The sequence below is a fragment of the Liquorilactobacillus mali KCTC 3596 = DSM 20444 genome, from assembly GCF_000260415.1.
GTDB classification, from domain to species: domain Bacteria; phylum Bacillota; class Bacilli; order Lactobacillales; family Lactobacillaceae; genus Liquorilactobacillus; species Liquorilactobacillus mali.
Window position 1 is genome coordinate 57672 of record NZ_BACP01000033.1, and the last position, 57671, is coordinate 115342.

Sequence of the window (57671 nt, forward strand, 5' to 3'; positions counted from 1 at the left end):
TAAGTAATAGATGCAATATCATCTGCTTCTACTCCTTTAGATGAAAAATAATCTGTTACAAATTTATAAGATGCCTTATCTGGATATTTAAATTTTGGATCATTCATTCTACCTTGCCCCTCTCTACTTAGATTTACACTCTCTATTCTAAAGTAAATACTTACTTTATTCAAAAGGAATATGGATTATCACTATCAATTGTTGGAAAGGCTGCAAATAGAAGTTCTTTATTTTTGTATACAAAAAAGCCACTTGGAAACTGAATGGAAACAATCTCTAAATGACTAGTAGTTTTTAACCACATTTAACTTAGTACCGTTTGAATTTAAGTAACTTTTTTTAACTTAATCCTATTATTCGATAAATACACTTTGCAGGTCATTTATGCTGAAATATTACTTCATAGAGAGCTAATTTTCACTTAGACAGTATACTTTTACCTTCTGTTTCATCAAACTATCCGAACTAAAATTAAAATTCAGGCTACCTTCAACATAAAAACGTTCGGTAAAGCTACTTTCACCGTCGTTAATAAAAACTTCGATAGAAGAACTATATACATATATTTTTAACTTTAATTGTTCTTTCAGACTAAAAGATGCTTGCCGCTTTCCATTTTTTCCATCTCTTAGTAAATATGCTTTTTGCTTTATGGGATTAAATTCGATAGTAAGAATTTGATTTTTAACTTCATCACTTAGTTTAAAATAAACACTTGTGTCAGCACTATCACCCCAGCTAAAATTAGCATTAATCTCTAAAGCATGGGAATTGCTATTAAAACTAGTTTCCTTACTGAATTTATCTTGAGTAAATAAAAGTTTAGTTCTAAGCGTCTTTAGTTTTGCTATTGGATAAGTATATAATCTATCCCCTTGCATTCTCAGTTCACGCGGAATCGTCATAGTTCCTGCCCAGCATCTGCTTGTTCTTGCATTTTTATTTCCCACATATCCATCCAAGTAAACATAATTCTTCTACCATCTTCTACGATGCACGTTTGTGTTGCATAAAAATCATGACCGGAATCTAATTCATATTACTATGCTTGTTATTAATCCAACTATTTTTTCAAATTTATAAGAACATTTCCCCAACTCTATCACCTGCATTAAAATCTTCAGCAGTCAGTTGTAATCTTGAGATTTTATCATCTGAATTGGTTAAAGCAACCATTACGTCACTAGCTAATCCTACCTCAGCAATCTCTTTAAGATCCATATAACCAATCTTATCTCCCGGATTCAAAACATCGCCAACTTTAACCACCAAGTTAAAAGGTTTCCCTTGCATATTTACTGTATCTATTCCTAAATGAATTAAAACTTCAACATTATTTGCCATCTTCAAACCAATCGCATGCTTAGTATCTGCTATCATTGTTACCTTGCCAGCTACGGGACTGACAATTTTTTCAGATATTGGAAACACAACAAATCCATCACCCATCATTTTTTGAGAAAACATAGCATCAGATGACTCTGTTATAGACCGAACTTGACCTGTTATCGGTGCATACAGATGATTATCTGCTTGTACAACTGATTTTTTCAAAAAATTAAACATATTCTCTCCTCCTATAAATCCCAAACTTTTCCAGTTAACTGGCTCTTTCCGCCTATACTTTGTGCAAAGATTTTTGTTTGATTATCGTTTGGAAATATTCTTGCTGAAAAAACAACTTCACCTTTACCAATGAAAATCTCAACAGAAGAAACATCAACAAAAATATGAACTCGAAGGTTTTGTCCGAATTTGAATTTTCTTTTTCGTTCAGTTCCATACTTCTCAGCAAAAGATATCCCACTCTCTTTTCGAGAAAGTATACAATATTGATTCTTTCTATCAATGATCAATCTAGTATGCTGTGAATTATCTTGATTTGCTCGCAAATCAAGGACAAAGCTATCTGCTGAACCTAAATTAACTTCAAAGTCCAATTCTTGCGTGACATTTTCTGTAGTATCTAACTCTGTCATGCTGTCAATGAGTATATCCGCTTTCTTTTCCTTTTTTCGTAACTTTTCCAACTCTACGATAGGACGTTGCAGTAACTTCTTATCCTCAACAATAAGCTCCCGCGGAATTGTCAAACACCCGGAATAATGATACTTAGTAGTTGGATACTCCATCTCAGAAATTCCAAACCAAGCCATCATTATTCGACGTCCATCTGGGGCTTCCAAGGTTTGCGAGGCATAAAAATCAAAGCCTGCATCTAACTCGTGGAACTGTCCATGTTTAAAATCAAGGTTTTCGTAATTTAGCGGTTCACCAATGAAATAACCTGTTTGATAAACATTTTGAAAATAATTATCCTTGGGTGATAGGCCTTGTGGGCTAAATAGTAATACCCCTTGCCCATTCAATTCAAAGTAGTCTGGGCATTCCCACATGTACCCCAAATTAGCTTCACCCGTTTTTAATTCACCATATTTTTGCCATTTTGTTAAGTCATGTCCCTCGGATTTAATAATTTTAGCAGTTCCAGTTAAGTCTTTTCTTTGAGCACCCAAAATTGCATAATAGTCATTAGCATGCTTCCAAATTTTAGGATCGCGAAAATGACCAGTACAATCTGCAAAGGTATCAATAATCAATGGTTTATCAATTTTTTTGAATTGATTGTACTCATCCATCCAAGCACCTACTTGATATGGCAATCTTCGCCAATTATCAGTCTGTGTGTTGGTCCACGTATTACCAGTATAAATACAAAATAGTTTATCATCAATTACAATTGCACTACCTGAATAAGTCCCATGTTTATCCAATTCCGTATCACTTTCAATTGCCGGCCCCAGGTCTTCCCAATTAATCAAGTCTAATGATGCTATATGATACCAGCCATGATGCCAAATTGGTGGATCTTGCTTAAAAGCTAATGGTGTCCACTGGTAAAATAGATGATATTTTCCATTGAAAAAGCTGAAACCATTTGGATCATTCAAAAAACCTGACTTGGCTTCAATATGGAATTTTTGGCGAAAAGGGCTTGCCGCCGTTAATTTTTCTTCTTCTCTAATGATATATTCAGGAACTTGCCTAATATGTTTGGTCATGTTTTTGAATTGTGCAGATTTATTAACCATTCTCTTTTCCTCCAAGCTAAACTCATGTTTTTCATTAAGCCACTTCATTTTGTTTTTTAATGAAAAATTTTCCGATTATTATTGTTGCAAACATTCCAACCAAACAACCTATCACGTTCATTAAAATATAATTCAGGTAACCATTATTTTGTGGTGCTGCAATTGCAATACCTGTTAATCCTGTCGTTCCAAATGCAACAGCTGTAATTTTCGTAAGATAAGTAAAACCAGCTGCGACCGCTCCACCAATACAACCACCAATTAGTGGATACCGATTTTTAATATTAATCCCAAACAAAGCTGGTTCAGATATTCCAAATAAGACGGAGAAGAAAGCAGAAATACCTACTTCCTGAGCTTTTTTATTCTTACGGTTAAGCAACATATATCCCAATACACCACCACCTTGACCCATCAATGATCCTGAGAAAAGCGGATTTAAAAAATCATATTTTGTCGAAGCAATTAACTGCGCTTCAACGGCCCCAAACATATTATGCAAACCTGTAATAACAATTAATTGTTGGATTCCACCAAAAACAATATATCCAAAAATACCAAATGCACTGGACATCCAAACTAAGCCTTTAGTTATCCAAGTTGAAAGTGCTACCCCCACTGGCCCAATTACCATAAAGAGTAAGAATGAAGCTACTAGAATTGTCAACATTGGGGCTAAAACAAATTGAATAACGCCTGGTAATTTTTTTTGGAAAAAATTGTCCGTTTTTGCAACAATATATCCCATTATTAAAGCCACAATAATTTGTCCACCAAAACCTGTCAGTGACAGATGCCAGCCGAAAATATTAGCAATCAAGGCCTTAGCTGCGCCTGTTTGTACATCGGACATTGATGGGAGACTAGAGGACATCATAACTGTTCCAATTGCTAGTCCCATTACTGGCCGACCGCCATATCTCTTAGTAGCAGCGTAGCAAACCAATAAAGGTAGCATTGCAAAAATTCCAGATGCACCCAAATTTATAATTACTGAAATACCACTTAAACCAGGAATTGCTTGCACTAGCGACTGACTGCCAATTATTTTTTGTGTAAATAGGTTATTGACCCCGATTAAAATACCGCCGGCTAAGATTCCCGGCAAAATATCCGAAAAAACACCAGTTAAATCATCTAGAAAACGTGAGAACCAACTTTTTTCTTCTTTGGGATCAGCTATATCTTTTTCTGCTGAACTATTTTCTGTGCTTTGAGCAGGAATACCAGTATGTTGAATAAAAACTGAAGTTACCTCATCAACTAAGCCTGCCCCAAAAATAATTTGAAGCTGATTGCGGGTAATGTTAACTCCTTTTACAAGATCCAACTGAGAAATTTTATCAGTATTAACTTTGCTTGTATCTTTCAGATTAATTCTAAGCCTCGTAGCACAATGAAAAGCTTCAATGGCATTATCTTTTCCGCCAATTTCTGGCAGAATACCATCGGAAATTTTTTCATATACTTTACGTTCATGCTTCATGGAATTACCTCCTTCAAAATATTAACTAATTATAGAAACCTGCAGGATTCTTAACAACTTCATTATAGAATTGTGTAAGCGCTTGTTATATGGTAAAATGTTGCATAAACATAGCGAAATAATGCAAGGAGGTTATAAGATAATGGTGCAATTCTATGGCTTCAATAACAAAGTTTATAATCCTTATCTATATCTGTCGTCTGGTGGCAGTGACCCAGCAAAACCCATGCATACTTACGGACCAGCTGGTAGAACTGGCTACATGATTCATTATGTTTCAGCTGGTAAAGGGTTCTTCACAAGTAATAATAAAAAATATACTTTGACCAAGGGGACATTCTTTTTTATCGAACCGCAAAAAATTGTAACTATGTCCGCCGATAAATATGATCCATGGACAACCCATTGGATTCGTTTCACTGGAAAATTAGCTACTGAATATATGAAAAGAATAAATATTGATCATACAAATCCAATTTTCTTCATTACCGACCATCATGCTCAAATCATCCGCGATAAAATTTTTGAATTATTGGAAATTTCCCATATGGAGCGTGAAAATGATTTTATTTACACAACAAAACTTCTGCAAATATTGGATCAACTTCAAATAATGTATCCTAATAATTTGCAAGATGAACAGAATTCCTCAGATAAACTCTTCACTAAGGCAATGCAATATATTCATAACAATTATGAAACTCCTATTACAATTAATGATGTTGTTGAATATATGTCACTCGATCGCACTTATTTATATAAGATTTTTAAGAATGTCATCGGTGTTGGACCAAAAGAATATTTAACAAAATGTCGGATGCGTAAAGCAAGAGAACTCTTAGAGTCGACTGATGACTGGATTAATATCATCGCATACTCCTGTGGCTACTCTAACCCTTTACATTTTTCTAGAGCATTTAAGCAATTCACTGGTCTTTCCCCTAGCATTTATCGTTCAAATAATAAGAAAGCTATTGAAACAAAAAGCTAGGAATATGGTCTAACTTAGGAAGATTTGAACGTCGACACGAAATTACGAACATAAGTCTGTTCCTTAATATGAGCACTTTGGATCTCGATATAGAATTTTTACTTATAGCTCAAGTTTGTTCTAAGCAAAAAAGTTGAATCAAAAAATTAATTTTGACCCAACTTCTTATTTATTTTTGTATAAATGTATTAGATAAATCAAAATTTTTATGCCCACAAGCGACCTTATGTCTTATACCATCTGTTCTTTTTTCTTGTTAACCAGTATGTTTCTTGGCCTTTTCTATAATAGATTTTTTCAACATAAAAAATGATATGATATCAAAGAAAAGCGCTATTAACCCTAAAAAAATATAGGCATTTCTAAATCCAAATTGGTCATAGGCACTGCCAATTAAAACCGATAAAACAATCTGTCCAATTTGACGTGAAAATTGAAAACCAAAAAGATATAGAATTGACGATAAGCGCAATTCGAAGTTTTCGTTGAGGTATTTAAAAATTGCTACTAAGAATACTGGTATCTCAAAAGCTTCAGCTAACTTCATAATTGCTAGTAGAGCTGGTCCAGCAACAACTCCCGAAAGAATAATTCTAATCGACATAACAAGACCTGCCAAAAGCAAGGAATTTCTAGCACCCATCTTATTTACTAGTTTTGGTGCTGCGAACATCATTGCTGCTTCAAGAATTACCTGCACTGAATTAACATGCCCGTAGACTTGGCTTCCTTGTGCTTTTGAAGCGAATAAAGTATAAAAATAAGCAGCGTACTGTTGATCATATAAATTATATGCACATGTTACTCCTAATGAAAAAATTACTAATACCCAGAAATCCTTCAACTTAAATAATGCTTTCAAATCATTTACTGATACAGATTGAGATTGTGTCAGGTCTTCCTGATTAACATCGATTTTGGTTGTTAAAATAATAACTAACATGATTATGGCTGCACCTGAAGCAATCCAATAATTGTAGTCTGGATTAATAGTGAATAATTTCCCAGCAAAAAAAGTAATTGCAGCCCAGCCTAGTGACCCCCACATTCTAGCTCTTCCATATTCAAATCCATACTTCAAACTAAGTTTTTGTGCGTAAGACTCAAGTGCACTCGAACCTGCTTGAAATCCAATTCCTAAGTACACCCCACCAACTAAAGAACCAATTATCAGATTATTAGTCAGTAAAGCCCCATAAACATAAATAAAAAATGGACCTGAAAATGCTAGTAAAATACCTAAGAAAATTAGGACATTTTTCTTTAGCCCCAACTTATCAAGAATATACCCATAAAGTGGCTGAGCAGCTAAGGTTACTGCCGCATTAAGACCAAACACAATTCCTGAATCCGTCCCATTTAGACCAAGCGATTTGCTTAACCAGATTGAATATAAAGAATAACATGCTGCAAAGCTAATAAAGAAAAAGAAAAAATATGCACTAATTGCCCAATAAATCTTTCTTTCAAACATTACTATACCTACCTTATAATCATCTATCTGTAAGTGCCTTCGTTTTGATTATACGGGCTATATAACTGGAGTCAATCAGATATTTGGCAACATTTTAGCGGTTATAAGTATTTATTTTGTGGTTTTTCAATAATAGTCAAGTATTTCTATTCAACAAAATGATGGATAAATTTTGAAAAATAATTTTTTAAAATTTTTTTAATTGCTAATTATGATAACGAGTCATAATAAATACTAAAATATTATTATAGACAAAATTTAGAATTATCGACGTCGGGCTCCTTTGTTGAGTGTTGGGCATCAACTAGAGAAGTATTTTCTCCATTTTAACCAACTTACTAAAGAAAAAGTTAAAATTATTATTACGGATACAAACCGTGCTTATTCAAAACTCACTAAAATAATTTTCCCAAATTCAATCGCCGTTATAGATAGTTACCATTATATTTTTTCGTAAATATACTATTTTATTTAATATTACGTTCCACATGTATAACCAAAAAAGTAAATTCTTCATTGCTTACTTGCAACCCATATTTACGCTGAATAAAGGCACAAATCTGATTAGCAACACGTGTTGCTATAGGGTACTTGTTTTGTAGATGCATAGTCATAACATCATCACTGCCATCTAGTTGCCTATCCGTAAAAAGTCGATTAGCAAAAAATTTAACGTGTGTAATTAAACGCTGGTAACTGATAGAACCGCTTGGCAAGTCTTTTTTGGCTTGATACCTTACAAGATTAACTACATCATCAACTAATTCAGTAATTTTTAAGCTATCATAGTCTTCATCATTATCTTGTTCTGCATTAATAATATGAAAAGCTATATTGGCAACCTCTTCTTTAGGTAGTTCTACATTAAAACGTTCATTGATAAGAGAGATAGCCTTTTGACCTACCATAAACTCTTCTGGATAGTACGTTTGTACTTCCCAATACAGTTTATTCTGAATATTCATACCGTTTTTTAATCGTTGTAAAACAAAATCAATATGGTCCATGAGAGTAAATGATAGACGCGTTGTCAATGTTTGTTTTAATTTTTCATTCGCATGTTGAACAATCTCTGTAGTAACATTTACCACCTCAGGTGATATTTGATCAAGTAGAGCCATAATTTGACTCTGTTGTTCCGATTGTATTGGAACAAAAAATTGATAAACATCAGATTGGGGAATCACTTGACCTTGCTTTGCGCCATAGCCAATTCCTTTTCCTAAAATGATGGATTCTGAATGGTTTATGTCCTCAGCAAGTACCACACTTGAGTTCAATACTTTCTTGATTATCAGCGACATTTACCTACACTCCCTAATGATTACTTTTACAACTCGGCTCCATTTGTTTCAATAACATGCTTATACCATCCAAAAGAATCCTTGCGATAACGATTATACGTACCATTACCATCATCATCTGCATCTACATAAATAAAACCATAGCGCTTTGACATCTGTGATGTTGCTGCACTAACTAGATCTATTGGTCCCCAGCTAGTGTATCCCATCAAATCGACACCCTTTTCAACGGCCTCTTTCATTTCATGAAGGTGATTTTTAAAATAAGTAATTCGATAATCATCGTGAATCGTATTATCATCATTAAGAATGTCAGCGGCCCCTATCCCATTTTCGACAATAAATAATGGTTTTTGATATCGATCATACAATTGGAGCAAAGAAATCTGTAAACCCAATGGATCCACGGTCCAACCCCATTCTGTGGTCTCAAGATATGGATTTTTCCCGCTAATAACTGTGTTCCCACTAGTCATTTCTAAACTAGACTCATCGGCAGCAGAAACTAAAGACATATAATAGCTAAATGAAATGAAATCTACAGTGCCTTCACTAATAATAAGCATTTCTTCTGGCGTTATCTTAATATTTAATTTATGCTGTTTGAAAAAGTTGAGAATCAAAATTGGATACTCACCCTTGACCTGTACATCAGCACAGAAGTAGTTCAATGTATTGCTATTAAATGAGGCTAGAATATCTTCTGGATTACATGTACTTGGATAATCAGTAAGTTTCGTAAGCATACATCCTACCTGTGCTTCTGGGAGCATTTCATGAATCATTTTCGTCACAGTTGCGGACGCTAAAAATTGATAATGTAATGCCTGATATTCATCTTGTTCAAGGTTTTTACTTTTTTCCGGAATAATACCGGCAGAAGTAAAAGGGTGTCGAGTTACGCTATCGATTTCATTGAATGTCAACCAATATTTTACTTCTGGATACTCTATAATACATGTTTTACAGAACCGAACAAAGTAATCAACAACCTTTTTATCAACCCACCCATTATACTTGACTGCAAGATTTAATGGCATTTCGTAGTGTGATAATGTGACAATCGGCTCAATATTATATTTTTTCAATTCAGCAAAAACTTTCTTATAATACTTCACTCCTGCAGTATTAGGTTCGAGCTCTTCACCAGTTGGGTAAAGACGTGTCCACGCAATAGATAGACGTAACACTTTAAAACCCATTTCAGCATACAATGCAAAATCTTCCTTATAGCGATTATAACCATCAACACCCCGACGCTTAGGATAATCATTAGCAGTTTTAGTATCTATGGCACGTTGAATATTTTCTGAATTAATTTCCACCTGTTTCGCATAGTTTTTTACATCCACATTTGACCTGTACATTGCTACATCTGCAACGGACAGACCTTTTTCATCTACATTCCAAGCGCCCTCTACCTGGTTAGCTGCAACTGCACCGCCCCAAAGAAAATCTTTACGTAATTCCATTTATTCTACCCCCTATTTAAGCTATAATTGCAGGAAACTCAACTTCTTGTTGCTTATTATCAGTAACAATCATCATCACAGTTGGATCATAACCCTCGTTAGAAATTTGGGAAATATCAAACTCCATCAATAACTCACCTTTCTTGACATTCTGCCCTTGTTTAACGTGTAATTTGAAACCTTTACCGTTCATTTTAACGGTATCAATTCCGATATGAAAGAGAATTTCGATTCCGTCAACAGTCGTCATACCTAATGCATGCTTAGTTTCATAAATCATAGCGATCTTTCCGTCAATTGGAGCAAAAAGCTTACCTTCTTTTGGAATAATCGCAATACCATCCCCTAAAACACCACTAGAAAATACACTATCGCTAACTTGAGAAATTGGCTCAACCTTACCAGTAACTGGAGAAGCTAATCTGACTGCACCAATCTTGTGCATTTTTATTTTTTCCTCAGCAACTTCAATTGCTTCCGGACGATCTTTCCAAGTAAATAGTCCAACTACAAAGGAAATAATCATGGTGACTGCCATACCGACGAAGGCCCATAATAGATTATTACTATCGGCCTTAGAGGCAAACATAGTCATGCTTGCAATGCCTGGTCCTACGGCAACAAATGCTTTAACTCCGAAAAAGCCAACTAAACCACCACCTATAGCACCAGCGGCCATCACACTACCAAGAGCACGCTTATTTTGTAGTGTAATCCCATAAAGGGCCGGCTCAGTAATGCCAAAGAATGCTGAAATAGCCGCAGAAATAGCGGTTGCACGTAAATTTTTATCCCTAGTTCGTAGAGCAACTGCAAAACAAACACCACTTTCAGCAAAGTTATGTCCAATCGAAGCTGGTAGATAAAGTGGTTCACCGGCAGTAGTAGAAACTTGGGCAACTGCATAGGGTATAAACGCCTTGTGCATCCCTAATGAAACAAGGAGTGGTAACAAACCTGCTAACAATGCAGTAGCAATGAATCCGAAGTGACTATAGAAGAAAAAGATAACTTTAGTAAATTCTTCGCCAAAAACATAACCTGCAGGGCCAAGAAAGAGTAACGTGATTGGTACTGTTATAGTAAGAGCAACCAATGGCACGAAGAATATACGAATAGCCTTGGGTGAATATTTAGTCAAGATACGTTCAAGTACAGAATAGAGTAATACGCATAAAATTGCAGGAAAAACTTGTGAAGCGTAGGTAATATTGGTAATACCCATTCCAAAAAAAGTTGCTCCCTTAGTTAAAGCAGTAGTCATATCAGGAAGTAACAGCGCTGCAACAGCCGACATCGCAACAACAGGATTAACATTTAATTTTTGTGCAGTTGTAAATCCTACTAGCAATGGTAGAAATACCAATGGAGCAGAACCAATCAAGTTCAAAACATTATAGGTGCTGCTAGTAGTACTCATCCAGCCAAATGCAGAAAAAAGTAATAAAATTGATTTGAGCATTCCACCCCCAGCAATTGCAGGAATAAGTGGTTGGAAAACACCTATTAAAAAGTCAAGAAAGACTGCACCCGGTTTCATTTTCTGTTTCTGAGAAGTTTCCGGATTGCCACTAAGATTACCTAACTCTTCATGGACTGCATCAAACATTTCCACAACATTGTTACCAACAATTACCTGACATTGTCCAGCCGCAATTATGGCTCCCATAACACCTGTAACTTTTTTTAATTCATCCAAATCTACCTTATCAAAATCATTCAGGGTAAAACGGAGTCGTGTCGAGCAGTGTATAACTTTATTAATATTTTCTTTTGTACCTACAAAGCGAATAATATCCTTGGCACTAGATTTATAATCAATCATGTCTAAACCTCCATCTATTTGTAGTTAACAAGTTGGACGGGGCCCGAACCAGTTTGCAAATAAAAAGCAGAACCCAAAAATACCACTAAATGGTATCTTCGGATCCTGCCTGCATTACCAGTTACATGTCCACAACTTATCTATGGGAGCAGTATAGCCTTTTTTGTATACGCTGTCAACAAAAAATAATCTCGCTATTTATATTTTAAATTGTAGATTCTTTAAAGCTTATCCCTTCCTCTATATTTTGTGTAAAAAAACAATTCACCATTTAAAACTCCATCTATACTATACATATTGTGCTAATCAATTAAACTTTTTAGAGTACACAGTTATTCTCTTTTAACTTCACCTAATGGCAAAAACTATCTATAAGTGTTATTTTGTCGGTATTTACAAGTCAAATTAGTTACATATTTTATTCCCACCTAATGAGATAGTAAGCCCTTGATTTACCCTTACAAATAATTAACACCCATATTAGTAAATTAAAAAATCAAATTCGGTGTAATTCTTCTAAAAATATCTTAGATAAAATTGATCAATCCCTATTTTATTTTTTAACAGCATCAAATCGATAAATTCAGAACCATTGTCTGATAAAAACCGGTCACTTTTTAAGCAGAGGGTTTTTAAACAATTCTTTGTTAACCTCAACAAAATCGCCTTGATGTTCTTTTCCATCAGTAAGAATTTTTACAATTTTGCCAGCAACATCGTCGGGTAAACTAAAACCTTCAGCAATAGTATTTTCATTCAAATCTGTTGTTGTCGGACCTGGATGAATGCTCATAATTCGAATAGACAAGTTATTCTTTTTGAAATATGCTGACAAAGACTCTGTCATTGAGTTTAATGCTGCCTTGCTAGTCTTATATGCTAATGGATTAAAGAATTCATTGCCACCAGTAGGGATTGTAATATCAATGATTCGGCCATTGTTCTTTTTAAGCGTTGGAATTAATGCTTTTGTTAATACATACGGTCCAAAAAAATTTGACTGCATTGTTTCCCGAAGTTGTGCAAGATCAGTATTATCTGGTCTTGCACTCATATCTCCAGAAATCCCAGCATTATTGATAAGCATAGATAAATCACCATAATTCTTTTCTATTGATTCAGCAGCACTCTCTAATGAATTAATATCATCCAAGTCAATATGAATATATACAGATTTCACATTTTCTTTTGCTAATTGCTGGACCGCATCATTACCACGTTGTTCATTTCGCGCACCAATTAAAACCTGATTACCCTGTTGCCCTAGGACTTTTGCTAACGAAAATCCAATTCCTTTATTCGCACCAGTGATTAAAATACTCGACATATTAAAACTTCCTTTCAAAAATTGTTGATTAGAAGCGACTCACTCGCTACAATCAATAGTATAAACATTCGACTATGGTTTAATGCAAGAACAAAGGAGAAAAAATGACATATACAATCAAACAGGCTGCTGAAAAATCGGGGCTTTCTGCTTCTAGTCTTCGTTACTATGATAAGAAGGGGCTTCTGCCCTTTGTCTCAAGAAACAGAATTGGCTATCGTGACTTTACAGATAGCGATCTAAAGTTAATACACACAATTTGCTGCTTAAAGAATACTGGCATGAAAATCAGAAATATTCGTCGATACGTCAATGAGGTTATGGCCGGTCCCGATACGATCCCTGATCGTGTTAAGCTTCTAGGGGAACACCGTGCAGCAGTGCTAGATGAGCAAAGAAAAATTGCTGAAAATTTGAGTGAAATCGACAATAAACTAAATAGATACCGCGATCCGGATGCAATCAAAAAGGTGAATACAGACATTAAGAATGCAACTGAAGAAAAAATATCCGAATCTCTTTCTAACTCGTATTTCAATAACAATTAAAGGACTAGGTTATAAGTTCCTAAGTTAAAGATTCCTACATCTTCGGACATCCGCGTAAGTATGGTCATACTTCTAAAATTAATTTTGTTTGCGTACACAAAAGGTATCTTCAGTAATCATCGTATTAATACCTTGGCAGACCGTTGGCTGACACAAGAACAAGTTCCGGCTTACTGAACAATTTGTCGCTTTAGAATTTCAGATGAAGTTGAGAACTTGATCAATCAATGTATTCAAAAACTATCCAATATTTAAAACAAAATAACTTTATTGATGGAACCAAAATTTTAGCTGATGCCACTAAATATAGTTTTGTTTGGTGTGAGAATACTGTTCGTTTTAACAAGCTTAATCGCTCTGCAATTTTATCTCTTCTGGAAGAATTACTGGAATTGCCTTGATGGCAATGAACATTAGAAAGTTGGTGGTGATGGGCACCAATTATAACTGTTTTATAAACACAAAGAAGAGGTTAGCGAAAATCAAAAAACGATTTCCGCTAACCTCTTCTATTTTGAAGGACTCATGACACAGCCCCTTTGACAGGAAACTATATTAAAGCCCCTCAATTGTTATCCCTTATTATTAATCATAAATGCCGTTAAATCAGCATTCCCCATCCATATTATATTGTCACTTTATTCCCACTCTATCGTTGCCGGTGGCTTCGATGTAATATCATACACTACACGATTAACATGGTCGACCTCGTTGACAATTCGAACTGAGATTGCCTGCAAGACATTCCATGGAATCTTAGCAAAGTCAGCAGTCATTCCATCAATTGAGGTTACCGCACGAATTCCGACAGTATAATCGTAAGTCCGGCCATCCCCCATAACACCGACACTGCGGATACCAGGAAGAACGGTAAAGTACTGCCAGATTTCTCTCTCAAGACCGTGATTAGCAATTTCTTCACGTAAAATCAAGTCACTATCACGTACAATCTGGAGTTTTTCTTCTGTGATTTCACCAATCACACGAATTCCAAGACCTGGGCCAGGGAATGGTTGACGCCATACAAGTTCAGATGGCATCCCAAGTCGCTCACCTAATTCACGGACCTCATCTTTGAATAATGTCCTCAAAGGTTCAATTAACTGGAATTGAACATCTTCTGGCAGTCCACCAACATTATGATGCGACTTGATTGTTTGGGCAGTATCAGTTCCAGATTCAATCACATCAGTATACAGAGTTCCTTGTGCTAAATAATCAATTCCATCCAACTTAGCAGCTTCATCATCGAATACACGAATGAATTCATTTCCGATAATCTTACGTTTCTTTTCTGGATCAGAAACACCAGCAAGTTTGTCCATGAAGCGCTTCTTAGCATCTACTTGGATAATATTCAAACCAAATTTACCTTCAAGACTTGCCATAACTTGCTCGACTTCGCCCTTACGCAACAAACCATGGTCTACAAAAATACTTGTCAATTGTGTACCAATTGCTTTGTGCAATAAAACACCTACAACTGATGAATCGACCCCACCTGATAAACCTAGAAGGACCTTCTTATCACCAACAGTCTCGCGAATCTTAGCAATTTGCATATCAATAAAGTCATCCATTGACCAGTTATCATGCGCCTCACAGATATCAAAAGCAAAATGGCGTAGGATGTCATTGCCATGTTCTGTATTACGCACTTCTGGATGGAACTGTAAACCATAGAATTTCTTCTCATCATTTGACATAGCAGAGATTGGACAATTGGCACTTGTAGCCGCAACTCTGAATCCCTCAGGAACACTTGTTACCAAGTCACCGTGACTCATCCAGACTGTCTGAGTGGCTGGTAATTCTTTGAACATCGGTTCATCAGCAGATGCTACATGGATATCTGCCTTGCCATACTCCTTATTATCAGCACTTTCAACCTTGCCATCAAGCTCATTAGCCATTAGTTGCATTCCGTAACAAATACCTAAGACTGGAATTCCGAGTTTAAAAATATCGGGATCCACATGGAAAGCATCCTTATCATAAACACTATTAGGACCACCAGAGAAAATAATTCCCTTAGGTGCCATTTTCTTAATTTCAGCAGCTGTCAGGTTATGTGATAGCAATTCTGAATAAATGCCGAACTCACGAATTCGGCGGGTAATCAATTGATTATACTGGCTTCCAAAATCAAGCACAATAATCTTGTCAAAAGCCTGCATGTCAACATTAGTCAAGAAGTTTCACCTCATCTTCAAATTTTGGATCATTCACTACGTTCATTCTACCGATTAGAGCTTTAAGGGTCAAATCAATTTGCCCCAGTTTCAAGTAAATTCCGGACAATTTTTAGTATTTTCTAATATTTACGCAAAAAAAGTTCGTTTACTAAGTGATTTTGTGTCTTGTGTAAAATTAAATCTGCGCGATTTCTTGTTGGCAGGATGTACTCACGTAAATTTGGCCTATTTATAGTAAGCCAAACCTGTCTGGCCATTTTAGTTGCCTTAGCTCGATCACCGATCGCATATGGATAATAGTAATTGGAGGGGTCCTGAAAAGCCGTATCTAATAGTGTTTCAAAGCGTTCGAGATACCAACCCTGAATCAAATCTTCGTGTGCATCTACGTAGATAGAAAAGTCAAAGAAATCACTAACATATATTTGCTGGTTACTTGGCAACTGCAACACATTGATTCCCTCAACAATCAAAATATCAGGATTATCGACAACATCAAACTCATCAGGTACTATGTCATAGACCTTATGTGAATACTTGGGTGCCTTAGCAGGCAAACCATTCTTCACATCATTAGTAAATGTCAATAGCCGTCCCATGTCGTAACTCTCTGGGAAACCCTTTCGCTGCATTATTTGACGTCTCTTCAATTCTTTATTCGGATATAAAAAGCCATCGGTCGTAATCAACTGGACTTTTTTCTCAGGATACGTTGTGCTTAAAAGTGTCTGCAACAATCTGGCAGTTGTACTCTTGCCTACCGCAACGCTTCCCGCAATTCCCAAAATAAAAGGGACTTTATGTGCTTCAATTCCTAGGAATTCTGCTTGCTGCTTCATTAGTTCTTGACGTGATTTCATATGAATCCCTAATAAATGAACTAACGGTTGATAGATGTCTTGAACATCAGTTAGCGAGATACGATCATTGACAGATTTAATGCGTGACAATTCTTCCACTGATAATGAAACCTGATATTTCTGATATAAATTACGCCACTCATCACGTGGAATCTTGTAATAATTCATCTGATTATACATTGCTACTCCCTACATGTGATTAAATTAAGGTTATTATAGCATCTTACAGGTTTGAATATTAGACTTTATTTGTAAGAGTATGATTCCAGTTTAAAAAATCTTCAAGTACTAAGATAAAATTGCAAAAAATACGAAGACTTTACTGCGAATAATTAGAGATTAGACGGAGAAATTTAACTTATAAAGCACATTTATCCGAAATAAATAGAGGAGCTAGGCCAAAATTTAATTTTTGACCCAGCCCCCAAAATAATGATGTTAATAGTTAGTATTTCTAGTCCTCAATCAACTTGTAAGAATCAGACGAAATTCGCTCAAACAAAGTTGATAACTCATTTAGCGCAACAACATTTAATCGGTGCATTGCCCTCGAACAAATCGTATAAACCAATTGGCGTTCATCCTCATCGTGATAGTTTTTCTCACTAGCATCCCACATTATCACTGCATCAAACTCCAACCCCTTCGCCAAGAAGGCAGGTACTATAATATTGCCTGCTGCCAAGCGCTGGTTTTCAGTCTTGATCAATGTTATATTGACTCCTCGCGAATGTAATTCATCCGTGAGCTTCTGGCATTGTGCTAAAGTTTTGCCAATAATCGCCGTTGTCATTTTTTCTTTATCATTACTTTGCAATTGCTCCATGACTTTTTGAATCATTTGTTCTTCGTCACTGAATATCTGTAGCTCAGGCAATTCACCTTTACGTTCAAAAGCTTCAACAGATGCTCCTCGGAGCAGAACTTGCTTTGTAAATTCGGTTATTTGTTTTGTTGAGCGGTATGACTTAGTAAGTTGCACAACTTTGATTCCATCCTTAGGAAAAAGTTTGCTCATTTCTTCTAATAGAATGTAACTTTCTTTCTTAGTAAAAATAGCCTGATTCAAGTCACCTAATACAGTGAAACGTGCCCTCGGAAAACTTGCCTTTAGGCATGCCAGCTGGTACGGCGTGTAATCCTGGATTTCATCAATAAAGACGTGTCGAATATCCAACTCTCCACGCTTACCGGTAATCAAATCATACAAATATAAGTATGGACTAACATCCTCCATCAGCATTTTCTTCTCTTTAATAGCGGTAATCACGCGTGTTATTTCTTTTTTCCATTGTTCCTCAGTAATTCCTGCTTGTTGGACATCCAATAAATCAGGAATACTGTTTAGAAAATGAATATATTGCGCATTGATATTTAAGAACCGATTGTGCTGGATATCTCGTTGAATCTGCCTGTATTGTCCCATTACATACCGTTTCGTTAGGAAGTGCAATTCAGCATCCCCATCTCCAAAATCACGTGCACGGTCCCCATAGAGCTGCGTCAATTCTTCTGGACTTAATTCCTGAACTGCCTTTTCCACCCATTCTTCCTTAGATGTCTTATCAACTCGCCGACTAAGTTGTTTCAGCAATCTTTCTTTCGTGGCTTCGAGACGATTCCGCAAATGATAGTTCTCATTGAAACTATAGTAGATTTTTTCAATGTGCTCTTTATCAAAGAAAGTATCCCCTCTGAAGCGGATATCCTTGAAACGCATCCCTTTATTTTCAAGAAAGTTACCATATGTTGTTGTTGCATTGAAGAATTGCAGACTATCTTTCAATCCTTGGATTTTTTTCTCTTCAGCTGTCTCAACCCGTTCAAAGCGTTGCTGCAAAGTCTCAACTTTTAGTTTAGGTAATCTACGCTGAGCATATTGATAATACGTCATTTGAATCATATTTTGTTCACCTAAATCAGGCAACACTTGATCAACATAATCATTGAATAATTGATTAGGAGAAAAAAGAATTACTTGACTTGAAGTTAAATTACCTCTAAAGCGATACAGTAAATAAGCAACTCGTTGTAAGACTGCGGAAGTTTTCCCTGAACCAGCCGCACCCTGTACAAATAGCAACTGTGCTTTAGTCTCACGAATAATTTGATTCTGTTCTTTCTGGATTGTTGTCACAATACTCTTCATTTTTGTATCTGAAGAATCATCTAAAACATCTAGGAGCATTTGATCACCAACTGCTTCATCAGTATCAAAAACTGTCTGAATTTTAGCATTTTCTACTAAAAATTGACGCTTTAACTTTACGTCAACTTTCTGCATTCCATCTGGGGTCTCATAAGATACCTCACCAATCCCCCCATCATAATAGACACTGGAAATAGGTGCACGCCAATCATAGATTAAGAAATTATCTGGACGGTCACTAAATGATCCTAGACCAATGTAAACAGACTCAGTCTTTTGTTCACCTTTTTCCTTAAAATCGATTCTCGCAAAATATGGTTTCTTTTCCAGCTTTGCTAAAACATCTAATCTCCTTGCTGCTAATTTCCAATTATTTTCACGCTCTTGCAAGAGTTGTTGTTGCTGCCTAACTGTCATCGCAGTTTCAAATATTCCTGAGTAAGATTCCGTTTTAATTCGTAGGTTATTTGAGAAGTCTTTTTTGATAGCTTGGGAATCCTTTTTTACACTTTCAATCTCTTTATGATGTTTTTTCTCGGCAGTTTTAATCTTACCAACTACATCATCCATTCTTCTTTGTTCTTTAGCCTTAATATCAGAATTCATTAAATTCCCCCCAGTTGCCTAAATTCTCGTCATACAATTTTAACACCTTTATTCGTTCCCCACAATTAAAGGATATCTTTCATTATTTAAAAAATTGTAAATACTATGTAAAACACTAGCATTTAAATTCAATTTTCGTTAGAATGGTCTACAAATTAACTTAAGGAAGTGATGTCTTGATTAGCAATGTACTCTATTTTTTATCCCATCTTCAACTCTACTTGTTGCCGTTAGTTGAGACATTAGGCGGTTGGGTGTATATTGCACTCTTTGCTATTGTTTTTATGGAAACCGGACTTGTAGTATTCGCCTTTCTTCCTGGAGAATCCCTTGTTTTCTTTGCAAGTACTCTAGCTGCAATTACGGGCTCTTCTCTTGATATCAAAATTCTTGTCCCGGTATTCTTCTTTGCCGCCTTGATCGGTGATACAGTTAATTATGAAATTGGCCGTAACCTGCATAGGTTACCACTCTTTAGAAAATTTCTCTCCGCGGAGAAGCTTTCTAAAGCACGCGCCTATTTTGAAAAACACGGAGGAAAAACGGTAATGTTTGGAAGATTTATTCCTCTAATCAGAACTTTTATCCCTTTGATTTCAGGAAGCGCCCGTATGGATTACAAGCGTTTTTGCATCTATAATCTTCTTGGTGTATTAATTTGGGTTGTTTTAGGTTCTTCTCTAGGTTACTTCTTTGGACAATTGGATTTTGTTCAAAACAATTTTTCTGTCATCCTAGTATCCTTTGGACTGATATCAATCATACCTGGAATCATGATCTCACTCTATCATCTTATAAGAAACAGACAATTTATTTAAAGTTGGCTTTTGAAAATCATTTATCGACTATATTAAGAAAAAGACTTTCTTCTGGTTTATTACTGGGATTAAGTCTTTTTTCTTGTTTCAAAGCTACTTGCACTCTATCTACAGCTCCAACACAAACTGAAAGAAATAATATAACTAACTATGTTAAGAACTTTCATAGTCTTATAATTATCTGTATACTATTAATGTGCACTAAGCTAGTAAATTGGCTTTAAATTAGGAGGAGAAAAAATGGTTTTCACAATTTATTTTGTTCGCCACGGACAAACGATTTTCAATCATTATAATCGAATGCAAGGCTGGTGTGATTCACCGCTAACTGAAAAGGGAATATCTGATGCACATAAGGCTGGAAAAAGACTTGCATCAAAGCATTTTACAAGTGTATACCATAGTGATACTTCACGTGCCAAGAATACCTGTCATATTATTATGGATGAAAATAATAATTCAAAAGAACTTCCTGAACCAACCGTTCTTCCACAGTTCAGAGAACAAGGATATGGGTATTTTGAAGGCAACGATGCCAATCAAGCATGGTTTGTAGTTGGTGCCAGCCATAACTGCCGTTCCTTTCCAGAAATAATCACGAAGTATTCAATTGAAGATTCACGTAACTTCATGAAAGAAGTCGACCCATTTCATAATGCAGAAAACAATGATGAATTCTGGAAACGAGTCAATTCTGGTTTCGACTATATTCGAAATCAGCAAAAAGATGGTGATGAAGTCTTGGTTGTCAGTCATGGAACGACTATCCGCAGCATCGTTCATCGATTTGCACCTGATATTGATATCGTCTCTCTCAGCCCGCAAAATGGCTCCGTAACAAAGATGATTGTTTCTGATAAGTCAATTTCAGTTGAATATTTCAACCATTATACAGATGAGCAAAGCTATTAATAATTTTAGAAGCTAAATTTAAAATAGTAGAAGCTAGGTCAAAAGTTAAAAATTGACCTAGCTTCTACTATTTTTTAATTCTACATTCACTCACTATAATAGTCAGATTTTTCATCTCAACAACTATTGATCTACTTTGAAATGTACTTACCTGTTATTTTTCATAACTGGCAGCACGTTCTTTATATTTAGCAACTTCGTCTTCTGAACAACGAACAAAGTGTCCAGGTGTGATTTCGTGCATTTTACGCGGCTTATTTTCAGTGTCAGTTTCCTGTGCTGGATCATAAACAATCTGCTTACGGTTACGCTCAAATTCTGGATCCGGAACTGGGACGGCTGAAATCAAGCTTGCGGTATAATCATGCAGTGGCTTAGTATAAACATCATCAGATGTACCAACTTCCAAAAGCTTGCCATAATGCATAACCCCAATTCGATCTGAAATGTACTTAACCATTGAAAGATCATGTGCAATAAAGAGATATGTCAATCCCTGTTCCTTCTGTAAATCCTTCAGCAAATTAACAACCTGTGCCTGAATCGAAACATCCAACGCAGAGATTGGTTCATCAGCAATAATAAACTTGGGCTGCACAGCCAAAGCGCGTGCGATCCCTATCCGTTGACGTTGTCCACCTGAAAATTCATGTGGATAGCGGCTTGAATGATCCTTATTTAATCCCACTATTTCTAGGAGATCCTCGACCATCTTACTACGTTCCGCATCGCTTTTAGCCAGATGATGTATATCAATTCCTTCAGCAACGATATCCTTAATCTTCATTCTTGGGTTTAGAGAAGCATATGGATCTTGAAAAATCATCTGCATTTCTCTTCTAAATGCATGCATTTCTTGTTTTGTTTTTAACTTATTAATGTCTTGTCCATCAAAAATAATCTCACCATCGGTTGGTTCATATAAATGAATAATACTTCTACCAGTCGTTGTTTTACCAGAACCTGATTCACCTACAAGACCAAAAGTTTCTCCTTCATAGATATCGAAACTTACATCGTCGACAGCTTTGACCAAATCAGATTTCCCCACATTAAAATATTGTTTGAGGTGCTTAACTTCTAATAGCTTTTTCTTTTTTTCTGACATGGGTCTTCTTCCTTCCTAGGCCTTTACTGACTTATTGGCGCTCATCTTAGCAAACAGCTTTTGACGGCGCACAATCTCGGTTGGTGGAGTTACTTTTGGAGCATCTGGATGTAACAACCAAGTAGCAGCGTAGTGAGTGTCTGAAACCTTGAAGAAAGGTGGTTCTTTTTCAACATCAATCTTCATTGCATACGCACTACGAGCAGCAAAAGCATCTCCCTTTGGTGGATCCAACAAGTCAGGAGGGGTACCTGGAATTGCCTCTAACAATGTACTTGAAAGAGTTGGCATTGAATTCAACAGACCCCATGTGTAAGGATGCTGCGGGTTATAGAAAATCTCATCAACTGTTCCATATTCAACGATTTTACCCGCATACATTACAGCAACTCTATCAGCCATGCCTGCAACTACACCCAAATCATGAGTAATAAAGATAATTGAAGTCTCAATTTTTGATTGAAGTTCCTTCATCAAGTCAAGAATTTGTGCCTGAATTGTCACATCAAGAGCAGTAGTTGGTTCATCAGCGATTAGTATCTCCGGATAACAAACCAGCGCAATTGCGATAACAATACGTTGACGCATACCACCTGAGAATTGATGAGGATATTCATTAATTCTCTTTTCTGGGTCAACAATCCCTACTAATTTCAGAATATCAAGGGCCTGGGCCCAAGCCTTCTTCTTTTCCATTTTCTTATGCTTCATTAATGGTTCCGCAATCTGCTGTCCAATTTTCATTGTTGGATCTAATGAAGTCATTGGATCCTGAAAAATCATTGCGATATCCTTACCACGAATATTCTGCATCTCTTTTTCAGATTTTTTCAAAATATCTTGGTCATGATACATGATTGACCCGCCAACAACTTCTGCATTATTTGCAAGTAACCCCATCAAACTCTTTGTTGTAACTGACTTACCTGACCCAGATTCACCAACTATTGCAAGCGTTTCACCTTTATCTAGATGAAAGCTAACATCACGGATGGCTTTGACATCACCAGCATAAGTATGGAAATTTATTTCCAAATTTTTCACATCTAAAATTCTCTCAGCCATTTTGCCACCTACCTTCTAGTCTTTGGATCAAATGCATCGCGTAAACCATCACCTAACAAGTTAAATGCAATCATCAATACACACAATACGATTGCTGGATACCACATCTGATATGGTAAGAACTGGAAGTTCTTCTGTCCATCATTGAGTAACACACCAAGTGAAGTTTCAGGAGCACTGATACCAATACCAATGAAACTCAGGAAGGCTTCAAAGAATATTGCCGTTGGAATTGTATACATTGTTTGAATGATAATAATACTTGAGAGGTTTGGAACCAAATGCTTCCAAGCTATCTTAGGAGCCGATTCTCCCAAAGAACGGGCGGCCAACACATACTCTTGCGACTTGAGCTGCAGCGTTTCCGCTCGAATCATTCTGGCCATCGTTGTCCAACTTGAAATCGCAATTGCGGCGATAATCGACGTCATACCTGGTTTTAGAACCAATAACATCAAAACAACGATAACAAGACTTGGGACGGACGAGATAATTTCAATAATACGCTGCATTACATTATCAACTCGCCCTCCTTTCCAACCGGATATAATCCCATATGCAACACCAATGGTTAGATCGAAGAACGTTGCTACAAGTGCAACTATCAATGAAACTTTTGTACCATAAATAATTCTTTCAGCGAGCGAGCGACCTAAATAATCTGTCCCCAAAACAAAATATTTACCTGAAGGAATATTATTTTGCTTATATTCATCTACCCATTCACCAGAAACCTTCAGTTTCCCATTAAATCCATTAATCGGAACACCAGGTATTTTTGCTGGTAAATTAGCATAATTAGGAGCCGACTTAACCAATGAAGCATGATCAATAAAAAATGATGAACCAAAGGCCACAACTATCATCAAAACAATAATCCAAAGTGAGATGAACGCACCCTTATTCATTTTTAAACGGCGCCAAGCATCTTGAACGAAGGTTAATGATGGAGCAGCAATTTTTTCGTTGTCTAGCTCTTCAGCTTTTGGTAAAGCCTCAAAGCTATCTGGACTTAATTTAATTTTTTCTTCCATCTGCTTAATCTCCATTTCCACTTAGTCGAATTCTTGGATCAATGATTCCATAAACAATATCTGTCAGTAAGATAACAACAACTAAACCAGCAGAAAACAGCATTGTCACACCCATAATCGTTGGATAATCATTTGTTGTAATTGACTTAACAAACTGTTCACCAATACCAGGAATAGAAAAGATATTTTCAATAACCATTGATCCTGTCATAAGGGCAACTGTATAAGGCCCAATCAATGTTACTAAAGGTATCAAACTATTTCTCAATGCATGATGATAGACTATACCGAATTTTGTTAGTCCCTTGGCCCGGGCAAGTTCGATATAATCAGAACTCAAAACATCCACCATCCCAGTTCGTATGAAACGAGCCGTTTCCGCGAGCGGTCCAACTCCCAAGGCAATTGTTGGTAACACCGTGTAGCTAAAGCCACCCCAATCAGCAATTGGGAACCAACCCAATTTAAGAGCGATATAGAATTGCAATAATACAGCCAAAACAAAGTTAGGTACTGATTTACCGATGATAGAAAGAACCGTGCATAAAGTATCAATCCAAGTATTTCTATTGATAGCTGCAAAAGAACCAATAATAATTCCAACTAAAACACCAAAAATCATTGCTTGAAGACCCAATTGAGCCGAAGCACCAATTCTACTTGAAATCAAATATGAAACTGGCTGATTACTATATTGGAATGAAGTTCCTAAGTCTCCATGCAACATACCACCAAGATAAATAAGGTATTGCAACCATACCGGTTTATTCAACCCATATTGTTCATTCATAATTTTAATCTGCTGCGGTGTCATCTTTTCCTGATTAGAGTACGGTGTTCCTGGCATTAATTTCATTAAAAAGAAAGTAATTGTTGCTACTAGGAATAACGTCAATAACATATAGAAGACACGCTTTAAAAGATATTTGCGCATAATTTTTCCTCACATTCTAGTTCTTACTCTTACTCCAAAGCTATGACAGACAATATTTATTGTACATTATAATATAATTTTGTTCCATACACCAATTGGGGGATAACTATGTTCAGTTAATCCCCCAATTAGCTTTTAATATTATTTTAACTCAACTAATTATTTTGCAATATAAGTGTTCTTAAAGTTGTAGTTAACACCAGCAGCATTGTAGATAACACCCTTAACTTTTGATTTAACTAAAGTTGCAGTTGCTTGTTGATACAATGGAGAAATACCCTGGTCATTCAATAAAATCTTTTGTGCTTTAACTAAGTCATTCCAACGTTTTGTTGTATTACCAGCATCGGTTGTCTTAGAAGCTTCAATCAACTTATCGTATTCAGCATTCTTCCACTTACCATTGTTTTGCGAGTTATCTGATGTAAAGAGATCTAAGAAACTAATTGGATCAGAGAAATCGGCACCCCAACCTGTAACAACGATTCCAAAGTCTCCACTTTCTGAACGTGCTAAACGCGTCTTAAATGGTACATTTGAAACGGAAACTTTGGCACCTGACAAGTTCTCTTCAATCTGACTTTGCAAGAATGTTGTAGAGTCTTTGGCTTTATCCGTATCATCACTAAGTAATTGAATGTTCAGTGATGTAACACCAAGTTCTTTCAAACCTTTTGCCCATAATTTCTTAGCTTCTGCACGATTTGTTGCGACAGCACTCTTAACCGATGCTGCTGAAGCAAAATCTTCGCCATTCAATTTGGCTAAACCTGTTGATGCTAAACCTTTAGCTACTGTTGAACCATCACCAAGAACTTTGTTTACAAATTGTTTGCGATCGATAACCAATGAGATAGCCTTACGGATATTAGCATTTTGATATTCTTTCTTTGTTTGGTTATATTCGAGATAGAATGTTGAAGCCCCTTTACGAGTCACAAGCTCTTTTGAGTTAGCTAATTGCTTTGCCTGTTCTGCACTCAATGTTGTTTCATCTAACTTACCAGATTGATATAAGTTATATGAAGTCGTTGTACTCTTATTAACCTTAAAGTTGATTGCTGAAAGCTTAACATCCTTCTTGTCCCAATAATTGTTATTTTTCTTCAATGTCCAGCTTAAGTTTGAACCAGTCCATTTTGTAAGCTTGAATGGTCCGTTATATACCATATACTTAGAAGCTGTACCATATTTGCTGCCGTATTCTTTAACTGCTTTTTCATTTTGTGGGAAGAATACTGGGAATCCCATCAATAACTTGAAGTATGGAAGTTTCTTATCCAATGTTACAACCAACTTATAATTACCCTCAGCTTTAATACCTAAAGTAGAAACAGCTTTCTTACCATTCATAATATCATCAGCGTTTGCAATACCACTGAATAAGTAAGCATATTGTGATGCCGTCTTTGGATTAACTGTTCTTTGCCAACTGTAGACAAAATCTTTAGCCGTTACCTTTTGGCCATTACTCCATTTAGCATTTTTACGCAACGTAAATGTATATTTCATCCCATCGCTAGATACTTGCGTCTTGGTAGCAATTCCTGGTTCAATCTTGCTATCCTTGCCTAAACGATACAAACCTTCGTTTGTATTGTTTAATGTATCAAAACTTACAACATCAGTTGCCGTTGACAAATCCATTGTCGGCAATTCTGCCGTTTCGTTCCAGTTAAGTACTTGCTTTGATGCTGTAGAACTGCTCTTAGAGCCACAAGCTACTAAGAATAATGAAGACAAAGCTACAACCGTACCCAGCTTTGCGAATTTATTTATTTTCATCGCACTATTACTCCCCTTGTTCGTTTCAGATAAGAAACTATTTTTTTCTAACAGTGATTAAATCTTATATGATAATTAAATTAAATACAAGTGTAAGTTCTTACTTTATTCATATTTCTTCCACACTTTGCCTGTATTTATGCAGTTTTTTCGAATTTTATAAAATAAAACATAGAATTCACTTTTTTATTCAAAGAAAAAACCGCTTTTATTTTTGTAAAATAAATAATAGACTTACATTATTAATGGTTTTATACATTATTAATATTCGTCTTTAACTTAATTAAAAATCACTAAGAATTGATTATACTTCTTTTCATTTTCTATTTGGTCTTTTTTCTCCCATCAACAGGTATTTAGTAATAAATGTTATACTTAGAAATAGTAAAGGAGGAATTTACAATGATTCCAGTTATTACTGCAGGCATCGAAGCACAACAAGAAAATTTTGACTATTTAATGGACGAATTAACAGAATTAGTAAAAGCAAATAATATGAATGTGGTTGCTGATGTCCGTCAACGACTGCAAAAACCAGTGTCCGCAACTTATCTAGGAAAGGGAAAAGTCTCGGAAATTGCTGAAATCGCACGAGCGACTGATGCACAATTTATAATTCTAAATGATGAATTATCTCCAACACAAATCCGTAATCTTGAAAAAGATACTGGTATCGCTGTTTTGGATCGTACAGAACTTATTTTAGAGATCTTCTCAAACCGTGCTCGTTCAAAAGAAGCACAGATTCAAGTTGAAATTGCGCGTTTGAAATATAAGATGCCTCGATTAAGAGTTGCACCAGATATCAAACTAGATCAACAGAGTGCAAGTGGTGCCCTAGCAAACCGTGGTGCTGGTGAAACAAAACTCGAATTGAATAGACGAACTCTTCAAAATAGGATTTCTTTTTTATCGCGAGAGCTAAAAGAAATTGATAAGGAATTTGAAATAAAGAGTAAATCACGTCGCAAGTCAAATCTGCCTAGTGTCGCACTTGTAGGTTATACAAATGCTGGTAAGTCAACCACAATGAATGGCCTACTTTCATTGTTCTCAGAGGAAGAAACCAAACAAGTCTTTGAAAAAGATATGCTCTTTGCAACCTTGGATACTTCTGTGAGGAACCTAAGTTTTCCGGATAATAAAAAGTTTCTTCTAAGTGACACTGTTGGGTTTATAAGCAAACTACCACATAATCTGGTCGAAGCATTCAAGTCAACATTAGCCGAGGTTAGGGAGGCCGATTTATTAATTCAGGTAATTGATATTTCTGATCCGCACTCCAAAGAAATGATTGCAACGACAAATCAGACACTTGAAGAATTGGGTGTTAGCAATAAAAAAATGATCTATGCTTATAATAAAGCAGATAAAGCTGAAGTAGAATATCCCACTATTGAGGGAATGAATATCACTTACAGTGCTCAAGATAAAGCATCATTAGAGGAACTTGCAAATTTGATTAAAACAACCCTTTTCCCAGGTTATCAAAAAATGAAGTTTCTAATTCCTTTTACTTCAGGTAACTATCTTGAACGGCTGAACTCTCAAGCAAACGTGCTCAATACTGAATACACTGTTGACGGCAGCATTGTAACAGCCGAAGTCTCCCCCATCCAAGCACAATATTTCTCTAAATTTGTTTATTCTGAGTAGGACTATTATAAAATTTTATGTATAAAAAAGCTGAGTCAAAACTAAATTTTGGCTCAGCTCTTCTTTTTTATCTCAGATAAACGTGTTCCATAAGTAGAAATTCTCAATCCAAATCCGGATTATTCGTAACAAATTACCGTCGTACACATAATTTCATGTTAACGCTCGAATTTCATGTCACACTTCTGAGTTGTTGAGACTTTTCTTTTTTAAAATCATTACCACTGTATTTGATAGCTTACCCAACTCTTTTTTCCAGTCTTGAAGCAACTAGTGACAAGGCGTAGCAAACGACAAAATACAAAACAGCCAGTGCAACGAACATAGGAATCATGTATCTCGTGTTCTGCCCATAAATTATCTGTGCGCGATACATTAATTCTGGTAAAACAATGATTGTGGCCAAAGACGTGTCCTTTATCAACGAGATAAATTGACTTACCAAGGGCGGTATCATCTTTCTTAACGCCTGTGGTAAAACGATATACCGTAGTCCTTGCCAATAAGTTAACCCGTTTGCGCGTGCACCTTCCATTTGTCCAGTATCAACAGCCAAAATCCCACTTCTCACAATTTCAGCGATCATAGCTGATTCAAAAACTGTCATGGCAGCAATTGCTGCGGTTAATGGTTCCATCCTGATTCCAATTTTTGGTAATCCAAAATACGTGAAAAAAATCAGTAGCAGCAGTGGCAAATTCCTAATCAAATCAATAATAACTCCAACAACTCCTGAAACAACTGGGTAGCGAATATATCTAATAATTCCTAGAAATAAGCCAACTATTGAACTCAAAATTATTGAGACGACAGATACTTCTATCGTGACCCATAATCCCTCTAGTAAGAAGCGAAAATTTATCCAAGTGTATGCTTCAGCAAAACTATTCATTTATCCGTCCCCCCCTAGGCTAATTTTTTTTCGAGATACCGCATATAATAACTTAACGGTAATGTGATTATTAAATATAAGACACCTACAGCAATATAAGTATTAAAAGTATCAAATGTCGCTGAAGCAATCATATCTCCTTGATACATTAAATCAAATCCAGCTACAAAGGCTAATACGGACGAATTTTTCACCAAATTAATAAACTGATTTCCCAATGGTGGAATAACGTATTTAAAAGCTTGGGGCAAAACAATATGCCACATTGCTTGCATGAAACTTAATCCATTTGCACGTGCACCCTCCATTTGTCCACTATCAACTGCTTGAATTCCCGCTCGAACTGTCTCAGCAATGAATGAAGAAGTATAAAGAGTCAATCCAATTGTTCCTGCAGTAAAACCATCCATTGGTAAAACATATTGCGGTACAACTACATAAAAGAACATGCCTATTACTAATAACGGAATATTACGAAACACTTCGATATAAATTCTGCCGATAATGCGTAAAAACTTAGACGGTAAAACCTCAAAGATTGCAAACGTAGAACCGATTACCAGGCTAAAGAACAATGCAATCACACTACACAAAATTGTATTTCCCAGGCCGGTCAGCAATTCTTGCCAATGCTGTTGAAAAACACTAATCATTGTTGACTCGCCTCCTTCAAGTTAAATCCAGCTACATTTCCGAACCATTTTTGCAGCAGCTTCTGATATGTCCCATCTTTTCTCATTTCAGCCAAAGCCTTATTGATTTTATTCTTTAACTCCGTTTGCCCTTGATTTACGGCTATCCCATAAGGCTCATTAGTGAATGTTCCCCCAACTACCTGATACCCAGGGTTCTCCGAAGCAATTCCGAATAAAATACCATTATCTGTTGTAAGAGCCTGCCCTTGGCCTGACTTCAAAGCAGTAAATGCCTGCGCATAATCTTCAAGTTCCAGTATTTTGGCTTTTGGTGCTGATTTCTTAATATTAACAGCAGATGTCGAACCTTTAACTGCTAATACTGTTGTTCCAGTTTTATTCAAATCCTTAACACTCTTAATATTACTGCCCTTCTTTACCAGCAATGATTGTCCAGCTGCAAAATACACTTTTGAAAAATCAACAATCTTTTCGCGGTCTGGTGTAATTGTCATTGTTGCAATGATTGCATCAATATTACCATTTTTAAGTAGTGGTATTCTTGTCTTACTTGTAACTTGGACGAATTTTGCCTTACCGTTTGGGCCCAATATTTTTTTAGTAACTGCTTTAGCAACATCAATATCAAAGCCTTTAATTTGCCCAGTCTTGACATCCATCAACCCAAAAAGACGAGTATCGGCCTTAACTCCCCACGTAATGGTATTGTCAGCCTTGTCCTCACTCCATGTACTTTGTGACTTTGAAGATGAGCAAGCACAAAGGAGCCCTCCAAGAATAAAAATACTTAGCGCAAGGAGCAATTTTCTTAGTCTTTTCATCAACTCTCCTCCTCTAATGCTTGATAATCTTACTTAGAAACTGCTTTGCACGTTCTTCTTTGGGTGCTTCAAAAAATTCGTCTGCATGTGCATCTTCTAGGATCTCACCCTTATCCATAAAGACAACTCGGTCAGCAACTTCACGGGCAAAACCCATCTCATGAGTTACGACAACCATCGTCATACCTTCTTTTGCAATTTCCTTCATTACGTTCAATACATCATCAATCATTTCTGGATCAAGTGCAGATGTTGGTTCATCAAACAATAATGCCTTAGGTTTCATAGCCAAGCTTCTAGCAATTGCAACTCGCTGCTTTTGCCCACCAGACAATTGTTTTGGATAAGATGCAGTCTTATCTGACACACCGACTGACTCTAATAACTTCAAAGCCGTCTCTTTATTTTCCTTTTCATTTCTTTTCAAAACAAGTTTAGGTGCTAACATGATGTTTTCAAGCACAGTCTTATTATCATATAAGTTAAAATGCTGAAAGACCATCCCTACATCCTTGCGAATCTGATTTAAATCTGTTTTTTTATCAGCCAAGTCATAGCCATTAACTAGTAATTGACCCTCTTCGATCTCTTCCAAACCGTTAATTGTACGAATCAAAGTACTCTTACCCGAACCTGACGGACCGATTACAACCACCACTTCACCTTTTTCAACCTGTAAATTGATATTTTTCAGAGCATGAAATTTCCCGTAATACTTTTCAACTTTTTTAAATTCAATAATTGACATTTTTTGTTCCCCTCCCGTGTAAATTAATATACGATAATAAACATTCTAATTAAATTTTCCTTTTTATGCAAGATATTTCTTTTTATCTCTTGCCTAATTGACGATATTAATGACTTTTATTTAGCAAATTATTTATTTTCAATACTAAATAATCTTCCCAGACAAAATAAAGGAACTGGATCAAAATTTAAATCTTGACCTAGCTCCTCCACTATATTATTTCGTATAAACGCACTCAAATTTTAAAGGCTTATGTCATACTCTCTTTCAATTACTATTTTTAAATTCACCTGAATATTCTAACTTTTTACTTGTTATTATATGCTACCTGTACACCAAGGTTAAAAGGCTGCTCCTCCGACACAAGAGAAGATCTACCTGCAAACTTGTGTGGCCCACCTTCGATTACAACTGCAGCAAGAAATATTTCGTATTTATCGCCTATATCGGCAACTGGGGTTAATCCAACCCGTACTATTTCGCCTAACTCTTTTCTCTCCAGCGGATTTACTCCACCAAGAATAACAAATTTATCTCCGCGTTTCTCTAATTCGAAATATGGAAGTGCCACCGGTTCCAGCAGCGCATCAATTCCGTTAGTATTTGTACGAGCCACCTTAAGCTGATGTTCTTCTGACAGCCCGCCAAAATTTAAACTAAGATATCCTTGTTGCTCCAATACCTCTACTATTTTTTTAGATTGTTGTGATGCTCTTGATTCATTTTAAGCGAGGCCGGCAACATCTTCTCATTATCAAATATTCCGTTAGTCTGCACATATCCTGCTTTGGACAGGTTACTATTTTTTTCTATCTTTTCTTCCCTTGGCTTCATATGCAATTTTTTCTCGATCCAAGGAGAAAAATCAATCCGTGATTGTTTTTTCGTAAAATAGTGAATAACATTTAAATATGAAAAGTACGCCAACGCAATAAATGCCAAGATAAAAAGTGCTCCTCTTGTCATAAATCCATTCTTAAAAAATTGATATGCTACGTATAATAGATAAAAATTTCCTACGGTTCCAAGAATGGTATAAATCCTATTTTTCAGCTTTACATTTATATTGATATATCCTAAATAACTATTGATAATCCCAATTATACTAAACAAAGAGGCACCTCCTATTCCGACCTAGTCGTTTGCGCACTCGAACTTGTATTATCAGTTTGAGTACCCTGTGTCGAACTGCTTGTAGTAGTAGAAGCGGTAGATTGACTTGCGCTGCTCTCATCTTGAGTTTGATCATTATCACTTGAAGATAAACTGCTACTACTTGAGCGTACGCTGCTGCTTGACCTTGATATTGTGTCTCTTTCTTCTGAACTGCTATCTTTTTCTGAGGAAGACAGAGACTCCGACGAACTGCTTGAAGAAAGACTGCTTGAGGAAGGTTCGCTAGATGGGGCTGAACTTTCTGAGCTTACTGTCCTGCTCTCATTTGAACTGACTGCGGATGTTGATGTTTTTGTCACAGTCCGCCCTTCATTTGTATGTGTCACAGTATTTACTGCAACATTCGTAGCTCCAAGTGCTAAAACTACTGACATTACCGCAAACGGCGTAATGAACGGTGGCGTTCGATATGCCATTTAAATCGCTCCATTTCTAAATATTATTTATAATGCTATTCTAAAATATTTATAGGATGTATGGTACTTCCTACATCTAATTTTTGCCTAATCTTATACAATCTGCACAGATCCCGTATAGTTCAAAATGATGATCATCAATTTCACATCCAGGAAGCTGCTTTTCAAAAAAGTCCAAAGGACACATCTGTACTTCTTGAACTTTTCCACATTTTTTACAAATAAAATGATGATGATGCTGATGCACAAAGTCACACTGATACTTGACACAAGCAATCCCGTCACGTGTCCGCTGCTCAATTATCCCAACTTCTTGAAACTCCTTGATGTTTCGATAAATGGTATTGTGACTCATACCTGGATAAATCTCATGCATATACTTATCAACGGCTGCAACATTAACATATTGTTCTTGAAAATGGCTAAGATACTCTAACATACTTATTCTTTGCTTTGTGATCTTATAATTGTTTTTCTGTAGTATTTTCACTGCAACTTCAATCATTTTTTTCGCCTCCATAATAATAGTAGCGTTCAAGAGTATAGTCTTCATTTGATAGTTAGTCATTAACTACCAGTTAATATTAAAATTACATATAGTGTTATGTTATACCTTAAATCCTGCATCTTTTAATGTCTGATTCACGATGTGTTTTGTATTCTGCCATACTCCATTTTCAATTACTGTGCAAAAGGGTACTAATTTTTGCGGTATAGTCATATCCCGTCTTGCTTCCAAACTTGTTAAACGTTTTGCAACTTCCTGCTCGGATTCTCCGCGCTTCAAAATCCGTCCTGAGATTTGCTTTGTATCAGGAACCTTAATATACCAAAACAATGTTTGAATATCTTTTATTGCCTTTTTATAACTGAGAACTCCCTTAGTGTCCAACACTATGGTTACTGTATCCGACTTCTGAAATGCCAACTCCAGTCCCTCATAGGAAGAACCATACATGTGTCCTGCGTATTCCACATACTCGATAAAGTGATTTTTATAAAAACTGTCTTCTGATTCGAAGTAATAATCAACTTTATTTTTTTCCATTATCCTAGGCTGTCTTGTGGTATGCGTAATCACCCGCTGAAATCCATACTTTTTTAGCAAATAATTCTGCACGGTCGTCTTTCCTGAACCCGGTGCTCCACATATGACTATCAATTTTTTCATCTTTTCATCCATTCCAAGTCATTAATTAACTAAGCTGTCTTTTTGCATTTTGGATAGTAACCATTATCCATATAGCAATTATAATGACTATAGTCCTTTATTACTATGAAAAAGCCAATAAAAAACTGTTATTTCAATATTTTTTCATACATTTCACAAAGAATACTATCACTCGGGCACTCCAAACCAATTTATTTTCCTAACATGAATTGACAGATCACTTCAATTACGTTTATTATCTAAGTCAGTATTTTAAATAAAAAAAAGGTGAGGTATTTCTTTTGAATCTAAAGGAACGCATTTTACGCAAAGAAAGTCTATCTCGTTATATTACCAAAGATAATCGTTTTGTAAAAACCTTGGGTGCTGGTGATCTTATTGCACTTGGTGTTGGAGCTGTCATTGGTGCCGGAATCTTCATACTCCCAGGAACTGTGGCTGCTATGCACACTGGCCCAAGTATTGTATTATCATTCATTTTAGCAGCGATAGTCTGTTCCACAGCCGCACTATGCTATGCTGAATTTTCTGCTTCATTACCTATTGCTGGCAGTGCCTATTCATTTGGGACTATCGTCTTTGGTGAGATTATTGGCTGGTTTCTCGGTTGGGCTTTAATACTTGAATACATGCTTGCCGTTGCTGCCGTATCAACAGGATGGTCAGCTTACTTTAAATCTTTTCTACTAGGTTTCGGTATTCAGATTCCTAAAGCACTAAGTGGCAATTTCGACCCCGCAAATGGAACATACATTAATCTTGCTGCGGTTCTAATCATCCTCTTGATTTCTTTTATGCTCTCTAAAGGTGTCAAATCTTCAATTAGGATCAACAATGTTATTGTATTGGTAAAGATAGCTATTATTGCAGTTTTCCTAATTGTTGGTGCATTCTACGTTAAACCTGCCAATTGGCAACCATTCATGCCCTTTGGTGTCAATGGGGTATTCGTTGGTGCTTCTTCCGTATTCTTTGCTTACCTCGGATTTGATGTGGTCTCCGCTTCAGCAGCTGAAGTTAAGAACCCTCGTAAGAATATGCCATTAGGTATCCTAGGAACACTCATCATCTGTACCGTTCTTTATATCTTAGTTTCCATTGTTTTGACTGGCATGGTTTCTTATACTAAGCTTAACGTGGCCGATCCAGTTGCTTTTGCACTCCAATCTGTTAACCAAAATTGGGTAGCGGGTATTATTTCGATAGGTGCCCTAGCTGGAATGTTCACAATGATGGTTACTATGATTTATAGTAGTTCTCGCTTGATCTATTCGATCGGACGAGACGGTCTTTTACCTAATTTCCTTGGAAAAATCAATTCCAAGAGTCACACTCCTAATAACAGTATGCTTGTCGTTACAATAATTATTGCCGTTATGGGTGGGCTGGTTTCACTTAATCAACTTGCCAATTTGGTAAATATTGGTACCTTGATTGCATTTACCTTCGTTTCATTTGGAGTAATTCCTCTTCGCAAACGAACGGATATTTCACATGACGGGTTTAAAGTTCCGCTTTATCCTATTTTACCAGTTATTTCCGGAATTTTGTGTATCATCATGATGACACGCCTATCTGTAGAAACATGGGTTGCATCAATCATTTGGTTTGCCATAGGTATGATTCTTTACTTCACTTACGGTATAAAGCATAGTAAATTATCTGATTGATTCTATTAACATGCCATGTTAGGTTTAAAACGATCATTAGAATTATTATTAATATTATTACTCGCTAAAAGATGAATGATTTGTTTATGTTTTGCAAGCAGTAACAAGAGGCCCGTTCGAAAATTCAATTTTGAACGGGCTTTTTTTGATCCCGCATAAACGTGTTTCATAAATCAAAATTCTCCATCTAACTTCGCACTACTTACTTATAGCCAAGGACTTGCTGTGCTCTTAATTTCTCGTTAGTACTCAGGTTTTACCAACTCATGCTGCACTCTCTATTTCACCCTTTTTTATTTTGCTCAATATATTGTATAATCAAGCGATTGAGGAATTTAAAACAGGAGGTATTATCTTGAAGAATAATCAATTCGCTCATATCACTACTTCAGATTCACAAAAAATTGCTGAGCTTAAAAGTATTGGTTACTTGACTACAGAGATGCTTGCAGAAAAGGATCTCACTAAACTGTGGCGTGCGTTAACTATCCAGATGTTTCCACAGGCATTAACTGCCAGCTCACAGTCTGAGAAGCTAGCATCACTTTTGGCAGATGAAAATACTAATTTACGTACATATACTGATCAAGGAAACTTTTCAGTAACCGCATTTTACAATGTTGCACTACAACTATTAGAATTTCTACCATCTATTGATTTTGATTTTTCAAATCCATTAGTTGCAATGAAAAAAATCAATCTTCCATATACTAACGACATTTCTAACAAAACTGCATTATTAGCCGCATGGTATGAACTATTGTGTACCCATACCAAAAATGGTCAACTATTGATCGATGTCCTGGCTGCAAGAGGTTTTTTCGTGAGTCTTTACGGAAAAATCAATCATCCGCTCTTCTTTAATGGTAAAGCCCAGCCGGTATTTGACACAGATAAACTAATCCGTGAAGTTGTCTATGTTGAATCTTCATTGGATACCGACAAAGATGGTAAGCTAGATTTGCTAAAAGTAGAGGTAATCAGGCCATCTGAAACAAATACTGGATTAAAAGTACCAGCATTGTATACTGCTAGTCCCTACAATCAAGGCACTAACGATGAGGATGGGGATAAGCGTATGCATTCTATGAATGTTCCTCTGACCCACAAAACTCCCAATAATACTGTTTACAATGATATTGCCTATCATTCTCCTAAATTGTCGCTGCCTATGCCAAGAGTGAAGGTTGGGACTACTAAAAAAGCAGCCGAAACTTTCGGTAGAGAATTCTCGTATACACTCAACGATTATTTCCTCGCACGAGGTTTTGCTGCTATTTATGCTGCTGGTATTGGTACAATGGAATCAGATGGTGTCCGCGCGTGCGGTTCAGAAGATGAGACAGCCTCAACTGTCGCTATTATCGAATGGCTAAATGGCCAACGAACGGCCTTTACAAATAAAACCGATAATATTCAAATCGCAGCTTGGTGGTGTAATAATGCAATTGCAATGACTGGAAGATCTTATCTAGGAACACTCGCAACTGCCGCTGCGACAACTGGTGTTGCTGGACTTAAAACAATTATCTCCGAAGCTGCGATTTCCAGTTGGTATGACTATTATCGCGACGGTGGCTTAGTAGTAGCCCCAGGTGGATTTCCTGGAGAAGATGCCGATGTACTTGCATTGGAATGTTTCAGTCGGAAAAAACAGGCTGGTGATTATCTAACAGTAAAAAGCTTTTTTGACCAACATTTGCAAAAAATTACGGAAGGACAAGATCGAACAAGCGGAAACTATAATTCATTTTGGGATGCCCGTAATTACTTGAAAAATGTAAAAAATATTAAAGCTGACATTGTAATGGTACACGGATTAAACGATTGGAATGTCAAGCCCCGTAATGTTTATCAATTATGGAATGCACTAAAGGAATTACCTATAAAACAAAAGCTTATCTTACATCAAGGACAGCATATTTATATCAACAGTTTTCGTTCACTTGACTTCACTGACATGATGAACCTCTGGTTATCATATAAATTATACAGCGTACCGAACAATGCTGCCGAAGTTTTACCAGATGTACTGGTGCAAGATAACTTGCAGGCTGAAACATGGCAGAGTTATCAAGACTGGGATTCAAACGAAACTGTACAAAATTTACTATTGCAACAACATGAGCTTGTTCCTGAAAATAGTGAACTGCAAGATGGGGCATCTAATTTTCAAGATCATCTAAACGAAGAGGACTTTTCCTTGTACTCTGCAAATCATTCACTATGGAAAGAACATCTCCTCCAAGTAGAAAATTCGCCATTGAAAAATAATCGATTGATTTTTAAATCCGCGATTTTTGATGAAGAGATGCTTTTACGAGGTACCCCTGAAGTCACTGTAAATGTTTCTACAAATAAAGATCACGGCTTACTAAGCTTCATGCTTGTTGATTATGGAAATGAAAAGCGACTCAAGCCTGTTCCCACCACACTTGCAAGGAAATCTCTCAGTCTGGGCTTTCATTGGCGTGAAGACGACTTGACAGAGTTTACAATGGACAAAGTAACTCCTTGGAAGATGATCTCTGTTGGTCATATCAACCTTCAAAATCGTACTTCCTTATGGAAAAATGACGAACTGATTCCGAATACTTTTTATCCTGTTTCATTAAAGATGCAGCCAACTTTTTATAAAATCCCCCAAAACCATCAATTGGGATTAGTAATTTATGCCACAGATATGCGGATGACGGTCCGTGGAAATGAAGAACAGTCATATTCAATTCAATTAGCAGAAAGTAAATTGTCACTTCATCTCTCTAAAACGCCAAAATAAATACTTTTTTGTGTAATCATGGTGGTATGATTAACTTATTGATAAAGAAATCAGGTGTATACTAATGAAACAAGGAACTACTATACTTACATTAGACAACGGTTATCATCTTTGGACCCATACAGAGGGTGAAGGATCAATCAAATTACTTTGCCTTCATGGCGGCCCTGGTGGTAACCATGAGTATTATGAAAATTTTGCTAGTAAATTAGCGAATATTGGTGTTCAGGTAACCATGTATGATCAGCTAGGATCTTGGTACTCAGATCAACCAGACTTTAGCATTCAAGAAAATGTTGATAAGTTTCTAAATATGGACTATTTTATTGACGAAGTAGAAGAGGTCAGAACTAAGCTTGGCCTAGAAGACTTTTACTTGATTGGTCAATCATGGGGCGGTATCTTAACACAGGAATATGCACTCAAGTATCCTGAACATTTAAAGGGAATTATCATCTCTAGTATGACTGATAATATTGAAGAATACGTAACTAACATTAATAAGATTCGCGAAAAAGAATTTTCAAGTGCTGATCTTGCTTTCATGAAAAAATGTGAATCTGAAAATGACTACGCTAATGAACGTTATCAATCTTTAATTGACAAATTGAATCGTGGATATGTCGACCGTAAACAGCCACCAGCGATCTCGCATTTAACAAATACGATGGCTACACCAGTCTACAACTATTTCCAGGGGGATAATGAATTTGTTGTCACAGGAAAAATGAAGGGCTGGGATCGCAGAAAAGACATTCACAAATTGCAAATGCCCACTCTAATTACCTATGGTGAACATGAAACAATGCCACTTGAAACAGCTAAACGCATGGCAGCTACTATCCCAAATGCAAGATTGGAAACAACTCCAAATGGTGGACATCATCATATGATTGATAATGCCCCTGTTTACTTCAAACATTTGGAACAATTTCTTGTTGATGTTGAACACAACAACTTTCCAGGATCCAAAAATTAGCACAAAAATAGGCGGCAAAGGAAATACATTTTAACAGTTTCTACACTTAAAAAAAAGCTGAGGGACCGGATCAAAAATTAAATTTTGATCTAGTCCTTTTATTTATTCCATATAAATGTGTTCTATAAGTCACACTTTTTCTTTTTGCAGTCTCAACCTAACTGACTTATATCTTCATCCCAATTTCATACAGATGGTTAAAAATAATAGCTTTTGCCGTTGTTGCAAATTATGGGCAAGTTCTCAGAAATATAGAATATCTTTTATCCCTTTGATATACTGAATCTGAAATAATCAGATGTCAGGAGACTTACCCATTGGAATCAAAAACACCAATTATTCAAGAATTTGCAAATTATACACTTAAAAATATTTTTGCTTCACTGGGGCTTTCATTGTATGTGATTGTTGATACTTTGTTCATCGCACTCGCTGCTGGAGCGATTGGCTTAGCCTCTTTAAATATTGTTTTACCAATTTTCAATTTATTCAATTCTATTGGATTAATGCTCGGAATTGGCGGTGCAACTATTTACTCCATGAACAAAGAAAGAGACTCAAGTAATAATGACTCTTTATATGGCCAACTGCTTATCTCAGGAATTTTGGTTGGTATTTTCTTTGTAATTATTGCAAACATATTTACCAACCAACTTTTATACCTGATGGGTGCTAATTCACAAACAATTAATGTTGCTGCTCCCTATCTCAGAATTATCTCCTTTTCAGCCCCACTCTTTATTGTGAACTACATTTCAGTTAATTTTATTAGAAATGATGGTAATCCCAAGTTAACAATGATTGCTACCTTGTCTGAAACAGGCATGGTAATAATCATCGACTATCTTTTAGTTTTTGTGCTTGGGCTTGGAATGAATGGGGCTGCTTTTGCAACACTCTTTGCACCTCTGACAAGTCTTGTAATTCTTACACATCACCGCTTTTTTCCAGCAAGAAAGCTTAAGTTAAAATTGAGAATGCCAAATCTTACTTTGGTAAAATCTGTTATTAGGCTTGGCTTCCCCTCCTTGTTAACAGAACTAAGCACAGGAATTAGCATCTTCGTTTTTAACATCGTTCTCTTAAGATTAGGTGGTAATTATGAGGTTGCAGCTTATGGCGTCATTGCTAATATTTGTATCATTGTTCTAGCTTTCTTTAATGGTGTTTCATTTGGAATGCAACCACTTGTTGCTCGTGAATATGGCAAAAACAATTGGAAAGACGTACGCAAAATACTTTACGCAAGTTTAGTAACCTGCTCTGTAATTGCCTTAGTCTGTTATATATTTTTAGTTGTCTTAAAATATCCTGTCATCAATATTTTTAATAACGAACATAGCAACTTGCTAGTAACATATGCCAGCTACGGTATTCCTTTTTACTTTCTAAGTATCTTCTTTTCAGGAATCAACATAAATGTCATGATTTTTTCCGTTTCTATCAATCAGCCACGACTTTCATTTTTCATATCACTTCTTCGCGGCTACTTAATTTTATTACCAACTATTGTCATCTTTGGTTACTTATTTGGTGTAACAGGTGTTTGGCTAAGCGTTCCTTTTACCGAGTTAGTTGTTGCCCTTTTGAGTATACTTTTTCTACGGAACATACTCACTCAGAACTTTGCATGATATAATCTACACGTGAGGAGTGTTATTTAATGAATATCAAAAGAATTGATTATCTTGCTTTAAATGTTGCAAATATCCCGCGTGCTGTGCGCTTCTATCACGAAGTTTTTGATATGCCTATCATCTCTGAAAATACTGAAAAAGCAGTTATGCGTTGTGGACACCAATTACTAGAATTACAGCTGGCATCGGCTGCAAAAAGCAGTCAAAATGTCAGTTTCTGTATCGTAGCAAGTACACCTATGGAAGATGTGCTGAATCATTTAGCCAGTTACTACATCCCCACACTCACTGATCCTGTCGAGAAAGTTGGAGCCTCTGGAAAGATGATCGCTGTTAAAATAAAAGACTATGATGAAAATATTATTGAGATTGCTGTCTACAGGCATTAAACAAATTAAGCTGGGTATCCAAAAGAGGAGCTGCTTCAAAATTTATATTTTGAACCGGCTCCTCTATTTATCATAAACATATTCCATAAATTAAAATGCTTTTTTAACTTCAAATTACTCATAGTTAACGGACTCACCATATCCGTTATTTATTATTAGTATTCTAATTTACGGACTTATGTCACATTTCTTGCTAAAACATAAACTTAAATTTTCATCTCTGCCGCCTATTTCTTGAAATCTACTCTTAAGCTAACAATTTTGATAATAATCGCACCTAAAACAGATACTACTAACTCTCCGGCAGCGACTGTTAGATACGTTTCCCAAAAAGGAGCATGACTGACCAAATATAGTTCCAGTGCAACACTCCACATTGAAAGCGTACATACAACCACACTAACGGTTAATTTGCCCGTTGTCGTCTTTGCGTATTTACTCAACCAGTAGCTGATCGATGTCATCATAAGTGAACCCAACGATCCAAAAATAACATCCACCATTCCAAGACTGGACCAAAGGTTAGCGATTACGCAGCCAATTGTTATTGCCCAGATATAGCGTTTATTGAAAACCGCTAAATTGTTCAAGGTTTCTGAAAGTCTAAACTGGATGGGTCCATATGCCATTCCTGAAGCTGTCAAAGTCAAAACAACATACAATGCTGCAACTAATCCTGTCTTAATAATTCCCGCTGTTTTTTCGTGTGAATTTTGCATCTATAATACCTCTTTCTAGTTTTTTATTTTGGTGGGATTTTCGCGAACCACCATTGGCACCGTTTACGATTATAACAAAAATCAGTATAGATAAAAAGATACTTATTTGTAAATTAAACCTTAAACCAAAAAAGCAGTATGACATGTCCAACAAAATTTTAGTACTAGTGCAAAACACCAACAAATAAAAAGGACCGGATAAAATTTTAATTTTGACCCAGCCCCACTTACTTTTATTAACTTATTAATTAAAACTATTTTTACATTGCTCCTGTGCTTGTATTGAACGTATACCACTTACCATTGATAAATTGCTTTCCGTATAACATTTGACCATTTCCATTGTAATAGACGGTCTTATGCTGGTTTGCTATATATTGAAAACCGGTCTTCATTGCTCCTGTGCTTGAGTCAAATAAATACCATTTACCATTAATATACTGTTGTCCATATAACATCTGACCATTTCCATTGTAATAGACGGTCTTATTTTGGCTCGCTATATATTGAAAACCGGTCTTCATTGCTCCTGTACTTGAGTCAAATAAATACCATTTACCATTAATATACTGTTGTCCATATAACATCTGACCATTTCCATTGTAATAAACAGTCTTATGCTGGTTTGCTATATATTGAAAACCGGTCTTCATTGCTCCTGTGCTTGAGTCAAATAAATACCATTTACCATTAATATACTGTTGTCCATATAACATCTGACCATTTCCATTGTAATAGACGGTCTTATTTTGGCTCGCTATATATTGAAAACCAGTCTTCATTGCTCCTGTACTCGAGTCAAATAAATACCATTTGCCATTAATATACTGTTGTCCATATAACATCTGACCATTTCCATTGTAATAAACAGTCTTATTCTGGCTCGCTATATATTGGAAACCAGTAACTTTATTAGTAGTAGTACTACTTTCCGTAGTCGTTGTTGTTTTTTCAGTTGGTGTCGCAATTACCGTTGGTACTGTGGTAGTACTGCTGGAGGTTGTAGCTGCGGTATTACTTAATAGTCCCCCATAATCAATAGAAACATCCACTGAGTTGCCCTTGAAAGTAGCTGTGGAAGAAAATTGCCATGCTCCATATTCTTGATCCTGTAAATTAGATGAGGAAGGGTGATATGGATACTCTGCAATCCATGTGCGGGCCTTGCCAACAGTATTAACAACTTGATCTATCCCGTAATAATACTTGTATGTATAAACACCATGGTTACTATAACCACTACTTTGAAGAGTATTCCAAAAGGTCTGAAGATTACTTCCAACACTACTTCCTAATGTAGTATCCTCAACATCAGCAAATATCAAAGTATTCTTTGCCAAATTCAAACTCTTCATTTCGGCAATTACATTGTTGGCTTCTTTCACAGCTTCAGTACTATTTTTGAATCTCACAAAGTGGTACACATCAACATTCATTCCAGCATTCTTCGCATAAGCAACTTGCGTACTTGCATAAGGGTTCTTATATGTCTGTCCTTCAGTTACTTTTACAATGACTGATTTTACTCCCAGGCTCTTTAGCTTACTATAGTCGTCCTGAGTCATCCAACTTTGATAAGATGAAACATCAATCGCATCTACAGTCGGCCGTCCCGCACTGCCGATTTCCCACACATCAGTCGTTGAACTAGCAAAAACTTTATTATTGGTTAATTTCTCTCCAAAAAAACAAATAGAAACAGCTATTAATGTCATTAACACTAAACGTACATATAAATTCTTGCCTTTCTCTGTAGCCCCATTATGATGTCTAAAATTTTTCAATTTTTCTCCTCTACCTCTATTAATACTCTATACAGTCATATTTTTAATTAAATAAGTCAGTAATCTTCCGAATTTCAATCTTCTCATTTTCTGTAAATGTCATATTTTTTGCTGCTTCTAGATTATCATCTAAGTGTGCTTCACTGGTTGTTCCTATTATTACGCTTGAAACCACTTCCTCAGCAAGCAGCCATGATAAAGCCAATTGAGACAGTGTTTGATTCCTTTTTTGTGCAATTTCATTTAGTGCATTCAACTTAAGCAGAATATTCTTTTCGCCCTTATCGAAAACCTTCTTGCTTGTATGATGGATAGGAAAGTCTGCTGGTATTTCTTTCAAATAGCGGGAGCTGAGCAACCCTTCTGCTAAGGGGCCATATGCAACTAGGCCGCGATGCTCTTTTCTAAGAGTATCTAGCAACCCATCATTTTCGATTGTCGTATTCAACATGTTATATGAAACCTGGTTGACTGTAAAAGGTGTGCCTAATTCTTTAAAAAGTCTAATCGCTTCTTTAGTCTGTTTATTATCAAAATTTGAAATTCCAATATAAAGTGCCTTACCCTGTCTAACTACCTGATCCAATGCCTGTACAGATTCAAAAAGATCTGTTTTCGAATCAAAACGATGGGCATAATAGATATCAACGTAATCTGTTTGCAAGCGCTCTAAACTACGATCAATTGATTGCAATATAGACTTTCTTGATAACATCTGACCATATGGTCCTGGACCAGTCTCATATCCAACCTTTGTCGTTATTACAAGCTCGTCACGGTAAGGTTGCAGCTCATCTTTCAGAATATTACCCAGTAATGATTCCGCAGAACCGACTTCTGGTTTACCGTAGCGGTCGGCACAATCAAAACTGAACACTCCTCTGTTAAAAGCATGTAGAATTAATTGCTTACGCTCATAGTAAGGACTATTGCTATCAAAATTCCGCCATAATCCAAGTGAAATAACTGGTAAAACTAATCCAGTTGAACCAACTCTTCTCATTGGCAAATATTCATATCGTTTATCATCAGCTTTAAACATCTGCACCATTCCTTTCACTTCAATCAATCATACGTACATCATCAATAATTCAATTTCTGTTTAAGATAATTTTCAAATTGCCCATATGGCTTATAGCCTTGAATCTTTTCCTTTGGGATGCCATCCTTAAATAAGAAAGTACAGGGAATACTCAATACATCAAAATTCTGGGCGATTTTCTGCTTATTTTGGACATCCACTCTTCCAAAGAAAAGTTCATTGCCAAAATGCACCGATAGTTCTTCAAAAACAGGTGTAAACATCTGACATGGGCCACACCAATCTGCATGAAAATTAATGAGTGCCAACCCTTCAAGTGGAATATCAGATTCACTTACTATTTCCGTTAACATACCCCATCAGCTCCCTAGCTGTCATAGAATGAATTTCTCAATGACTTCTGCAACTGCACTGTTATTATTATCATTTGAAGTAATGACGTCAGCATTTTCCTTTATCAACTCGTGCGCATTTGCAACGGCTGCTCCGAGTCCCGCAGCCTTTATCATGGCTAAGTCATTGCCGCTGTCGCCAATTGCGATAATCTCGTCTTCTTGAATATTCAACATCTTACCTAGTTTTATAAGTGCTTGACCCTTATCGGCCTTAGCAGAATTAAATTCGATATAACGGTCCGAAGAAAAAGTAATATTCAGTGAATAATCAATATCCCTTAGAACTTCTTCTTCAATTGTCGCGCGCTCTTTTTTGCTTTCTATATTAAAGATGATCTTCACCAATTTGGTTGTCGCCAACGCATCAATGTTATCTTCTTCCAATTCTTCCCACTCAGCCACTCTTCCTGAAATATAATTAATTTCTTCAGAATTAATATTCCAAATATAGAGCTTGTCCAGTGAATATACGTGAATGCAGTAATTATTTTTTACACCTAACTCGAACAGTCGCTTTACAACTTCAAATGGTAAAAGATTGGTTGTTAGAATTTGGTTTCCCTGATTCTCCACAATTGCTCCGCCATTAAATGAAATCACATATGAATTTTCTTGTTGATACAGTCCTAGTTCACGCAAATTGTCCTGCACTGTCAAAAAACTACGGCCAGTGTTTGGAACGAAGAAAGCTCCTTGTGCAACCGCCTTCTTAATTGCTTGAACGTTTTTCGGCGAAATCTTCTTTTGATCGTTCAAAAGTGTCTCGTCTAGATCACACGCAATTAGCTTGTACATTTTCCTGATCACCAATCCTTCGAATTTTAGAATACATTTTTAGCTATCTTCTCACACGATTTACAATAAACGTGACAATAATTGCTAACAATACAACGCCAGCAAATAACGGAGCAGGAATTTCAATATCTATCATTGGAATCGAAATAAACAGCTTTACCGCAATCAAACCAATTAAAGCATATGCCATTACCTCAAGTTCAGGTATGATTTCCATAAGTTTGATAATTATCTCAGCGATGCCACGCATACACAAAATACCAATCATTCCACCTATCAGTACGATCACGGGATTTGAAGAAATTGCTAGCGATGCCAACACAGAATCAATTGAAAAGACAATGTCCATCAGTTCAATGGAGACTACAACTGACCAGAACAGTGGTAATAGCCGTTTTCCCTTGCCCTTTTTCTTTTTAGCAACGGGGTGGTATATATGATAAAAATGTGCAAGTGATAAATAGAGTAAATATCCTGCACCAACTACCTTGATCTCCCAAAAATTTATCAAGTATGTTCCTATCCCAATAATTAAGAAACGAAAAACGTATGCGCCCCATAAACCATAAAAAAGAGATTTCTCTTGTTCTTCCTTTGTAGGTAAAACTTTTGTTTGTGCGGCCAACACAATTGCGTTATCTACTGAAAGCAAACATTCAATCAATGCGAGTGATAAGATTACAAGCCAATCGCTTCCAGATTCAATTACCAATTTCCAATTTTCAATATTAAAAAATGGACCATACAGTTTAGAAATAATGTCCAACAAAAAAGTCCTCCTGCAACTAATTTTACTAATTTAACTTAATCTTAACATATTATAATTTGCAATTAAACTGCTCATCCAGCGACACTAATCAGTTAATTTTCTATCACCAAGACTAAATGTTATTTCCTTGTAACCCTTACTTTCTTTATTATCGGAACCATGCACATTTGTTAAACCCTTGCCAATGAAATATGCCTTTAAAATGCTATAGCTTTCCGCACGTTCTTTACTTGATAATTGCTTACCATCAAAGACTAAATCGTTGTTTAAAGTAAATATCTTTTCAATATCAATTTGCTGATTAACCCGACCTACCATGAAATCAAGTGATACTCCAAAAAAGATTGCCAATTTCATAACTTCCGCATAAGAAGGTGTATTAATGCCACGTTCCCAGCTTCCAATCTGTGGTCCAGAGTTAGGATGAGTTTTTAATTCGTCGTCTATATTCATTTCATTTAATTGTTTTGCCAGTTGTGAAAGCGTTAAACCGCTGCCTTTACGCAATGCCTTTAATTGTTCCGGAAACATATAATTCACCCTCCTAATATTTATAAATTCGACTATTATATTTAAAAGAACTTATGTGCTAAAATGATTGAGAAATTCTTATTCTTTGTGAAAGTCAGGTGCATACAATGTCAATAATAGAACTTACTATTCCCTTGCCCAATGAAAATCTTGTAACTGCAACTGCATATGTTTTACCCATAACAACTCAAAAAAACAAAGCATTTCCTGGGATTGTCCTTTGTGCTGGTGGTAGTTTCAAGCATCTTTCCCAGAGGGAGAATACCTTAGCAGCCCTTGCTTTTCATTCTCGTGGCTTCAATGTCTACTCGCTGAATTATTCCTTGCTTTCTTCCGAAACTGGTTCGCTTTATCCAGCTCCCTTACATGAGATTGCTTCAACTGTTGCCTTCGTCAGAAACAATGCAAAAAAATTAAATCAGGACCCTAATGCAATTATTACACTTGGATTCTCGGCTGGTGGACACATTGTTTCTGCGTTAGCTGGTACATGGGCAACAGTTAAATTGGCTAGTGAGCTGGATTTAACCAATGAGAGTATTAAACCTAATGCTCAAATTCTAGCATATCCGTTAACTGATTTAACTAGCTTCTTTACACATAAATCAACAGAAATTAGCCGCATAACCACAATTCCTGAATTAATGAATACCCAGAAATTAGTTAACGCAAAAACACCACCGACATTCATCTGGAATTCCTATACAGACACAGCTGTACCTCTTAGCAACACCCTTGGTTATATTAAACAGTTAGCCAAAAATAAGATCCCCTTTGAATCCCACATTTTTTCGTCTGGCATCCATGGAACTGTGCTGGCTAATTCACTTACTGCGCGCCCCGAAAAGGGATCCTCTGACATTAATGCTCATGTTGCAACATGGGTTAATCTCGCAATTGAATGGGCATTTTTCCAATTCAAGAACTCATAGAACCTCGACTAACTCATTTATACTTAGTAAATACAAATATTTATGGGTTACCTTTTTTCTTAATTCATTCTCTAACGCAGCCGCGTACAGTTTCAGTTGACCCTTATAGCGGTTGACCAGTTCTTTCTTTTTTTGGACATCTCCTTGTCTAATATAATCTGTTTTATAATCCAGTAAAATAACTTCTTTACCAATTTCAATGTATACATCAATAATACCGTGAATAAGCACATCGGCCGCAATATTTGTCTCAACATCCGGAAATAATTGACTAACAGGCATTAACATTGAAAATGGGACTTCTCGATTTACCGCTTGCGGCTCCTTCAAAAGCAGTTGGCCGATGTTGCTCATAAAGAAATTATCAATTGACTGAATTTCAATTTTCTTTGCAGTCTCTTTTTCCAACAGATTGCTTTCGACCAAATTAGAAATAGTTTGCTCAATTGACTGGATTGTAACAGTTTCTCCCAACTTTATCTTCTGCAATACTAAGTGAGTTGCTGTACCTACTTGTGCAGCTGATACATTATTTTCATTGTTGAAGAAAACCGGTAATTTAAATTCCTTATTTACTATTCGGTTAGCCTTTTTCTTAAAAGTATTCTTCCCCCACTTTTCTAAAAACGGCAGCTCTGTTTCTGCAGGGTCAGCAAACACCCTTTTTGCCTCTGAAACAGCTTGGTAAGCAGTGGTTATTGTTAAATCCAAATCTGGATATTCAAAATTCAACAGTTTTTTAATTTTTTCCTTCTCAGGATTATCTGAATTGTCATTCTCTTTTGCTAATAGCATATCTGCATCATCTTGCTTAGCGCTTTCCAACCTGAATCTAGAATTATCATAAAATTCCACCGAAAAATTTGCATCAGTTTCCTGTATTTCTTTTGGTGCGATACTTGAAACGGCAAATGTTTCTTTAAAATAATTTGTTCTTATCAGACACATTCCTATCCAATCCATGAAATTCTTGCTCTGTTGTCTGATAGTTGGGTTAAGCACCAGCTGCTGGTCTTGTACGGATTGTTTCCAAGTCGAAATTGCTGTTTTCTTATTCGTGTATGTACCAACGATATATAGCAATTGCTCTGATCGTGTCAACGCAACGTACAGCAATCTCATCTGTTCAGCTGCAAGTTTTTTTTGTGCAATATCCTTGATTATCATCTTAGGCAGCGTATCTTTCTTTACCCGTTCATCATCAAGATACGAAATACCAATACCGTCATGAACATCTAATAAATAATCTTCTCGTAGATTCTGCTCATTAAATTGGTGATTTGCATCCATCAAGAAAACAACTGGGAACTCTAATCCCTTACTACCATGAATCGTCATGACCTGTACCGCATCATCAGACTTCTTTGCCGCTGCCTCAGCTAAATCCTGATTTTGTTTCTGCATTCTATCAATAAATCTGACAAATTGAAAAAGTCCTTTAAAACTCGTTTTCTCATATGCACTTGCGCGCTCATATAGGGCATGCAAGTTAGCTTGCCTTTGCATCCCGCCTGGCATTCCACCGACATAATCCAGAAACCCAGTTTCTTCATAAATCTTCCAAATTAACGCTGCTAATTCATTCTTTCTTGCAGTATTCCTCAATTCATTCAAAAGATTCATGAACCAGTCGACCTTGACATAAATTTCTTTGCCAAATTTACTTTCAGTAGTACCATCGAAATTCTTCCAGAAATTTTGCAGTGCCTGATAATAATCACCGGTTCGCTGATTGATCCTTAAATAGGCCAACGCATTCTCCTTCAAGCCGACAATCGGTGATCTAAGAACACTGACCAGAGGAATATCTTGCAATGGATTGTCTATTATTTTCAGGAAAGACAACATTATCTGAATTTCGGTTGTCTGAAAATAATTCTGTGCATCGTTTAAAAAAACCGGAATTTCAGCCTTTTGAAATTCATCCATAATCAATAAGTTGTTATTTCTTGTTGGGACTAGCAAAACAATGTCTCCGTAAGTTAATTTCCGAATCTCATGTTTTGTACGATCATAGATTTTTTTATTTTGTGCAATTAATTCCTTGATTTTGCTGATCACTGCTAAAATTTGCCCCTGCGCCGTACTATCAGGAATAAAATCTTCCCCCATAGTTTCACCGCTAGTTGTGTTAGAGACATCTTTACCATCTCCAGACTCATAGATTAAAATTTCAGCTGTTGGCGATAACTCTGGATAATATTTTGCACCAAATTTTAACTGTGCATCTTCATCGTAGTCTAATTCACCGACCCGATAATCCATTAACTGTTTAAAAATCAGATTTATAAAATCCGTAACATTCTTAACGGACCTAAAATTTTCTGCAAGAATTACTTTTTTGCCCTGATTACCACTATCTTCATTGCTCTGGGAATATCGTTGATACTTTTCTAGAAACATTGTTGGATCAGCCAACCTAAAGCCATAAATTGACTGTTTGACATCTCCGACCATAAACATATTTCCTGGAGAATTCTTGGCTAAGTAACCTATCAATGTTTCCTGCAATTGATTTGTATCTTGATACTCATCAATCATTATCTCACTGAATTTTTCTTGCAATTTACTGCGAACTTTCCTCTTGTCCGCAGTATTTCCAGATAATATTGAAAGTGCAAAATGTTCAAGATCACTAAAATCTAATACATGTCGCTGACGCTTGGCCTGTGCAAACTTAATAGCAAAGTTTTGGACAACTTCTACCAATTTCAAAACTAGTTGTTTACTATCTTTCATTAATTCAAATTGTTGCTGTTCATCAAACAAGAAGAAGTCTTCAACCAGTTTTGCTACCCTCTTTTTAATATCTGTCCGTAGACCTAGGATCTCCTCTTTAGACTCTTTTTGAATATCATCTAACTTAGCCATCCGTGGTGCTGTTCCCAAACTAAAGTTCATTAATTGGGCCCGAATTTCATTCCACGTAGTTGTTTCGACACTGGTTTCAAGTTCAGAAACAACTATCATATCTTTTTGGAGTTGCTCTTCCCACTTCTCAAATCCTTGATCTTCTGCGATCCTTAGTGCTTGAGTCAAATTGCGCCTAGCCTGAGTTAAATTTTCTAATATTATTGGCCTAAGCTGTCTAGTAAAAATCTGGCTTTCTACCAGACTATCAGCATCAACAGAATAACTCTTTCCCATCATATCAAGCCATCCGTCAAAATCTGAATTTGCATTAGCAAAGTCAAATGTCTTAAAAACAAGTTTTGCCAGCCCATCATCACTACGGTCATCAGAAAAGTTTTGCGTCAATCTCTCAAAAAGTTCATCTGACTGCATATAGTATTCTTCACGTAGATCATTCCACACATCATCACGCAGCAGTGTTCTTTCTGTTTCGTCAGTCAACATTCTAAAAACGGGATCTAGATCGATCAAATAATAATATTTCTCTATTAATCGTAAGCAAAATGCATGCAATGTACTGATATTTGCAATATTTAAGCGGCTTAATTGCTGTACATACCACTGCTGTTCGCTGCCATGTGCATTATTTATTTCAAGTTGGAGTGCTTTTTGGACTCGGTCTCTCATTTCTTTTGCAGCAGCTTCTGTAAAGGTCACAATCAACATGGTGTCAATCCCGATTTTCTGCTTTATATGTGAGATAACACGTTCTACCAACACACGAGTTTTCCCAGAACCCGCCGAAGCTGCAACCAAAATGTTTTGTCCACTGCTCCCAATTGCCTCTTTTTGAGAGTGAGTAAATTCAAATTTTGCCATTTGTCTCACCTGCATCTTCCATCAATATTTTGATTACTTCTTCTGGAGTTATTTTAGGCAGCTTACGATAATGATTCTCCGGCAGCATTGCATCAAACTGAAAAATTGACTTGTATGGTGAAAACTGTAGTGCAGTCCGCTTATTTGGCCATTGCACAGGGTTCAACGATAATTCACCGCTCAATATTTTATTTGCTGCTTCCTTAATTAAATTCTCATTATGCCGTAATAATAGTTCTAATTCAGCGAGCGTTACTAACTGATGCCGCCCACTGGCCTTAAAGCTGCCATCTTTCTTCTTTCTAAAAGGATAAAGACTCGAATAACCATTACTTTCTTCAGCCAATTTTTCATCCATCGCCTGCAGCAAATTCTCATCTGAAATAATTAAGCCATCATACTTATTGGCTTTAAGCCACAACTCTTCTTTCGACTGCTTCAAAAGATCCTTAGCTCTTAATTTTGGATTAAACAAATGCATGTATAATGCTCCAGCCGGTTTAGTTCGCTCGTTATTTGCAATCTTGTCAAAATTCAGCATTAATGTATCCAAGTATGTCAGCATCTGTAATGCCAATCCATAATATGCATCTCGGAAATCAAAAACATGCGAACTTGACTTGTAATCAACGATACCAACGTAGTCCGTGTCACCCACTGAAATTTGGTCTATCCGATCAATTTTACCGCGCACATTGACCTTACGCCCGTTTCCCAATTTGAATTCCAATGGCGCAATTCCATTTTCAGCCCCAACATGACCAAACAGCACTTCCGTTTGCATAATCTGTGCATTACTTCTTACCTGCTGCTTTTGCAATGCTTTTGCTACCTGGACTACCGTTGCATCCAATTGTCTCGATAAGTACTGCATCCTCTGTGTACTATTCAAAATTTGGAATTGTGGCAGCTGTCTGATTTGTTCAGTAATAATTCTGATTTTCTCTTGAAGTTCTTCAACAGATATCTCAGGCAGACGGATATTTTCTGCTTTCAACATCTTTGCCAATGAGTCCATTGCTAAATGAAAAAACTCTCCTGTATTAGCAGCTGATAATTCAAAAATGCTTCTCTCTTGTAATTTCAATCCATACTTCAGAAAATAAGCATACTCATTTGCATAAAATTCTTCCAGCTTAGATATTGAAGTATTTATTGTTTTTCCGTACAACAAATCAACCAGTTCTGGTTTTAACTTTTCGGGTATATTCTGGTAGCTCAGGCTTGCCAAAATTTTATTCATAAACTCTGTTTCCTGCCCATCCTCGTTCAGAAAATTATGAATTTCAACCCAAATTTTAGGAATTTGCTGTTCTTGAATCTTAGCTTGTCTAAGAATCTTCAATAATTTCTTAATTGTTGTTTTCTTTGTGCCCACATAGTGTTTTAAAACATATTCAGTTGTATCCATTATTTGTGGTTCCCGAATTTTTGAATCCAGTTTGATTCTATAGTGATCAGCAATTCGAGTCACATAAGGAGATGGTCTTAATTTTTCTTTACCATCATCGGCTAGCGGATAGGACAAGTACAACTTATCTGAGGAACTCATAAATGCAAGATAACCTAAAAATGGTTCGGCGGCCAGTTGATTTAGAGTATCATCATTCAGATACTGTTCTGCATTCAAAGCCGGATTTAAATATGAGCGATCCTCATCAGAAATAATACTATGTCCATTGATTTTATCAGGCATAACTGCATCTGTAGCACCGATTAAAAAGGTGATTTTACGATCATTCATCTGTACCATTCCGCTCTCAGAAACGATTATTTGATCCAAAGTAGAAGGTACCTGACTATATTCTGCTCCTTCGAACCCTGTTTGCAGTATCTCAACGAATTGATCCTCATCAAATTTATGTTCTCCCAACAATTCAACATATTCATCCAACAAGTTGCAAAAGGTAGTCCATGTTTCTTCAGGTTTAGCTGCTTCTTCAATCTTCCCCTGTTCAAGTGCCCTATCACGCCAGTTTATCAATTCATCAGGAATACCTGCTTTAGTTAGAAAGCTGCAAAGGATCTGAGCAGCTTCACGTCCATTTTCAGCTTTTTTTATTTTTTCAAAGAAGGGAGGAAGTGTTGTTTTTATTAAATGACGAATAACATTTACTTTCCTAGAGATCTCAACTTCTTTGTCCGTCTGTGTTCCCGTATCCCCTTCAAAAAAGCGATAGTAAATCCAATCATCTTCCCGTAGCCAACTTTTTCCTTCAAAGCCAAATTTTAAGACCAAATTTTCTGTTAAGTCGAGATACTCCCTGTACTCCTTACTTGTTATGCTTCTCCCATCAACCTTTGGCAGCAATAGTTCTGTCTTTAGCAGTCTCATCAGATCATCATACCGATAATAATGCTTTTTCACAGCGAATAACGCCATTATAAATTCGACAAAAGGATGATCTGTCATCTTCTTTTGGAGATCAATAAAAAAAGGAAGGTGGTATTGTGTAAAGACTGGTGCAATTACATTACGGTATAAATCCAAGTGACGAGTCAATATTGTGAAATCACTATAACGGTATCCTTCATTTGCTACACTGTGTCTAATTCGAGTCGCAACTTCTTCAATCTCAAGATAACGATTATTAGCAGAAAAAACACTTAACCCCTTGGAAATATCTTCTGATTTCAATTCAGTAGGCCTTTTTACCATTCCAATCCAATATCCCTCCAAATCCAAAAGAACTGGTGTTTTAACGCGGTTACCTGCGGCCGTAACATTCTTAACGTTAATTTGATTTTGTTTAGCATATGCAACAAGATTTGTATATAGCTTGTTAGAACGGTAATAAAGAGAATTTTTTCTAGGATTAGCTTCTTTCTGGTGCTCATCTAGTATCAAATCAACATATACTTCTTTAGCATTTTTTACCAAAGTCTCAACCAATTTATTCTCACTCGCTGTTAATTGGGAAAAACCGGTTACCATAAAGCAACTGTCCACCAAATTAGTTTTAGCTAGTTTTTTTGTTAATGCTTGTAATAGCTGATTATTATCTAAGTACTTACCAACCAATTTCTTTTCATACTCTTGATAAATTATTTGCAAATCTTTTAATTTGGCATATAAATCACTTTGATTATTTGTCTGTTCAGCAAAGAAAGCCAAATCCTGACTATTGATCTGGCCCTTACTGAACTCATCAAGTTGCGCAACAACTTCACTTACAAAGCCTGATTGTGCCTGTTCGCCCTTGAAAATAGTTAAATTATTCTTTTGCTCTTCTAAAATGCTTAACACTAGCATATTTAAGCCAGCACTGGATAGTCTGGTTTTCTGATAAATCGCACTATCTTTCAAAAAAAACCATGCTAATCTTGAGAATGAGAGAATTTGAACCGAACTTTGGGCAAAGACCTCCCCATCTTGTCCAAAAGCCGCTCGCAATTTCTGTAAAATTGCAATCTCTGATGCAAACTTAATATGATTGGGAACAAGAATATATATTTTTTTAACTGTTTTTCCTTTTTTTAACCTAATCACTTGTTCAACCAACTCATTTTGATGATCCTTTGCTGCACTTCCTAAGATAAAGCTCAAGCTCATGCGTTTATCCTCCTTTAATCAAGTCACAGTTATTTTATCACAAAAGAAGAAGTCTGTTGAAAGCTAGGAAACTTCGAGCACTAATTTAAAATTGCGAGCAAAGAGCATCCTTGACTGTGAGCAACCTTAGTTGGAAAGAACATTTTGACTTCTGAAACATACTTATGCAAAATAATAGCGGAGCCAGGTCAAAAGTTAACTTCCGACTCGGTTCCGCTTTATTTTTCTGTAATTATTCTGTTATGCCAATGAATCCCACGGCTCCATCTTAATAGCCTGTTTACTCAAAATTTTACTGTCGTTCTCATTCAAATATTGTTTCTTCACGATTACCTCATATACATGCTGGTCAAACCAGTCGTCACTCATTATGAAATAACCCTTTTCACCATACTTGTCTCCCCAACTATTCTCAACCTTCCATTTGACAGGGACTCCTTCAACGATATCAACACCAACAATTGCCATAGCATGCGAAACAGTCCCATCGCCTGTACTTAACCTGTCAGCCTTGTCGAGCCTTAAATCGACATCAAAAAGCTCACTTTTCTTATACAATTCAGACGATAGAATACCAAGTTTTCGATTACTGTCCTTGCCAACATCGCTACCAAACCAAACTGCTTCACCGTCTTTTAGTTGTGCAATCGTCGTGGCTTTTAAAGAATCAATGACTGTGTTAGCAAAAGTAACCTGCATCCCTGCATGAATGTAACTTTGACTTGGCAACTCATATAATTCATTTAATTTGTGGTCCGGTGCATTTGATAGACAAACATAATCTGCAAAATTCCATTCAAAATACTTCTTAAAGAAATTTTTTGGCGTTATATTTTGATCAATGAAATACTTTTTATCATCATTTCGGTATTCATAATCAAACTTTGCTGGTGGTTCACCAAAGGCATAAACCAGCATTCGATAAACCTCTGTCAAAAATTTATTTTTAGTAGTTTCAAGGATTTCACTAGATTTACCTTCAGTAACAAGTTTTCTTAAAAAAATCCCATCTTTTCTAAGCTTTCGTACTAATACTGCCGAAATTTCACTGGTTTTCTCACTATTAAATGTTTCCGGCATAGCAGACTTTGGAACCACCCCATATTTTTCAACTAAAGCCGCTGCATTGGCCCATTGTCCCCCATCATCATCAGGAAAATCAAACAAATTTTTGACTGCCCTATCAGAAAAAGGCAAAGCTGCGGTTCCAATCACACTCTCATAGAAATGATTTGCCTTTTCTAAACGATCATAAAAGGAATTGTAGTTTTCCGATAATTCAAAGTCCTTAACTTTATACTTACTGGCAAATTGATGTCTCATTGTATTGAGGGTAGCAAAAAGCCAGCATCTGCCGCTATTTTTTTGATTGGAAATATTTCCAGTTTCCAATTCCAGTGAAAAAACTCGAGCCAAGTTCTTTTGCATCTCATAATCTTCACTT

At 36.3% G+C, this 57671-nt stretch carries 49 protein-coding genes and 1 pseudogene (2 of these 50 cut by a window edge); 12 read left to right on the forward strand and 38 right to left on the reverse strand.

The annotated features are described in order from the left end of the window. The 6 genes from GSM_RS05815 to GSM_RS05835 form a co-directional block, all read right to left on the reverse strand. Positions 1-107, reverse strand: partial view of a phosphatidylglycerophosphatase A gene (locus GSM_RS05815; RefSeq protein WP_003689253.1) — the start only. Its footprint begins 397 nt before the window's first position; only the first 107 of its 504 coding nucleotides appear in the window; it begins with the start codon at positions 105-107; its stop codon lies beyond the left edge, outside the window. 303 nt (positions 108-410) lie between these two features. Then, positions 411-905, reverse strand: coding sequence for a GH32 C-terminal domain-containing protein (locus GSM_RS15030; RefSeq protein WP_369440747.1), 495 nt, complete (start codon positions 903-905; stop codon positions 411-413). Beyond that, on the reverse strand, positions 902-994 hold the full coding sequence (locus GSM_RS15575) for a hypothetical protein (protein ID WP_081484430.1): 93 nt from the start codon (positions 992-994) through the stop codon (positions 902-904). Before GSM_RS15575 ends, GSM_RS15030 begins: the two co-directional genes overlap by 4 nt. 83 nt (positions 995-1077) lie before the next feature. Beyond that, entirely contained in the window at positions 1078-1566 is a 489-nt protein-coding gene (locus GSM_RS05825) for a PTS sugar transporter subunit IIA (protein WP_003689257.1), read from the reverse strand. Between the two features lie 11 nt (positions 1567-1577). Further along, entirely contained in the window at positions 1578-3092 is a 1515-nt protein-coding gene (locus GSM_RS05830) for a glycoside hydrolase family 32 protein (protein ID WP_003689260.1), read from the reverse strand. 34 nt (positions 3093-3126) lie between these two features. Further along, a complete protein-coding gene (locus tag GSM_RS05835) occupies positions 3127-4578 on the reverse strand; it encodes a PTS transporter subunit EIIC (protein ID WP_003689262.1) in 1452 nt (483 codons plus the stop codon). A 142-nt stretch (positions 4579-4720) separates the two neighbouring features. On the opposite strand from GSM_RS05835, the gene GSM_RS05840 reads away from it, so the two are divergent. Beyond that, the gene (locus GSM_RS05840; protein ID WP_003689265.1) at positions 4721-5569 is read left to right on the forward strand and encodes an AraC family transcriptional regulator; all 849 of its coding nucleotides are present in this window, start codon (positions 4721-4723) and stop codon (positions 5567-5569) included. Positions 5570-5825: 256 nt separating this feature from the next. On the opposite strand, the gene GSM_RS05845 is transcribed toward GSM_RS05840, so the two are convergent. Next, entirely contained in the window at positions 5826-7043 is a 1218-nt protein-coding gene (locus tag GSM_RS05845; protein ID WP_003689267.1) for an oligosaccharide MFS transporter, read from the reverse strand. 286 nt (positions 7044-7329) lie between these two features. Between GSM_RS05845 and GSM_RS15580 the strand changes: the two genes are divergently transcribed. Next, entirely contained in the window at positions 7330-7500 is a 171-nt protein-coding gene (locus GSM_RS15580; protein ID WP_162097656.1) for a transposase, read from the forward strand. Between the two features lie 10 nt (positions 7501-7510). Here GSM_RS15580 and GSM_RS05850 read toward each other — a convergent pair whose 3' ends face one another. From GSM_RS05850 to GSM_RS05865, 4 genes are all read right to left on the reverse strand, one after another. Continuing rightward, positions 7511-8347, reverse strand: a complete 837-nt coding sequence (locus tag GSM_RS05850; RefSeq protein ID WP_003689270.1) for a PRD domain-containing protein — start codon at positions 8345-8347, stop codon at positions 7511-7513. A gap of 26 nt (positions 8348-8373) precedes the next feature. After that, on the reverse strand, positions 8374-9819 hold the full coding sequence (locus tag GSM_RS05855; RefSeq protein ID WP_010077889.1) for a glycoside hydrolase family 1 protein: 1446 nt from the start codon (positions 9817-9819) through the stop codon (positions 8374-8376). A gap of 16 nt (positions 9820-9835) precedes the next feature. Continuing rightward, on the reverse strand, positions 9836-11644 hold the full coding sequence (locus GSM_RS14035) for a beta-glucoside-specific PTS transporter subunit IIABC (protein WP_010077890.1): 1809 nt from the start codon (positions 11642-11644) through the stop codon (positions 9836-9838). 610 nt (positions 11645-12254) lie between these two features. Further along, a complete protein-coding gene (locus tag GSM_RS05865) occupies positions 12255-12971 on the reverse strand; it encodes an SDR family NAD(P)-dependent oxidoreductase (protein ID WP_003689286.1) in 717 nt (238 codons plus the stop codon). Positions 12972-13075: 104 nt separating this feature from the next. Between GSM_RS05865 and GSM_RS05870 the strand changes: the two genes are divergently transcribed. Then, on the forward strand, positions 13076-13519 hold the full coding sequence (locus GSM_RS05870) for a MerR family transcriptional regulator (protein WP_003689288.1): 444 nt from the start codon (positions 13076-13078) through the stop codon (positions 13517-13519). A gap of 638 nt (positions 13520-14157) precedes the next feature. Here GSM_RS05870 and guaA read toward each other — a convergent pair. The 3 genes from guaA to helD form a co-directional block, all read right to left on the reverse strand. Continuing rightward, positions 14158-15696, reverse strand: a complete 1539-nt coding sequence (guaA, locus tag GSM_RS05880; protein ID WP_187323306.1) for a glutamine-hydrolyzing GMP synthase — start codon at positions 15694-15696, stop codon at positions 14158-14160. Between the two features lie 137 nt (positions 15697-15833). Continuing rightward, complete coding sequence (gene coaA, locus GSM_RS05890) at positions 15834-16754, reverse strand: type I pantothenate kinase (RefSeq protein ID WP_003689294.1); 921 nt, start codon at positions 16752-16754, stop codon at positions 15834-15836. Between the two features lie 274 nt (positions 16755-17028). Beyond that, positions 17029-19329, reverse strand: a complete 2301-nt coding sequence (gene helD, locus GSM_RS05895; RefSeq protein ID WP_003689296.1) for an RNA polymerase recycling motor HelD — start codon at positions 19327-19329, stop codon at positions 17029-17031. 176 nt (positions 19330-19505) lie between these two features. Here helD and GSM_RS05900 point away from each other — a divergent pair, with 176 nt between their 5' ends. Together GSM_RS05900 and GSM_RS05910 are read left to right on the forward strand one after the other, a co-directional pair. Further along, positions 19506-20147 carry a VTT domain-containing protein gene (locus tag GSM_RS05900; RefSeq protein WP_003689298.1) on the forward strand — a complete coding sequence of 214 codons (642 nt, stop codon included), beginning with the start codon at positions 19506-19508 and terminating at the stop codon, positions 20145-20147. A gap of 240 nt (positions 20148-20387) precedes the next feature. Continuing rightward, positions 20388-21059 carry a histidine phosphatase family protein gene (locus tag GSM_RS05910; protein WP_003689300.1) on the forward strand — a complete coding sequence of 224 codons (672 nt, stop codon included), beginning with the start codon at positions 20388-20390 and terminating at the stop codon, positions 21057-21059. 154 nt (positions 21060-21213) lie between these two features. Here GSM_RS05910 and GSM_RS05915 read toward each other — a convergent pair whose 3' ends face one another. From GSM_RS05915 to GSM_RS05935, 5 genes are all read right to left on the reverse strand, one after another. Continuing rightward, positions 21214-22167: an ABC transporter ATP-binding protein gene (locus tag GSM_RS05915; RefSeq protein WP_003689302.1), complete on the reverse strand. Its 954-nt coding sequence runs from the start codon at positions 22165-22167 to the stop codon at positions 21214-21216. A 15-nt stretch (positions 22168-22182) separates the two neighbouring features. Beyond that, positions 22183-23232, reverse strand: a complete 1050-nt coding sequence (locus GSM_RS05920) for an ABC transporter ATP-binding protein (protein WP_003689304.1) — start codon at positions 23230-23232, stop codon at positions 22183-22185. A gap of 8 nt (positions 23233-23240) precedes the next feature. Continuing rightward, positions 23241-24266 (reverse strand): ABC transporter permease, encoded by a 1026-nt coding sequence (locus tag GSM_RS05925; RefSeq protein ID WP_003689305.1) that lies wholly within the window; start codon positions 24264-24266, stop codon positions 23241-23243. Between the two features lie 4 nt (positions 24267-24270). Continuing rightward, the gene (gene opp3b, locus GSM_RS05930; RefSeq protein WP_003689306.1) at positions 24271-25200 is read right to left on the reverse strand and encodes an oligopeptide ABC transporter permease; all 930 of its coding nucleotides are present in this window, start codon (positions 25198-25200) and stop codon (positions 24271-24273) included. A gap of 159 nt (positions 25201-25359) precedes the next feature. Next, on the reverse strand, positions 25360-26985 hold the full coding sequence (locus GSM_RS05935) for a peptide ABC transporter substrate-binding protein (protein ID WP_003689307.1): 1626 nt from the start codon (positions 26983-26985) through the stop codon (positions 25360-25362). Positions 26986-27387: 402 nt separating this feature from the next. Here GSM_RS05935 and hflX point away from each other — a divergent pair, with 402 nt between their 5' ends. Continuing rightward, the gene (gene hflX / locus GSM_RS05940) at positions 27388-28641 is read left to right on the forward strand and encodes a GTPase HflX (RefSeq protein WP_003689309.1); all 1254 of its coding nucleotides are present in this window, start codon (positions 27388-27390) and stop codon (positions 28639-28641) included. 238 nt (positions 28642-28879) lie between these two features. Here hflX and GSM_RS05945 read toward each other — a convergent pair whose 3' ends face one another. The 8 genes and pseudogenes from GSM_RS05945 to GSM_RS05980 all read right to left on the reverse strand — a co-directional run bounded on the left by GSM_RS05945 (position 28880) and on the right by GSM_RS05980 (position 34521). After that, positions 28880-29533, reverse strand: coding sequence for an amino acid ABC transporter permease (locus GSM_RS05945; protein ID WP_003689312.1), 654 nt, complete (start codon positions 29531-29533; stop codon positions 28880-28882). A 14-nt stretch (positions 29534-29547) separates the two neighbouring features. Continuing rightward, complete coding sequence (locus GSM_RS05950; protein WP_003689313.1) at positions 29548-30186, reverse strand: amino acid ABC transporter permease; 639 nt, start codon at positions 30184-30186, stop codon at positions 29548-29550. Then, positions 30183-31010: a transporter substrate-binding domain-containing protein gene (locus tag GSM_RS05955; RefSeq protein ID WP_003689315.1), complete on the reverse strand. Its 828-nt coding sequence runs from the start codon at positions 31008-31010 to the stop codon at positions 30183-30185. The genes GSM_RS05950 and GSM_RS05955 overlap by 4 nt, the downstream gene beginning before the upstream one ends. Positions 31011-31023: 13 nt before the next feature. Then, positions 31024-31758, reverse strand: coding sequence for an amino acid ABC transporter ATP-binding protein (locus GSM_RS05960; RefSeq protein WP_003689317.1), 735 nt, complete (start codon positions 31756-31758; stop codon positions 31024-31026). 307 nt (positions 31759-32065) lie between these two features. Continuing rightward, a pseudogene (locus GSM_RS15585) lies at positions 32066-32871 on the reverse strand (DUF6681 family protein). Positions 32872-32882: 11 nt separating this feature from the next. After that, positions 32883-33350, reverse strand: a complete 468-nt coding sequence (locus GSM_RS05970) for a hypothetical protein (RefSeq protein WP_003689321.1) — start codon at positions 33348-33350, stop codon at positions 32883-32885. Between the two features lie 76 nt (positions 33351-33426). Next, entirely contained in the window at positions 33427-33855 is a 429-nt protein-coding gene (locus GSM_RS05975; protein ID WP_003689322.1) for a Fur family transcriptional regulator, read from the reverse strand. Between the two features lie 102 nt (positions 33856-33957). Then, the gene (locus GSM_RS05980; RefSeq protein ID WP_003689324.1) at positions 33958-34521 is read right to left on the reverse strand and encodes a guanylate kinase; all 564 of its coding nucleotides are present in this window, start codon (positions 34519-34521) and stop codon (positions 33958-33960) included. 281 nt (positions 34522-34802) lie between these two features. Here GSM_RS05980 and GSM_RS05985 point away from each other — a divergent pair, with 281 nt between their 5' ends. After that, positions 34803-36191, forward strand: coding sequence for an amino acid permease (locus tag GSM_RS05985; protein WP_003689326.1), 1389 nt, complete (start codon positions 34803-34805; stop codon positions 36189-36191). Between the two features lie 5 nt (positions 36192-36196). Here GSM_RS05985 and GSM_RS15040 read toward each other — a convergent pair whose 3' ends face one another. Then, on the reverse strand, positions 36197-36361 hold the full coding sequence (locus GSM_RS15040) for a hypothetical protein (protein ID WP_155807909.1): 165 nt from the start codon (positions 36359-36361) through the stop codon (positions 36197-36199). 185 nt (positions 36362-36546) lie between these two features. On the opposite strand from GSM_RS15040, the gene GSM_RS05995 reads away from it, so the two are divergent. From GSM_RS05995 to GSM_RS06010, 4 genes are all read left to right on the forward strand, one after another. Then, positions 36547-38970, forward strand: a complete 2424-nt coding sequence (locus GSM_RS05995; protein WP_003689328.1) for a Xaa-Pro dipeptidyl-peptidase — start codon at positions 36547-36549, stop codon at positions 38968-38970. Positions 38971-39034: 64 nt separating this feature from the next. Further along, positions 39035-39949 carry a proline iminopeptidase-family hydrolase gene (locus GSM_RS06000; protein ID WP_003689331.1) on the forward strand — a complete coding sequence of 305 codons (915 nt, stop codon included), beginning with the start codon at positions 39035-39037 and terminating at the stop codon, positions 39947-39949. Positions 39950-40266: 317 nt separating this feature from the next. Next, complete coding sequence (locus tag GSM_RS06005) at positions 40267-41583, forward strand: MATE family efflux transporter (protein WP_003689334.1); 1317 nt, start codon at positions 40267-40269, stop codon at positions 41581-41583. A 29-nt stretch (positions 41584-41612) separates the two neighbouring features. After that, complete coding sequence (locus tag GSM_RS06010) at positions 41613-41975, forward strand: VOC family protein (protein ID WP_003689336.1); 363 nt, start codon at positions 41613-41615, stop codon at positions 41973-41975. 227 nt (positions 41976-42202) lie between these two features. On the opposite strand, the gene GSM_RS06015 is transcribed toward GSM_RS06010, so the two are convergent. The 7 genes from GSM_RS06015 to GSM_RS06045 all read right to left on the reverse strand — a co-directional run bounded on the left by GSM_RS06015 (position 42203) and on the right by GSM_RS06045 (position 48010). Further along, positions 42203-42694: a QueT transporter family protein gene (locus tag GSM_RS06015; protein ID WP_003689338.1), complete on the reverse strand. Its 492-nt coding sequence runs from the start codon at positions 42692-42694 to the stop codon at positions 42203-42205. A 260-nt stretch (positions 42695-42954) separates the two neighbouring features. Continuing rightward, positions 42955-44478 (reverse strand): GH25 family lysozyme, encoded by a 1524-nt coding sequence (locus GSM_RS15205; protein WP_010077891.1) that lies wholly within the window; start codon positions 44476-44478, stop codon positions 42955-42957. 43 nt (positions 44479-44521) lie between these two features. Continuing rightward, positions 44522-45520 carry an aldo/keto reductase gene (locus GSM_RS06025; RefSeq protein WP_029327375.1) on the reverse strand — a complete coding sequence of 333 codons (999 nt, stop codon included), beginning with the start codon at positions 45518-45520 and terminating at the stop codon, positions 44522-44524. 41 nt (positions 45521-45561) lie between these two features. After that, entirely contained in the window at positions 45562-45873 is a 312-nt protein-coding gene (locus GSM_RS06030; RefSeq protein ID WP_003691364.1) for a thioredoxin family protein, read from the reverse strand. 21 nt (positions 45874-45894) lie between these two features. Continuing rightward, the gene (locus tag GSM_RS06035) at positions 45895-46710 is read right to left on the reverse strand and encodes a Cof-type HAD-IIB family hydrolase (RefSeq protein WP_003691362.1); all 816 of its coding nucleotides are present in this window, start codon (positions 46708-46710) and stop codon (positions 45895-45897) included. Positions 46711-46753: 43 nt separating this feature from the next. Beyond that, positions 46754-47476, reverse strand: coding sequence for a TerC family protein (locus tag GSM_RS06040; protein ID WP_003691359.1), 723 nt, complete (start codon positions 47474-47476; stop codon positions 46754-46756). A gap of 87 nt (positions 47477-47563) precedes the next feature. After that, positions 47564-48010 carry a helix-turn-helix domain-containing protein gene (locus GSM_RS06045; RefSeq protein ID WP_003691357.1) on the reverse strand — a complete coding sequence of 149 codons (447 nt, stop codon included), beginning with the start codon at positions 48008-48010 and terminating at the stop codon, positions 47564-47566. 107 nt (positions 48011-48117) lie between these two features. On the opposite strand from GSM_RS06045, the gene GSM_RS06050 reads away from it, so the two are divergent. Further along, positions 48118-48942 (forward strand): alpha/beta hydrolase, encoded by an 825-nt coding sequence (locus tag GSM_RS06050; RefSeq protein ID WP_003691355.1) that lies wholly within the window; start codon positions 48118-48120, stop codon positions 48940-48942. Here GSM_RS06050 and addA read toward each other — a convergent pair. The 3 genes from addA to GSM_RS06065 all read right to left on the reverse strand — a co-directional run. Then, positions 48937-52674 (reverse strand): helicase-exonuclease AddAB subunit AddA, encoded by a 3738-nt coding sequence (gene addA, locus GSM_RS06055; RefSeq protein WP_003691353.1) that lies wholly within the window; start codon positions 52672-52674, stop codon positions 48937-48939. The genes GSM_RS06050 and addA overlap by 6 nt on opposite strands. Next, positions 52661-56227 (reverse strand): PD-(D/E)XK nuclease family protein, encoded by a 3567-nt coding sequence (locus GSM_RS06060; protein WP_003691351.1) that lies wholly within the window; start codon positions 56225-56227, stop codon positions 52661-52663. Before GSM_RS06060 ends, addA begins: the two co-directional genes overlap by 14 nt. A gap of 240 nt (positions 56228-56467) precedes the next feature. Beyond that, on the reverse strand, positions 56468-57671 hold the 3' portion of the coding sequence (locus GSM_RS06065) for a C1 family peptidase (protein ID WP_003691349.1). 122 nt of this gene lie beyond the right edge of the window; the window shows 1204 of its 1326 coding nt (coding positions 123-1326); the start codon falls outside the window, past its right edge; its stop codon occupies positions 56468-56470.

Excerpts from the sequence above, each read along its gene's own strand:
- GSM_RS15030 (WP_369440747.1), bottom strand. The coding sequence starts at position 905 with ATGACGATTCCGCGTGAACTGAGAATGCAAGGGGATAGATTATATACT.
- GSM_RS05825 (WP_003689257.1), bottom strand. The coding sequence starts at position 1,566 with ATGTTTAATTTTTTGAAAAAATCAGTTGTACAAGCAGATAATCATCTG.
- GSM_RS05830 (WP_003689260.1), bottom strand. The coding sequence starts at position 3,092 with ATGGTTAATAAATCTGCACAATTCAAAAACATGACCAAACATATTAGG.
- GSM_RS05835 (WP_003689262.1), bottom strand. The coding sequence starts at position 4,578 with ATGAAGCATGAACGTAAAGTATATGAAAAAATTTCCGATGGTATTCTG.
- GSM_RS05840 (WP_003689265.1), top strand. The coding sequence starts at position 4,721 with ATGGTGCAATTCTATGGCTTCAATAACAAAGTTTATAATCCTTATCTA.
- GSM_RS05845 (WP_003689267.1), bottom strand. The coding sequence starts at position 7,043 with ATGTTTGAAAGAAAGATTTATTGGGCAATTAGTGCATATTTTTTCTTT.
- GSM_RS05850 (WP_003689270.1), bottom strand. The coding sequence starts at position 8,347 with ATGTCGCTGATAATCAAGAAAGTATTGAACTCAAGTGTGGTACTTGCT.
- GSM_RS05855 (WP_010077889.1), bottom strand. The coding sequence starts at position 9,819 with ATGGAATTACGTAAAGATTTTCTTTGGGGCGGTGCAGTTGCAGCTAAC.
- GSM_RS14035 (WP_010077890.1), bottom strand. The coding sequence starts at position 11,644 with ATGATTGATTATAAATCTAGTGCCAAGGATATTATTCGCTTTGTAGGT.
- GSM_RS05865 (WP_003689286.1), bottom strand. The coding sequence starts at position 12,971 with ATGTCGAGTATTTTAATCACTGGTGCGAATAAAGGAATTGGATTTTCG.
- GSM_RS05870 (WP_003689288.1), top strand. The coding sequence starts at position 13,076 with ATGACATATACAATCAAACAGGCTGCTGAAAAATCGGGGCTTTCTGCT.
- guaA (WP_187323306.1), bottom strand. The coding sequence starts at position 15,696 with ATGCAGGCTTTTGACAAGATTATTGTGCTTGATTTTGGAAGCCAGTAT.
- coaA (WP_003689294.1), bottom strand. The coding sequence starts at position 16,754 with ATGTATAATCAGATGAATTATTACAAGATTCCACGTGATGAGTGGCGT.
- helD (WP_003689296.1), bottom strand. The coding sequence starts at position 19,329 with ATGAATTCTGATATTAAGGCTAAAGAACAAAGAAGAATGGATGATGTA.
- GSM_RS05910 (WP_003689300.1), top strand. The coding sequence starts at position 20,388 with ATGGTTTTCACAATTTATTTTGTTCGCCACGGACAAACGATTTTCAAT.
- GSM_RS05915 (WP_003689302.1), bottom strand. The coding sequence starts at position 22,167 with ATGTCAGAAAAAAAGAAAAAGCTATTAGAAGTTAAGCACCTCAAACAA.
- GSM_RS05920 (WP_003689304.1), bottom strand. The coding sequence starts at position 23,232 with ATGGCTGAGAGAATTTTAGATGTGAAAAATTTGGAAATAAATTTCCAT.
- GSM_RS05925 (WP_003689305.1), bottom strand. The coding sequence starts at position 24,266 with ATGGAAGAAAAAATTAAATTAAGTCCAGATAGCTTTGAGGCTTTACCA.
- opp3b (WP_003689306.1), bottom strand. The coding sequence starts at position 25,200 with ATGCGCAAATATCTTTTAAAGCGTGTCTTCTATATGTTATTGACGTTA.
- GSM_RS05935 (WP_003689307.1), bottom strand. The coding sequence starts at position 26,985 with ATGAAAATAAATAAATTCGCAAAGCTGGGTACGGTTGTAGCTTTGTCT.
- hflX (WP_003689309.1), top strand. The coding sequence starts at position 27,388 with ATGATTCCAGTTATTACTGCAGGCATCGAAGCACAACAAGAAAATTTT.
- GSM_RS05945 (WP_003689312.1), bottom strand. The coding sequence starts at position 29,533 with ATGAATAGTTTTGCTGAAGCATACACTTGGATAAATTTTCGCTTCTTA.
- GSM_RS05950 (WP_003689313.1), bottom strand. The coding sequence starts at position 30,186 with ATGATTAGTGTTTTTCAACAGCATTGGCAAGAATTGCTGACCGGCCTG.
- GSM_RS05955 (WP_003689315.1), bottom strand. The coding sequence starts at position 31,010 with ATGAAAAGACTAAGAAAATTGCTCCTTGCGCTAAGTATTTTTATTCTT.
- GSM_RS05960 (WP_003689317.1), bottom strand. The coding sequence starts at position 31,758 with ATGTCAATTATTGAATTTAAAAAAGTTGAAAAGTATTACGGGAAATTT.
- GSM_RS05970 (WP_003689321.1), bottom strand. The coding sequence starts at position 33,350 with ATGGCATATCGAACGCCACCGTTCATTACGCCGTTTGCGGTAATGTCA.
- GSM_RS05975 (WP_003689322.1), bottom strand. The coding sequence starts at position 33,855 with ATGATTGAAGTTGCAGTGAAAATACTACAGAAAAACAATTATAAGATC.
- GSM_RS05980 (WP_003689324.1), bottom strand. The coding sequence starts at position 34,521 with ATGAAAAAATTGATAGTCATATGTGGAGCACCGGGTTCAGGAAAGACG.
- GSM_RS15040 (WP_155807909.1), bottom strand. The coding sequence starts at position 36,361 with ATGAAACACGTTTATGCGGGATCAAAAAAAGCCCGTTCAAAATTGAAT.
- GSM_RS06000 (WP_003689331.1), top strand. The coding sequence starts at position 39,035 with ATGAAACAAGGAACTACTATACTTACATTAGACAACGGTTATCATCTT.
- GSM_RS06010 (WP_003689336.1), top strand. The coding sequence starts at position 41,613 with ATGAATATCAAAAGAATTGATTATCTTGCTTTAAATGTTGCAAATATC.
- GSM_RS06015 (WP_003689338.1), bottom strand. The coding sequence starts at position 42,694 with ATGCAAAATTCACACGAAAAAACAGCGGGAATTATTAAGACAGGATTA.
- GSM_RS06025 (WP_029327375.1), bottom strand. The coding sequence starts at position 45,520 with ATGTTTAAAGCTGATGATAAACGATATGAATATTTGCCAATGAGAAGA.
- GSM_RS06030 (WP_003691364.1), bottom strand. The coding sequence starts at position 45,873 with ATGTTAACGGAAATAGTAAGTGAATCTGATATTCCACTTGAAGGGTTG.
- GSM_RS06035 (WP_003691362.1), bottom strand. The coding sequence starts at position 46,710 with ATGTACAAGCTAATTGCGTGTGATCTAGACGAGACACTTTTGAACGAT.
- GSM_RS06045 (WP_003691357.1), bottom strand. The coding sequence starts at position 48,010 with ATGTTTCCGGAACAATTAAAGGCATTGCGTAAAGGCAGCGGTTTAACG.
- GSM_RS06050 (WP_003691355.1), top strand. The coding sequence starts at position 48,118 with ATGTCAATAATAGAACTTACTATTCCCTTGCCCAATGAAAATCTTGTA.
- addA (WP_003691353.1), bottom strand. The coding sequence starts at position 52,674 with ATGGCAAAATTTGAATTTACTCACTCTCAAAAAGAGGCAATTGGGAGC.
- GSM_RS06060 (WP_003691351.1), bottom strand. The coding sequence starts at position 56,227 with ATGAGCTTGAGCTTTATCTTAGGAAGTGCAGCAAAGGATCATCAAAAT.